At 41.3% G+C, this 47,545-nt stretch carries 47 protein-coding genes, 1 tRNA gene and 1 other annotated feature; of the genes, 41 read left to right on the top strand and 7 right to left on the bottom strand.

All coding sequences use genetic code 11. From position 1 onward, the window contains the following. Positions 1 to 149: 149 nt before the first annotated feature. From FD44_RS03710 to FD44_RS03695, 4 genes are all read left to right on the top strand, one after another. A tRNA-Thr gene (locus FD44_RS03710) sits at positions 150 to 223 on the top strand. A gap of 115 nt (positions 224 to 338) precedes the next feature. Then, complete coding sequence (locus tag FD44_RS03705) at positions 339 to 1,676, top strand: dihydrolipoyl dehydrogenase family protein (protein ID WP_010620803.1); 1,338 nt, start codon at positions 339 to 341, stop codon at positions 1,674 to 1,676. A 52-nt stretch (positions 1,677 to 1,728) separates the two neighbouring features. Then, positions 1,729 to 1,961: a binding site (T-box leader), on the top strand. A 152-nt stretch (positions 1,962 to 2,113) separates the two neighbouring features. Next, positions 2,114 to 3,502: a branched-chain amino acid transport system II carrier protein gene (gene brnQ / locus FD44_RS03700; protein WP_010620802.1), complete on the top strand. Its 1,389-nt coding sequence runs from the start codon at positions 2,114 to 2,116 to the stop codon at positions 3,500 to 3,502. Positions 3,503 to 3,519: 17 nt separating this feature from the next. Then, positions 3,520 to 4,722, top strand: coding sequence for a cation:proton antiporter (locus FD44_RS03695; RefSeq protein ID WP_010620801.1), 1,203 nt, complete (start codon positions 3,520 to 3,522; stop codon positions 4,720 to 4,722). Positions 4,723 to 4,912: 190 nt separating this feature from the next. On the opposite strand, the gene helD is transcribed toward FD44_RS03695, so the two are convergent. Beyond that, positions 4,913 to 7,216 carry an RNA polymerase recycling motor HelD gene (gene helD, locus FD44_RS03690; protein WP_010620800.1) on the bottom strand — a complete coding sequence of 768 codons (2,304 nt, stop codon included), beginning with the start codon at positions 7,214 to 7,216 and terminating at the stop codon, positions 4,913 to 4,915. 339 nt (positions 7,217 to 7,555) lie between these two features. On the opposite strand from helD, the gene trpS reads away from it, so the two are divergent. After that, complete coding sequence (trpS, locus tag FD44_RS03685; protein ID WP_029327638.1) at positions 7,556 to 8,575, top strand: tryptophan--tRNA ligase; 1,020 nt, start codon at positions 7,556 to 7,558, stop codon at positions 8,573 to 8,575. Positions 8,576 to 8,595: 20 nt separating this feature from the next. Continuing rightward, the gene (locus tag FD44_RS03680; protein WP_010620798.1) at positions 8,596 to 9,522 is read left to right on the top strand and encodes a Ppx/GppA phosphatase family protein; all 927 of its coding nucleotides are present in this window, start codon (positions 8,596 to 8,598) and stop codon (positions 9,520 to 9,522) included. 102 nt (positions 9,523 to 9,624) lie between these two features. Here the strand turns inward: FD44_RS03680 and FD44_RS03675 are convergent, their stop codons facing one another. Then, the gene (locus FD44_RS03675) at positions 9,625 to 10,092 is read right to left on the bottom strand and encodes a Dps family protein (RefSeq protein ID WP_010620797.1); all 468 of its coding nucleotides are present in this window, start codon (positions 10,090 to 10,092) and stop codon (positions 9,625 to 9,627) included. A 150-nt stretch (positions 10,093 to 10,242) separates the two neighbouring features. On the opposite strand from FD44_RS03675, the gene FD44_RS03670 reads away from it, so the two are divergent. The 19 genes from FD44_RS03670 to FD44_RS03580 all read left to right on the top strand — a co-directional run bounded on the left by FD44_RS03670 (position 10,243) and on the right by FD44_RS03580 (position 28,237). After that, positions 10,243 to 11,511 carry a hydroxymethylglutaryl-CoA reductase, degradative gene (locus FD44_RS03670; RefSeq protein WP_010620796.1) on the top strand — a complete coding sequence of 423 codons (1,269 nt, stop codon included), beginning with the start codon at positions 10,243 to 10,245 and terminating at the stop codon, positions 11,509 to 11,511. A 12-nt stretch (positions 11,512 to 11,523) separates the two neighbouring features. Continuing rightward, positions 11,524 to 12,483 (top strand): hypothetical protein, encoded by a 960-nt coding sequence (locus tag FD44_RS03665; RefSeq protein WP_010620795.1) that lies wholly within the window; start codon positions 11,524 to 11,526, stop codon positions 12,481 to 12,483. A gap of 21 nt (positions 12,484 to 12,504) precedes the next feature. Continuing rightward, entirely contained in the window at positions 12,505 to 13,203 is a 699-nt protein-coding gene (locus tag FD44_RS03660) for an NAD-dependent protein deacylase (RefSeq protein WP_010620794.1), read from the top strand. A 19-nt stretch (positions 13,204 to 13,222) separates the two neighbouring features. Continuing rightward, positions 13,223 to 13,552 (top strand): hypothetical protein, encoded by a 330-nt coding sequence (locus FD44_RS03655; RefSeq protein ID WP_029327637.1) that lies wholly within the window; start codon positions 13,223 to 13,225, stop codon positions 13,550 to 13,552. 25 nt (positions 13,553 to 13,577) lie between these two features. Further along, positions 13,578 to 14,423 carry a DUF72 domain-containing protein gene (locus FD44_RS03650; protein ID WP_010620792.1) on the top strand — a complete coding sequence of 282 codons (846 nt, stop codon included), beginning with the start codon at positions 13,578 to 13,580 and terminating at the stop codon, positions 14,421 to 14,423. 102 nt (positions 14,424 to 14,525) lie between these two features. After that, a complete protein-coding gene (metG, locus tag FD44_RS03645) occupies positions 14,526 to 16,580 on the top strand; it encodes a methionine--tRNA ligase (RefSeq protein ID WP_010620791.1) in 2,055 nt (684 codons plus the stop codon). 54 nt (positions 16,581 to 16,634) lie between these two features. Then, positions 16,635 to 17,414 carry a TatD family hydrolase gene (locus tag FD44_RS03640; protein WP_010620790.1) on the top strand — a complete coding sequence of 260 codons (780 nt, stop codon included), beginning with the start codon at positions 16,635 to 16,637 and terminating at the stop codon, positions 17,412 to 17,414. Further along, a complete protein-coding gene (gene rnmV / locus FD44_RS03635; RefSeq protein ID WP_010620789.1) occupies positions 17,411 to 17,989 on the top strand; it encodes a ribonuclease M5 in 579 nt (192 codons plus the stop codon). Before FD44_RS03640 ends, rnmV begins: the two co-directional genes overlap by 4 nt. Continuing rightward, positions 17,979 to 18,869, top strand: coding sequence for a 16S rRNA (adenine(1518)-N(6)/adenine(1519)-N(6))-dimethyltransferase RsmA (rsmA, locus tag FD44_RS03630; RefSeq protein ID WP_010620788.1), 891 nt, complete (start codon positions 17,979 to 17,981; stop codon positions 18,867 to 18,869). Before rnmV ends, rsmA begins: the two co-directional genes overlap by 11 nt. A gap of 91 nt (positions 18,870 to 18,960) precedes the next feature. Further along, positions 18,961 to 19,200: a Veg family protein gene (locus FD44_RS03625; RefSeq protein WP_010620787.1), complete on the top strand. Its 240-nt coding sequence runs from the start codon at positions 18,961 to 18,963 to the stop codon at positions 19,198 to 19,200. Between the two features lie 93 nt (positions 19,201 to 19,293). Beyond that, positions 19,294 to 20,148 (top strand): 4-(cytidine 5'-diphospho)-2-C-methyl-D-erythritol kinase, encoded by an 855-nt coding sequence (ispE, locus tag FD44_RS03620; protein ID WP_010620786.1) that lies wholly within the window; start codon positions 19,294 to 19,296, stop codon positions 20,146 to 20,148. Positions 20,149 to 20,269: 121 nt separating this feature from the next. Further along, entirely contained in the window at positions 20,270 to 21,184 is a 915-nt protein-coding gene (locus FD44_RS03615; protein ID WP_010620785.1) for a metal ABC transporter solute-binding protein, Zn/Mn family, read from the top strand. Continuing rightward, on the top strand, positions 21,177 to 21,884 hold the full coding sequence (locus FD44_RS03610; RefSeq protein WP_010620784.1) for a metal ABC transporter ATP-binding protein: 708 nt from the start codon (positions 21,177 to 21,179) through the stop codon (positions 21,882 to 21,884). The genes FD44_RS03615 and FD44_RS03610 overlap by 8 nt, the downstream gene beginning before the upstream one ends. Then, the gene (locus tag FD44_RS03605) at positions 21,877 to 22,674 is read left to right on the top strand and encodes a metal ABC transporter permease (protein ID WP_010620783.1); all 798 of its coding nucleotides are present in this window, start codon (positions 21,877 to 21,879) and stop codon (positions 22,672 to 22,674) included. The genes FD44_RS03610 and FD44_RS03605 overlap by 8 nt, the downstream gene beginning before the upstream one ends. Positions 22,675 to 22,844: 170 nt before the next feature. Further along, positions 22,845 to 23,666, top strand: a complete 822-nt coding sequence (gene purR, locus FD44_RS03600; RefSeq protein ID WP_010620782.1) for a pur operon repressor — start codon at positions 22,845 to 22,847, stop codon at positions 23,664 to 23,666. A gap of 32 nt (positions 23,667 to 23,698) precedes the next feature. Then, a complete protein-coding gene (gene glmU, locus FD44_RS03595) occupies positions 23,699 to 25,078 on the top strand; it encodes a bifunctional UDP-N-acetylglucosamine diphosphorylase/glucosamine-1-phosphate N-acetyltransferase GlmU (protein WP_010620781.1) in 1,380 nt (459 codons plus the stop codon). Between the two features lie 72 nt (positions 25,079 to 25,150). Then, positions 25,151 to 26,131, top strand: coding sequence for a ribose-phosphate diphosphokinase (locus FD44_RS03590; protein WP_010620780.1), 981 nt, complete (start codon positions 25,151 to 25,153; stop codon positions 26,129 to 26,131). Between the two features lie 58 nt (positions 26,132 to 26,189). After that, positions 26,190 to 26,543: a DUF3899 domain-containing protein gene (locus FD44_RS03585; RefSeq protein WP_010620779.1), complete on the top strand. Its 354-nt coding sequence runs from the start codon at positions 26,190 to 26,192 to the stop codon at positions 26,541 to 26,543. Positions 26,544 to 26,836: 293 nt separating this feature from the next. Beyond that, a complete protein-coding gene (locus tag FD44_RS03580) occupies positions 26,837 to 28,237 on the top strand; it encodes an APC family permease (protein ID WP_010620778.1) in 1,401 nt (466 codons plus the stop codon). Positions 28,238 to 28,290: 53 nt separating this feature from the next. Here FD44_RS03580 and yidA read toward each other — a convergent pair whose 3' ends face one another. The 3 genes from yidA to FD44_RS03565 are packed head-to-tail and all read right to left on the bottom strand — an operon-like array spanning position 28,291 to position 31,310. Further along, positions 28,291 to 29,100, bottom strand: a complete 810-nt coding sequence (gene yidA, locus FD44_RS03575) for a sugar-phosphatase (protein ID WP_010620777.1) — start codon at positions 29,098 to 29,100, stop codon at positions 28,291 to 28,293. A 6-nt stretch (positions 29,101 to 29,106) separates the two neighbouring features. After that, positions 29,107 to 30,471: an HD domain-containing protein gene (locus FD44_RS03570; protein WP_010620776.1), complete on the bottom strand. Its 1,365-nt coding sequence runs from the start codon at positions 30,469 to 30,471 to the stop codon at positions 29,107 to 29,109. 14 nt (positions 30,472 to 30,485) lie between these two features. Further along, positions 30,486 to 31,310 carry a lipoate--protein ligase family protein gene (locus FD44_RS03565; RefSeq protein ID WP_010620775.1) on the bottom strand — a complete coding sequence of 275 codons (825 nt, stop codon included), beginning with the start codon at positions 31,308 to 31,310 and terminating at the stop codon, positions 30,486 to 30,488. Between the two features lie 148 nt (positions 31,311 to 31,458). Between FD44_RS03565 and FD44_RS03560 the strand changes: the two genes are divergently transcribed. The 6 genes from FD44_RS03560 (at position 31,459) to FD44_RS03535 (ending at position 36,698) form a co-directional block, all read left to right on the top strand. Continuing rightward, positions 31,459 to 31,839 (top strand): VOC family protein, encoded by a 381-nt coding sequence (locus tag FD44_RS03560; RefSeq protein WP_010620774.1) that lies wholly within the window; start codon positions 31,459 to 31,461, stop codon positions 31,837 to 31,839. A gap of 73 nt (positions 31,840 to 31,912) precedes the next feature. Continuing rightward, complete coding sequence (locus tag FD44_RS03555; RefSeq protein WP_010620773.1) at positions 31,913 to 32,353, top strand: YwiB family protein; 441 nt, start codon at positions 31,913 to 31,915, stop codon at positions 32,351 to 32,353. Between the two features lie 45 nt (positions 32,354 to 32,398). Continuing rightward, positions 32,399 to 33,019, top strand: coding sequence for a DNA-directed RNA polymerase subunit delta (gene rpoE, locus FD44_RS03550; protein WP_010620772.1), 621 nt, complete (start codon positions 32,399 to 32,401; stop codon positions 33,017 to 33,019). Between the two features lie 201 nt (positions 33,020 to 33,220). Continuing rightward, positions 33,221 to 34,828: a CTP synthase gene (locus FD44_RS03545; protein ID WP_010620771.1), complete on the top strand. Its 1,608-nt coding sequence runs from the start codon at positions 33,221 to 33,223 to the stop codon at positions 34,826 to 34,828. A 229-nt stretch (positions 34,829 to 35,057) separates the two neighbouring features. Continuing rightward, positions 35,058 to 36,335, top strand: a complete 1,278-nt coding sequence (locus tag FD44_RS03540; RefSeq protein ID WP_010620770.1) for a UDP-N-acetylglucosamine 1-carboxyvinyltransferase — start codon at positions 35,058 to 35,060, stop codon at positions 36,333 to 36,335. 111 nt (positions 36,336 to 36,446) lie between these two features. Next, on the top strand, positions 36,447 to 36,698 hold the full coding sequence (locus tag FD44_RS03535) for a type B 50S ribosomal protein L31 (RefSeq protein WP_010620769.1): 252 nt from the start codon (positions 36,447 to 36,449) through the stop codon (positions 36,696 to 36,698). Between the two features lie 93 nt (positions 36,699 to 36,791). On the opposite strand, the gene FD44_RS03530 is transcribed toward FD44_RS03535, so the two are convergent. Continuing rightward, a complete protein-coding gene (locus FD44_RS03530; RefSeq protein ID WP_010620768.1) occupies positions 36,792 to 38,033 on the bottom strand; it encodes a multidrug efflux MFS transporter in 1,242 nt (413 codons plus the stop codon). Between the two features lie 106 nt (positions 38,034 to 38,139). On the opposite strand from FD44_RS03530, the gene FD44_RS03525 reads away from it, so the two are divergent. Then, complete coding sequence (locus tag FD44_RS03525) at positions 38,140 to 38,841, top strand: class A sortase (RefSeq protein WP_010620767.1); 702 nt, start codon at positions 38,140 to 38,142, stop codon at positions 38,839 to 38,841. Between the two features lie 56 nt (positions 38,842 to 38,897). On the opposite strand, the gene FD44_RS03520 is transcribed toward FD44_RS03525, so the two are convergent. Beyond that, positions 38,898 to 39,362 (bottom strand): low molecular weight protein-tyrosine-phosphatase, encoded by a 465-nt coding sequence (locus tag FD44_RS03520; protein ID WP_010620766.1) that lies wholly within the window; start codon positions 39,360 to 39,362, stop codon positions 38,898 to 38,900. A 141-nt stretch (positions 39,363 to 39,503) separates the two neighbouring features. Here FD44_RS03520 and FD44_RS03515 point away from each other — a divergent pair, with 141 nt between their 5' ends. The 9 genes from FD44_RS03515 (at position 39,504) to FD44_RS03480 (ending at position 47,500) form a co-directional block, all read left to right on the top strand. Continuing rightward, positions 39,504 to 40,088, top strand: coding sequence for a LemA family protein (locus FD44_RS03515; RefSeq protein WP_010620765.1), 585 nt, complete (start codon positions 39,504 to 39,506; stop codon positions 40,086 to 40,088). A 9-nt stretch (positions 40,089 to 40,097) separates the two neighbouring features. Beyond that, positions 40,098 to 40,985 carry a zinc metalloprotease HtpX gene (htpX, locus tag FD44_RS03510; protein WP_010620764.1) on the top strand — a complete coding sequence of 296 codons (888 nt, stop codon included), beginning with the start codon at positions 40,098 to 40,100 and terminating at the stop codon, positions 40,983 to 40,985. A 79-nt stretch (positions 40,986 to 41,064) separates the two neighbouring features. Continuing rightward, positions 41,065 to 41,847 carry a hypothetical protein gene (locus FD44_RS03505; protein WP_010620763.1) on the top strand — a complete coding sequence of 261 codons (783 nt, stop codon included), beginning with the start codon at positions 41,065 to 41,067 and terminating at the stop codon, positions 41,845 to 41,847. Positions 41,848 to 42,037: 190 nt separating this feature from the next. Beyond that, the gene (locus FD44_RS03500; protein ID WP_010620762.1) at positions 42,038 to 43,408 is read left to right on the top strand and encodes a UDP-N-acetylmuramoyl-tripeptide--D-alanyl-D-alanine ligase; all 1,371 of its coding nucleotides are present in this window, start codon (positions 42,038 to 42,040) and stop codon (positions 43,406 to 43,408) included. A gap of 171 nt (positions 43,409 to 43,579) precedes the next feature. After that, positions 43,580 to 45,205 (top strand): degradosome RNA helicase CshA, encoded by a 1,626-nt coding sequence (gene cshA / locus FD44_RS03495; protein ID WP_010620761.1) that lies wholly within the window; start codon positions 43,580 to 43,582, stop codon positions 45,203 to 45,205. Positions 45,206 to 45,318: 113 nt separating this feature from the next. Next, positions 45,319 to 45,681 carry a holo-ACP synthase gene (gene acpS, locus FD44_RS03490; RefSeq protein WP_010620760.1) on the top strand — a complete coding sequence of 121 codons (363 nt, stop codon included), beginning with the start codon at positions 45,319 to 45,321 and terminating at the stop codon, positions 45,679 to 45,681. Then, entirely contained in the window at positions 45,681 to 46,799 is a 1,119-nt protein-coding gene (alr, locus tag FD44_RS03485; RefSeq protein ID WP_010620759.1) for an alanine racemase, read from the top strand. Before acpS ends, alr begins: the two co-directional genes overlap by 1 nt. Before the next feature lie 105 nt (positions 46,800 to 46,904). Further along, the gene (locus FD44_RS10485; RefSeq protein ID WP_155801562.1) at positions 46,905 to 47,063 is read left to right on the top strand and encodes a hypothetical protein; all 159 of its coding nucleotides are present in this window, start codon (positions 46,905 to 46,907) and stop codon (positions 47,061 to 47,063) included. Positions 47,064 to 47,107: 44 nt separating this feature from the next. Beyond that, a complete protein-coding gene (locus tag FD44_RS03480; RefSeq protein WP_056973808.1) occupies positions 47,108 to 47,500 on the top strand; it encodes a type II toxin-antitoxin system PemK/MazF family toxin in 393 nt (130 codons plus the stop codon). Positions 47,501 to 47,545: the final 45 nt, after the last annotated feature.

The following is a 47,545-nucleotide window of genomic DNA, read 5'->3' as shown; positions in this document are numbered from 1 at the left end:
GGGTAGGACGTTGCCACGCAAACTAGGTCTTCGATTAATTTCGAAGGCTATTTTTTTGTCATTTTTTATGTAGCTACTAATAATATGAAAGATCATTAATAGATAAATCCTTTAATCAATTTCATGGTAAAATTAACAGGTACAATAATGCCGTTTTAGCTCAGATAGGTAGAGCACTTCCATGGTAAGGAAGACGTCATTGGTTCAAATCCGATAAACGGCTTACGAAATATTCCGATGACATTCCTTTTATAGGGGTGTTTTTTTATGGTTCTCATTTCAGTAATTTTAGGCATTAAATGATACGCTAAAGGAGAACCCAGAACGGAGGATAAATAATGAAAAAAAGCTTTAATACAGTTGTCATAGGTGGAGGAGTAGCCGGATCTAGTGCGGCTGCGTCACTTCAAAACGCAGGTCAAAAGGTTGCAGTAATCGAAAATGAGTTTTTTGGCGGAACGTGTCCTAATAGAGGCTGCGACCCTAAAAAGATTTTACTTGGTGCCATTGAAACCAAAAAATTAGTAGAACAATTGAGAGAGACCGGTATTGATGGAGAAACTCAAATCAATTGGGAAAATCTGATGAAGAACAAACGCGCGTATACGGGACCAATTTCAGCCAACACCCAAAAATGGCTGCAGTCGACGGGGGTTGAAACCTATCATTCAAGCGGCCAATTTAATGATTCTGGAAATTTCGAAGTTGATGGTGACGAATTAGAAGCTGATAACTTCATTATCGCAACAGGGTTGAGACCCTCTATTCTCCCTATAAAAGGAAATCAATATTTAGAAACAAGCAATGAGTTCTTAGATTTAGATAATATGCCTGAACGAGTGGCCTTCATCGGTGCAGGATATGAGGCATTTGAATTTGCATCAATCGCAAGAACTGCTGGAGCTGAGGTGCACATTATTCACCATAATGATAAACCACTCAAAGCATTCGATTCAGATATGGTTTCTGAACTCGTGAAATCGTTGCAAGCTCAAGGCGTTCAATTTGATTTTAATGTCGATATTACAGAAATTAAAAAAAGCGAAGACGCCTTTACTTTAACGGATGGGAACGGTTATTCCTTATCAGTTGATCGGGTCTTTGGAACGACTGGTCGAATTCCAAACGTTGAAAATATTGGTTTAGATAAAGTAAATGTTGATTATGATAAAAGGGGAATAAAGGTGGACGACCACCTGAGAACGAGCAATTCGACGATGTTTGCATTGGGAGATGTTATTTCTCGGAAATCAATCCCTAAACTAACACCCGTTGCAACTTTTGATAGTAATTACGTCGTGGCAGAAATTTTAGGTAAAAATACCAAAGCCATCGATTATCCAGCTATTCCTTCCGTTATCTTTGGGACCCCTAAACTGGCAAAAGTGGGCGTCGATACGGCTCAAGCAAAAGATTCTGACGATTATAAGGTAACCAAACTTGATGTTACTAGCTGGTTCAGCTACATGCGCCTTAATGAACCTAAGGCAGTGGTGAAGGTTGTGCTTGAAAAGGATAGCCAGAGAATCGTTGGTGCTGAATGTATGAGTGGTGAGGCAGATCAATTAATCAATTACTTCACCTTCATTATTGATGACAAGATAACAATGGATCAGATTGGTAAACGCGTTTTTGCCTATCCAACGATTGCGAGCGACCTGGGTTATTTTGGCTAACATATTGACATCAGTTGAAAATGAGTTTACAGTAAGAACTATTAAAATTAAATGAAAAACGTTGAAGAGGAAAGTAATCATTCATTGAATTTATAGAGAGATTGACAATGGTGGAAGTCAATTAGTCTAATGGATCTTGAAAGTAACCTCTGAGTTGCAAATGCGATTAATTGAGTGTTTGCTGAGTTCGCCCATTAAAGCGATAGCGCATGTATGTGCGCGAAAAGGTTATTATTGTGAAATAATGATAAATATGGGTGGTAACGCGCGATGAACGTCCCTTAAAACTTTAATTAGTTTTGAGGGGCGTTTTTTATTTTCTAAAAAGGAGGTTAAAAAGATGATGATTAATGAAGGTAGCAATGGTGGTTTGTATCGAGTCAGGAGACAACTGAATTTTCATAAATCATTTTTGACAAATTGAGAGGAAGATAATTATGGAAAACGATAAAAAATTAACTACTAAACACTATCTATTAATTGCATCAATGCTTTTCGGCATGTTCTTTGGAGCTGGTAATCTGATTTTTCCAATTCATTTAGGACAACTTGCTGGATCAAATTGGTTCATCGCCGGTTTGGGATTTTTAATTACTGGGACTGTTCTGCCACTATTAGCAATTATTGCCATCAGTGTGACCCATAGCAATGGGATCTATGAATTAGCCAAGCCCATTGGTAAGCATTATGCGACCATTTTCATGATATTAGTTTGTTTAACTTTAGGACCACTATTTGCAACTCCCCGGACTGCCACAGTTCCCTTCCAAATTGGAATCGGGAACTACATCAGTTCAAATCAAACTTCGCTGTACTTATTGATTTACTCGATTGCGTTTTTTGGCATAACTTATTGGGCATCTCGAAAGCCCACGGGGATTATTGACTCAATTGGAAAATTACTAAACCCAGCATTTCTAATATTATTAGCAATCATGTTTGGTTTTGCGTTTACCCGTCCGATGGGAACGGCTAGTAAAATGGCAACTGCAGGCCCAACATATTCAAACGGCGCCTTCCTGAATGGCTTTCTACAAGGTTATAACACAATGGATGCTATCGCTGGATTACTATTTGGCATTGCGATTGTTACGACGATTAGAGGATTAGGACAGCATAAGAGCCGCAATATTTCAATGACGGCTGCAAAATCTGGTGCCCTAGGAATCGGACTTGAAGCAATCATTTATATTGGTTTAATTTGGGTGGGTTCCACGAGTTTAGCGCACTTCAATATTTCAACCGATGGCGGAATTGCATTTGGTCAAATTGCAAATCACTATCTGGGATTGACGGGCCAAATTATTTTAGCTGTTATGGCAACACTCACTTGCCTAACGACGTCGGTTGGACTGAGCACTTCCTTTTCAGAGGCATTGCACAATAAATTTTCAAAAATTTCATACAAAACTTGGAATATTTTAACGTGTGGTCTGTCCTTTATTATTGCTAACTTTGGACTGGACACAATCATCGCTTGGTCAACGCCAATGTTGATGTTCCTTTATCCACTAGCCATTACGCTCATTATTTTATCAATTTGCTCACCACTATTTAAACGAGATTCACTCGTTTATATTTGGACAACCGCATTTACACTGATTCCAGCGCTTTTCGGTGCGATTGCTTCAGCACCATCAATCATTTCACAGGCTGGGTGGGCGCAGGCCATTTTGCATTTTGACAAAACCTACTTGCCTTTAGCAGCATATGGGTTAGACTGGGTATTACCGGCAATTATCGGTTTCGTAATTGGATTCGCAGCTTATCTTGTTAAAGGATTTATGACTGCAAATGCAACGCAGCCGAACGAAAATAATCAATAAATTTTGGAGGCGATAAAATGGCATTTATAGGAACCCTGTGTTTGTTGCTCGTGCTGACAACACTTGCGGGTCACTTATCTAACAGACTTGGGATCCCTTCAGTTATCGGCCAAATACTGGTTGGGATTATTGTGGGACCAGCCGTTTTAAATTGGATTCATTTGGGTAATACCATTCAGCTATTTTCAGATATTGGCGTCATTATCCTCATGTTCATTGGCGGGCTCGAAAGTAACCTGACGTTGCTTCGAAAGTACCTGAGACCAGCAATTATTGTTGCTTGTGTTGGCGTTATCTTCCCAGTGATATTCATGGGGATTGCAGCTAAATTATTTGGACTATCGACTTTTGAATCACTTTTTATCGGTGTCGTTTTTAGTGCCACGTCAGTTTCAATTTCAGTTGAAGTTTTGCGGGACTATGGTGCATTGGATACAAAAGAGGGCGCTACTATCCTGGGTGCGGCAGTCGCGGATGACATAATTGGCGTCATTCTATTATCGATTATGATTAGCCTGATGGGCACACAGGGATTGAGTGCTAACAGCCATCAACAAAATATTGCCGTCGTATTACTAGAGCAAGTTTTATTCTTCGTAGTTACATATTTCGTTGTCAAATGGATTGCCCCGTTTATGATGTCAATCAGCGAAAAACTGTTGATGGCATCAAGTCGAACCATTACCTCCATGGTGATTTGTTTAGGCATGGCCTGGCTGGCAAATTTTGTTGGCTTGAGTGGTGCGGTTGGGGCATTCTTTGCAGGAATTGCGGTTGCACATACTCCTTATCGAAAAGTGGTTGCCGAACACATGGAGCCCATCGGATATGCAGCTTTTATTCCGTTATTCTTTGTTAGTATTGGACTCAATATGACATTTGCGCATATTGGCCAATCCATTGGCTTCATTGCTGTTATGACGGTGTTAGCTTGCCTGACAAAATTAGTTGGTTGTGGGCTTGGGGCAATGATGAATGGCTTCAGTTTATCAAGTGACTATATGATCGGTGCGGGGATGATTTCTCGAGGTGAAATGGGATTAATCACCGCTCAAATCGGATTTAGTGCAGGACTGTTATCAGAGAGTTATTATTCCGATATGATTTTAGTGATCGTATTGGCAACAATTATTGCGCCGTTCCTTTTAAAGCACGCAATTAATAAATTGCCAGCGGATGATAAAGAAGCGATGATGGCGAAGCAATTAGGTGAAAATTAAAAAAGGAGCTGGGACAAAACATTTGTTTTGTCCCAGCTCCTATGTTGTTTCCGAATATTCTTGCTTAGTCGGGTTCTAAAAGGCTGCTTTCTCCGCATAGCCTAGATTAACAAACAATCCCAAGTGCAGGATTATTCGTTAATCTAGGCTATGCTCATAAGCAAACCGCCTTTTGTCTCACCCTCTTTTTTTAGTTTGAAAATTCATGTTCAATTTGCATGCAGGTTTGTGGAACATTTTGTGAAATTAAATTGGTCACTGGGCCAATGCTAATCAATGACAATTGATGCATAGCTCTAGAAGAAATGGTGTACAAGATACCCAGTTCGCGTGAACTTGGATAGTTTTCTTGAGACACGTTCCAGGCAATGACTGAATCAAATTCGAGTCCTTTGGCTAAATAAATTGGTAAGACGAAAACGCCTTTTGGTAATGACCGGTCAGCATCCGTCAATAAGGTGAGGTCACAGTCATGGTGAAGATGTTGATAGATAAGTTTAGCCTCGTCCATGTTTTTTGTCAGAATAGCAACAGTTCCATTCGTTTTCAACGACTCACTAATAAGGTCATGCATGGCAGTTATAGCGCTGTCCAGATCGTAGCGAACGACGATGGTAGGAACTTTACCATCTCTATTGAATGCTTGAATGTGATCCCCATCAGGTAAGAGGGATTTTGCAAAGGTTGTGATTGGTAAGGTCGAGCGGTAAGACCGGTTGAGACTAATCAGTCGCGCTTTTCTGACGTGAAAAGCATCCTTTAATTTATGCAGCAGCATGTCAGGTGATTCAACGTTTCGGTATAGGGCCTGTTCGCTGTCCCCAAGGAATGTCATTTTTGCTTTTGGAAATGCGTGGTGGAAGTACAATAATTGGGCCACTGAATAGTCCTGCATCTCATCAACAAAAAGATGTTGCATTCGCCTATTTTGGCCGCTCCCCGTCAATATATCACGGAGGTATAGAAGTGGCGCCACATCATCTAAAAGCACGTGGTGGTATTCCAATGCTTCTTGAAAGGCAACCGTCTGTTCCTGCCAAGTTTTGGCATCAATCGTTGCGGGACGTTGACAATGAGCCAGAAAATCAGTGTACTGCGTGTAGGTATCAAGGAAATAGCTATTATAAATTGCGTCGTACACAATTCGGAGCCGCTCAGTCACAATTTTACGCGCAATGTAACGAATTTCGTCATCAATTTGCTGAAAGCGTCCGAGCTCTTTGTTCCCAAGCAGGGTGTGGTAGTCTTCATCAGAAAGCTGATCAATTTCTTCAGCAACCCAGGCTGACTTGGCTTCTTCATTAATTCGATGCTTCAGCCGTTTGATGAGTTTGTTTTTCGTTTGTAAGAATCGTTCAGCAGGCTGCATATCAGGAAGCTCGCGATAAATCGACTCAATTTCTTGTTTGCTAAAGAAGATGTTTCCCTTAAATAAAATATTATTAAACTTAAATTGGCTGGCCGGCAACGTTTGACAATAATCCTGAACGGCACTCATGAAGGCGGCACTTTCTTTAAAATCGTGAGACTCCTGAGTCGCCTCCGAGATATCCTTACTGGTTTCGTAACGGTCAAATAGTGACTCAACTTCGAGGCCCTGGAACCGTTGATTAACAAATTCAGAAAGGGTTACTTGGCGCATATTTCGTTCACCTAAACTAGGCAAAACGTCAGAAATATAGTGGCTGAACAGCCGATTAGGTGAAAAGAGAATAATCTGGTCTGCTTCCAATTCATCACGGCTATGATAAAGCAGAAAGGCAATTCGCTGCAAAATAGCAGAGGTTTTGCCAGAGCCCGCAACGCCTTGCACGACAAGTAGGTCGGAATGCGTATCCCGGATGATGTCGTTTTGCTCTCGTTGAATGGTGGACACGATATTTTGCATCGTGTCATCATTTTGTTCGCCGAGAACGTGTTGGAGCATCTCGTCACCAACCGTTTCGTTGGTATCAAACATGCTGGTTATCTCGCCGTCCTGAATTAAGAATTGACGCTTCTTCTTAAGGTCAGTTTGCTGAATTCCAGCGGGTGTTTCATAAGCAACCTTCCCCAATGTCCCATTATAGTAAATGGAAGAAATGGGCGCACGCCAGTCGTAGACGAGGAAATTTTGATTTTCGTCAGTAAATGAAGCCGTTCCAATATAAAGTCGTTCCTGTTCAGTTTCACCTGGATCCAGAATGTCAATTCGACCAAAATAAGGTGATTTTTCTAATTGACGAAAGGTAGCCAATTGACGACTTAAAATTTGTTCATTTTCAATCAAACGAGAAGAAAGTGCTCGTTGCTGCTGAATTTCGGCTGATGTTTCAATTCGATCATCAACTTCGAAATAGTTAACGGAGGTGTTAGCGCTGTAGTTCGATTGGACCAATTTCATTTCGGAGCGTGCATCTTTATAATCGTCCGAAACTTTTTTAATATGGTTACCAATTTGTTGGACCACGTTGGTCACGCGCTTTTGTTCAAGTTGTTTTTCAGTATCCGCCAAATTAGACCCTCCTTTAATTTGTTCTAGATAAGCTTTGACAATTCTAGTAGGAAAGGTCTGCGATGTCAATTAAACAGCAGATAACTTTGACAGTCTTCTATTAAACTATTAAAATATAAACATTCAATAGAAATTAATCTAACGATAGTAGATTGGCACGACAGAGAGTTATCAATGGTGGAAGATAACAGGCCGAATCGAATTGGACGTTAGCAAATCAAACTGAAGTGGGTAGCACCCTTATCGTGAAGTGGCAGTGATAACTGCAATTTAGGTGGTACCGCGCATATGCGTCCTATTGTGAAAACAATGGGGCGCTTTTTTGAAAGGATGAAAATGATGACAGAAAAGAAAGTTATATTAACAGGGGATCGCCCAACTGGTAAATTACATATTGGGCACTATGTGGGCTCACTAATGAACCGGGTCAAGTTACAAAATTCAGGCGACTATGAGTCATACATTATGATTGCAGACCAACAGGCGTTAACTGATAACGCTCGGGATCCAGAAAAGATTCGTAATAGCTTGATTCAAGTGGCCTTGGATTACTTAGCGGTCGGAATTGATCCAGAAAAGTCGACTATTTTAGTTCAATCACAAATTCCGGCATTGAGTGAATTAACCATGCACTATTTGAATCTCGTGACGGTTTCTCGATTAAATCGAAACCCAACCGTTAAAACTGAAATTAAGCAAAAGAAGTTTGGCCAAAGTGTTCCAGCTGGATTTTTCATTTACCCAGTTAGCCAAGCTGCCGATATCACAGCATTTAAGGCAACAACGGTTCCAGTTGGTGAAGATCAAGAACCAATGTTAGAGCAAACGCGGGAAATTGCGCGAAGCTTCAACTCAATTTATGGTCAGCAAATTTTGGTTGAACCAGAAGGCTATTTCCCACCTAAGGGTATGGGCCGCATTCCTGGTTTGGACGGCAACGCGAAGATGAGTAAATCGCTTAATAACGCCATTTATTTGTCAGATGACGAAGATACCATCAACAAAAAAATAATGTCAATGTACACCGATCCCGACCATATTCACGTTAGCGACCCTGGAAAAGTCGAAGGCAACACGGTGTTTACGTACCTTGATATTTTTGATACGGATACCCAAAAGGTGGCTGATTTAAAGGCGGAATATCAACATGGTGGTTTGGGAGACGTTAAAATCAAACGGTATTTAAACGAAGTCTTGCAAGCTGAGTTGGCACCTATTCGGGCAAAACGCGAAACGTATGAATCAGATATCGAAGGTGTTTACGATATTTTGAAAAAGGGTAGCGAAAAGGCTAATGTTGTTGCCAATCAAACGTTAAAAGAAGTTCAAGATGCCATGGGAATCAATTACTTCGGCTAAAATTTTGGGAGGAATCGCTTATGAAGAATCTGGTCATTGTAGATTTAGGTTCGAATTCGGTACGAATGGCGATTATTGAAATTTCAGCAAATGGACACCATCGTGAGGTTTATCGAACAAAACGGGATAGTCGAATTTCTCAAGGAATGGGAACTGGCAAAAAGAAGACCCTCCAAGAGGTTGCCATGGCACGCACAATTGCTGCTATGAAGTCGTTTAAGGCACGTTACGAATGTTTGCCAAACGTCACCCTAATGGGGATTACAACGGCAGCGGTGCGACAGGCAAGCAATCAGCAGGAATTTGTGAGTCGAGTGAAAAAAGAAATTGGCCTCGATCTGAGAATCTTAACGGGGGATGAAGAAGCCTATTATGATTATTTAGGGGCAGCCACTCGGTTGAAAATTGAGGATTGTCTGATTTTGGACATCGGCGGTGCAAGTTGCGAACTGATTAATGTGAAAGATGGCAAGGAAGTTAATTTGATTAGCGTTCCGTTTGGTGCTGTTACCCTGACGGAACAGTTTCATTTGAACGACGTTGTCACCGCTGCGGGACTGTTCACTGCGGAAACTTTTTTGAGCAAACGGTTGAGGGATATATGGTGGCTGAATGATGCAATCCATAAGCCACTGGTTTTATTAGGTGGTGCCAACCGGACCCTAGCTCGGATTAGCAGAAAGCAGCAGCAATTTTTACACGTCGAAAATATTCATGGTTATCGGTTAAAGACTGATGACGTCTTTAATCTATTTAAAAAATTGATTCAGGTTGATCTAGCGGGCCGTAAACAGATATCTGGGTTGGAAACTGGTCGAGCAGATATTATCGTTGGGGGCGTGCTGCCCTTGGTCCTGCTACTTCAGTTGCTGGATTCTGATCGAGTTGTTTTTTCGGAGAGTGGTGTCCGTGAAGGAATTATAAGTGAGTTTATAAAAAAAGGGTGAAGCCACTCGATTGGCTCTGAGGATTAACGTATTCCGGAAAAATAATTGGTTAGAAAAATAGAGTCTCAGGCAAAAGTGCCTGAGACTCTATTTGACTATCTTTTATTCGAGGGGTGCTTTTCCAAGGTAAGCTTGAAGCATCCAGATGACTTTATCTGTATCCATTTTAAAGCCGTTAATCATGTCTTGAGTTGGTAAATCTTGGTCCTCATCAGTCACTTCAATGGCAGTTTGATATTGGTCGCGAAGGTATTTGTATGCCTCCACTAGATGTGCCATTCTTTCAGGAAGCGGGATGTCCCAGTCACCTTTTGATTCAGTGAGTCCCGTGTTATCAATAAATTCTTGAGTTGTTGCGTACGGTGAGCCACCTAAAGCAATTAATCGCTCAGCAATTTCGTCTAATTGGTCGTTTAAGTCATCTAAAAACTCGTCCATTTTTGGGTGGAGTTTGAAGAATTCAGGTCCTCGCATATACCAGTGAGTTTGATGCACGATGACACCTAATGTTGAGATGTCCGCGATAAGTTGGTTTAAACAAGCTTGGGTCTTTAAATATTTTCCAGCCATGATGTTGCCTCCTTATTTAGGTTATCTTCATGGTAGCAAAGCAAAAATGGATAAGCTAGAAACAAGTCTTGTGAAAAAGGCTAAAAGAAAAGACGAAACGACCAATTTGTAATAAACTAGAGGGAGACTAGAAACTGTGCGGAGGACGACATGACTAAGCCATTAAATCACTTTTATCGTTTTGACTATGAAACGCGACTAACTATGCTGGAAGATGTGGTCAATTTGACTGCTTCCGATCGAAAAATGCTGCGCGATTCTCGTTCCGACACTGGAAATGATATCGTTGAAAATTATTTAACCGACTTCAATCTTCCTGAGGGGTTAGCCACAAATTTTAAAATAAACGGCAAGCTCTATCAGATTCCAATGGTGACCGAGGAGCCTTCTGTTATTGCAGCAGCAAGTAACGGCGCGCAATTAGTTGCTAAATCGGGCGGCTTTGTGGCGAAGGTCCAAAACCGGCAAATGATCGGCCAGATTGTGCTAGAAAACGTTTCTGATGAAAATAAAATTCTAGATTGGATTCATTCAAATGAGGCGTTAATTCTAAAAACGGCCAACGAAGCCCATCCATCCGTTTTAAAGTATGGACAAGGTGCGACCCAGGTGAGGCTTCGCAATTTAAGCGAAGGCTTCATCTCGATTGACCTAGTTGTTGATGTTGGAGAAGCCATGGGCGCCAATATAATTGATGGGATGACGGAAGCCGTTTCGAAAATGATCCAAAGCAATCTGTCAGCGGATGTATTAATGAGCATTTTATCAAATTTTGCAACTGAGAGCTTGGTAACGGTCAAGTGTCAGATTGCTCTTGAAACACTGACCACAGCAGCTTTATCTGGTGAGGTAGTTGCAACCAAAATTGAGCAGGCAACTAAATTAGCAACGCTTGACCCATACCGAGCTGCGACTCATAATAAAGGTATCATGAACGGAATTGATGCTGTCATCATTGCGTTTGGAAATGATTGGCGGGCAATTGAAAGTGGCGCGTACGCCTATGCTTGCAGATCAGGAAAGTATCAACCCTTAAGCCAGTGGACCAAGCAAGACGGCTATCTAGTCGGTGAAATGACACTACCAATGCCGGTGGCGTTTACGGGTGGCGCAACAAAAGTGTTGCCGTTAGTCGCCGTAAACAAACGAATCGCTGATGTTAAAAGTGCCAGAGAATTGATGATGGTCGTTGGCAGTGTTGGGTTGGCGCAAAATCTTGCGGCCTTGAAAGCTCTGGTAACCGAAGGAATTCAGCGGGGGCACATGTCTCTTCAAATTAAATCACTCGCTCGCAGTGCTGGCGCAACCCATGCAGAGTTAGCAGTTGTAGTGGACCGACTTTCTAAAATGTCCCGCCCAGATTTGGCCAGTGCAAAAACAATTATTTCAGAAATTAGACGAAAAAAATCGTCTAAATAATAGGAGAAAAAGATGGCAAAAATAGAAATAAACGAACAAGTACAATCATTAATCGATGCAGTAAATAACTCTTTTCCAGGGACGGTAGAAGTTCAATTTATTGGGAATCTACAATCTGGCTATGTGCGCCATGATCAATCACAGCAAGTTCAGGACGGTAGCAATATTATTGTGCAGGTAAACGACCTAACAGCACCGAACTACACGGCTTCCCACGAGCTGATTCACCAACTGATGGTTCTGAAGGGCTTCCCACAAGTATTCTTTTCACTTACAAGTGGCAACGACCAATTAGACGAACAACTCATGATTATGGGAACTGAGCTTTATGACATTGTTGCCCATTTTGTCGTTGTGAGTGAGCAACGTAAACACGGGTTGATTGATGACGAAATCGAACAGTTATACTTAAAGGGAATTCAAGCAACCATCAAGCCGGAACCAACTCCGGGTGATGATCAAATGACCTTGCGACTAATGACGCTATTGGATGCACTCGTTTTTTATGGGGATCACATCAAGATGGTTGAGAAGCAGTTGAAACAAGATTATCCGATTTCGTTTGAGGCAGCACAAAAGCTATTCAAAATTATTTCTGAAAAGGCAATCGATTCGCCATTTACCATGCGTCGAAACGTGGTCAAATTATTTAAAGCATTTGATGAACAATTGAACGAGTGGCGCTTACCACCAATCAATAACGCTGAATTTACCACGGTTACGAGTGCGTTTTCTAAACGTCAACTCAGACTTGAAGTTCGTCAATTATTTGAGCTATTTCATTCAGATATGAATGAGAAAAATTCTGGTAGGAGAGCCTACGTTGGTTTTAATCGAACAGACGGGCAAAATGCTTTCGTTATTCCAGCACCAGAACCAAAGGACGATACACCAGATTTCTACAAAGCAATTTATAATCTGACAGTTGAAGATTTGTTTAAGCAGCTTAAAATGCCTTACATTTTGCGATAAGCTTGATTAGGAGGCAACATGATGGATGAAGAAATTCAGAACTTATTTAGTCAATCAAAATCAATCGTATTCTTAACCGGCGCAGGGGTTTCCACACCGTCCGGTATTCCGGATTATCGGTCTCGAAATGGCCTATATACTGGAAATAAAAATGCGGAGTATTACCTTAGCCACACTTGTTTAGCACAGGAACCCGATGTTTTTTACCACTACGTCATGGATAATTTGTATAAACCAGATGCCGTTCCAAACGTCATTCACGAAAAGCAGTCGGCTTTAACTCAACAAAATCGAGCTACGGTGGTTACGCAAAATATTGATAATCTCTATCGGCAGGCAAATACGTCCCACTTAGTAGAATTTCACGGCAATCTTTATCAAATCTATTGTCAGAAATGTGGAAAATATGTTGATTGGCACGACTATTTAAAGAGTCCGACTCATGAAAACTGTGGTGGCCGATTACGACCGGACGTTGTGTTGTATGAGGAAGGCCTGAATGAACAAAAAATTAGCACGTCGGTAAATGCACTAGCAAATGCGGATTTGGTTGCCATCGTTGGGACCTCAATGCGGGTTTATCCGTTTGCTGGGTTGCTCGATTATCGAAACCCTAGTGCCAAAGTAGTAGTCATTAATCAAGAAGCCCTACAATTTCCGTTTGATTTTACGATGATCCAAGAGGATGCGAGCCAATTTTTCCAAGAACTCGAAGTTTAGATTATTAAGGAACGTGATAATGATGACAACTGAAGTGATTATCCAACAACTAAGAGGACTCATTACCCGAATTCGTTTGATTGTCTTTTTTCAGACGGCTGCGGACTGCATGCTGTTCTATTCATTTTTCAGGCTTTTGATGAGCGGGGCAACCGTTCAAATCTTTACGACTGATTTTGATCGCAATACGGCAATGTTGCTCATTTTCATGCTGGCAATGATTGATCTTTGTTTTTCAGGGATTCGTAGAAACTATAAGCGCTCGGGATTTGACCTAATTAATCAGCTTAGTGGCGACCTTGATCAGGATGAGGCAGCCGTTGTGACGAAATTTGGTCGAATGAAATAAACGTATTTGATTGTGGAGGATTTGTATGATAACGATTGGATTAACAACTTGGAGTGAGCACCCAGGTCTGATAAATGGGGATTCTCGTAAGGTTCGATTAACTGAATATGTTGGACATTTTCCGGTAGTCGAAATCGATACAAGTTTTTATGGAATTCCAACCGTGGAAACAGTCAAAAAGTGGCAAGCACAAGTGCCGGAAAACTTTCAATTTATTTTGAAGGCAAATCAGGTCATGACTCATCACGATGACGCTAAGGAGCCGGTTGATGAGTTGACCCGAATGGCCGCATTTAGAGACTTTGGAAAAATGGTGACCCCACTCGTTCAAGCAAAGCAACTTAAAACAGTGTTATTCCAATTTCCACCATTTTTTACGAGAACGGTCGCTAATTTTCAGTGGCTGGAAACCATTCGTCGAGAAATGGCTGATTTGCCAGTAGCGGTGGAGTTTCGTTCTCCAACTTGGTATCAGGATGGCATGACCGACGATGTGATTGCCTATTTGAAGAGTCTTCAAATGACCCACGTAATAACAGATGAGCCCCATAATTTAAGTGGCGGGGTACCGTTTGTCCCCAAGGTCGCCGACAACCGATTGGCGTTAATGAGGTTTCACGGTCAAAATCAGGCTGGTTGGCTAGATAAGAGTAAAGACTGGCGTGGAAAGCGAACCTTATATCGCTATAACGATGAAGAGTTGACTCATTTTGCTGAAGAGGTACAAAAGCTTGAGCAGCAAGCTGAGGAGGTCTGCGTCATCTTCAATAACAATGCGGGTGGTGATGCTGCGCCCAATGCTTTAGCACTTAAAGATAAGCTAAACATTGAGTGGCACGGTTTAGGGCCTCAGCAAATGGATCTATTTTAGTTGCTAATGTCTTGAGCGAAACTGTTCTGTAACAGGGTGTTATGCTATACTATTGAGTAATTATTTTAAAAATAAATGTGATTCTTAAAGGAGCTTTGAAGGATGGCAAACGAAAAACCAACATATTATATTACGACCCCCATTTATTATCCGTCAGGGCGGTTACATATCGGTAATTCCTATACAACAATAGCGTGTGATGCGATTGCTAGATACAAACGGGCAAGCGGTTATGACGTTTACTTTTTAACGGGAACCGACGAGCATGGATTAAAAATCGAAGAAAAAGCTGAAGAACTAGGAACGGATCCAAAGTCCTACGTTGATGAAATGGCAGCTGGAATCAAGCAGCTTTGGAAAACACTTGAAATTTCAAACAATCAGTTCATTCGAACAACCGACGATTTTCATGAAGAAGCGGTCCAAAAGATTTTTGAACAGTTGAAAGATCAAGGTGACATCTACCTTGGAGAGTATGAAGGTTGGTATTCTGTCGATGATGAAGAGTACTTTACTGAAACTCAACTTGCCGAAGTTTATCGGGATGAGGATGGCAATGTGACTGGCGGAAAAGCGCCTAGTGGTCACGAAGTTGAACTTGTTAAGGAACAATCATATTTCTTCAAAATGAGTAAGTACGCTGATTGGCTATTGGATTACTATAAAGCCAATCCAGACTTTATTGAGCCAAGCTCTCGAATGAATGAAATGATTAATAATTTCATTAAACCTGGGTTGGAAGATTTAGCTGTTTCAAGAACGACCTTTACTTGGGGCGTTCCAGTTAAATCAGATCCAAAACACGTTGTTTACGTGTGGATTGATGCACTGACAAACTATATAACGGCGTTGGGTTACGACAATGATCATGCCAACTTATTTGATAAGTATTGGCCTGCTGATGTCCAAATGGTCGGAAAAGAAATCGTTCGTTTCCACACGATTTATTGGCCAATCATTTTGCATGCGCTTGGCTTACCACTCCCTAAGAAAGTGTTTGGGCATGGTTGGTTATTGATGAAAGATGGCAAAATGTCTAAATCTCGGGGAAACGTTATTTACCCTGAAACGTTAGTGGATCGCTATGGATTGGATGCGGTTAGATACTATCTTCTTCGGGCAATGCCTTATGGGAATGACGGTATCTTTACACCTGAGGACTTTGTTGACCGAATTAATTATGATTTAGCAAACGACTTGGGAAATCTGTTAAACCGTACAATTGCGATGATTAATAAGTATGAAGATGGCAATGTTCCAACGTTCATTTCAAATGTGACTGAATATGATCAAGATCTTGAAAACGTTGCTGCCGAAACCGTTGTGAATTTTGGCAAATTAATGGACAGTCTCCACTTTGCGGATGCGATTGCTGAAGTATGGAAACTCGTTGCCAGAACTAATAAATACATTGACGAAACGTCTCCTTGGCTCCTTGCAAAAAGTGATGACGCAGATGCCAAAGAACAATTGGCTGCTGTGATGGCTCATTTGGCAGCAAGCCTCCGCGTTATTGGTGCCTTAATTAGCCCAGTGATGACGCACGCACCGAAAGCAATTTACGAGCAATTGGGATTGAAATTTGAAAATGTTGATTTAGTAAACTTGAAAATGGCTGATTTCCCAGCTGGTTCAAAAGTTGTGGCTAAAGGAACCCCAATTTTCCCTCGACTTGATGGGGATGCTGAAAAGGCCTTTATTCAAGAGCAGATGACCAAGACTGACAAGAAGAAGGGTCGTGCCGCAATGGCAGAAGCAAAGAAGGAATTTGAAAATGAGCATAGTAGCTCATGGAATCCAGAAGAAACGGAATTGGCACTAACGAAAAATGCCATTCGCTTTGAAGTCTTTGATAAGGTTGAGTTAAAAGTGGCAGAAATTATTCGAGTTAAGAAGGTTGAGGGGGCTGACAAACTTCTTCAATTTAGACTTGATGCTGGTGATTCCGACCACCGACAAATTTTATCGGGTGTTGCCGAATTTTATCCCAACCCAGAAAAACTAGTGGGTAAAAAAGTTGTGATTGTTTCTAATCTGAAGCCACGTAAAATGCGTGGAGAGGTAAGCCAAGGAATGCTCCTTACCGCAGAAGATGGAGATAATACACAGTTAGTGACGCTTCCTGACAGTATTACTGCTGGTTCAATAATTGATTAATGACATTTTAGGAGACTCTTTAGAGGGTCTCCTTTTTCACTACGGAGGAAAATGATGCAAATTTTTGATTCACATACGCATTTAAATAGTGACGAGTTTTACGATGATGTGCCGACTTTCCTAGCCCATGCCAAAGAGTTGGGTGTTGAAAAGATAGCAAACGTTGGGTCGAATACGATTTTAAATAGTCGCGCAATCGAATTGGCTAACGAGTACGACAATCTCTATGCAATCGTGGGATGGCATCCTGAAGATTCGAAAAATTACACACCGGAGACGGAAAAGGTCCTCGAAGAACAACTTAGCCAGGAAAAAGTGGTTGCAGTTGGTGAAATTGGTCTGGATTATCATTGGGATAGTTCACCAGTTGACGTTCAGAAGAAGGTTTTTGCTCGCCAAATTGAGATTGCCAAGGAATTTCATTTACCAATTTCGGTGCATAATCGAGATGCATTTGCGGACTGCTATGATATTTTAAAAGCAGCTAATATCAGCGAAATCGGTGGCGTCATGCACAGCTTTAATGGGGATTCAGAATGGCTTAAGAAATTTCTTGATCTAGGGATGAACATTTCATACAGTGGTGTTGCCAGTTTTAAAAATGCCCATGAAGTTCACGATTCAGTTAGAGCGACCCCGTTAGATAGGATGTTGGTCGAAACGGATGCACCTTATTTAACGCCGGAACCATTTAGGGGAAAACAAAATGAACCAGGCTTTACTCGGTACACGGTTGAAGCAATCGCAAAGGAACGAGAAACAACCCCTGAGGAGATTGCTGCTGCAACTTGGCATAATGCGCACCAATTATTTCGATTAGAGGAATCAAAATGAAGCGAATAAAGGAAGTCATTGTTGTTGAAGGCAAAGATGACACCAAACAAATTAATAAGGCGGTTGTGGCGGATACTATTGAAACTCGTGGATCTGCAATCCCCGACGAGACACTTGGCCTAATTGAAGAATTGGCGGAAACTCGGGGCATTATCATTTTTACGGATCCTGATTTTTCGGGTGAAAAAATTCGTAAAATTGTTTCGAAAGCCGTTCCAGAAGCCAAACATGCTTTTCTTCCCAAAAAAGAAGGGGTTCCTACCAAAGCTGGTGGATCCCTAGGCGTCGAGCATGCTAGCGCGGCGGCTATTCGTGAGGCCCTTGCTAATTTATATACAGAAGTAGAGGATGCGCCAGAGCTTATTTCTCAATCAGAGTTGATGGCGGCTGGTTTAATCGGCGGTGCCCAGTCCAAACAGCGAAGAGAGATGCTTGGAGAAATCCTTAAAATAGGGTATGTTAATGCCAAACAATTACGCAAGCGACTCCGAATGTTTGGCGTCTCTAAAAGTCAATTTGATGAGGCGATTAGCAAAATTTCAGGTAAAATAAAGGAGCAACAAAATGACAAGTAAAATGCCACCAATAGCAAGTCCAGCACGGACACAAGCAATTATTAATCGGTATCATTTAAAGATCAAAAAGAGTTTAGGTCAGAATTTTTTAACTGATTTGACCGTTTTGAATAAAATTGTAGAAGCTGCCGGTTTAAGTGAAAAAGACGACGTGATTGAGGTCGGGCCAGGAATAGGTTCCTTGACCGAATTTTTAGCCAAGAACGCCAATAAAGTTCTTGCGTTTGAAATTGATGAAAATCTTATTCAAGTTTTGGAAGAAACCCTGGACCCCTATAAGAATGTTGAAATTGTTTATCAAGATATTCTTGAGGCAAACTTACCGGAAATCGTTAATTCAAAATTTGACATGAGTCGTCCCCTAAAACTTGTCGCAAATTTACCCTATTACATTACGACGCCCATCTTAATGGGGGTCCTTCAGGGCAGTGTGACCTTTGAATCAATTACAGTGATGATGCAAAAGGAAGTCGCTGAACGACTGGTTGCTGTACCTGGAACTAAAGCATACGGTGAGTTATCAATTGCGGTCCAATATCGCAGTCAGGCAAAAATCTCTTTCTTGGTGCCCCGAACTGCCTTTATCCCCCAGCCAAATGTGGACTCAGCCATTGTGACGTTAACGAAACGAGAACCACTAGCCGAGTTACCTTATGATGAAAAAGCCTTCTTTAGATTTGTTAAAGGGAGCTTTATGCATCGACGAAAGAGCTATTGGAATAATCTACAAGGGATGTTTGGCAAACAACCGGAAGTGCGCGAACGTATTCAGCGAGTCTTGGATGATGTGAAGATTGATAAAGGGATTCGTGCAGAAACCTTGCCAATGAGTGACTTTATCATGTTAACGAATGCGTTTCATGATGCTGGGTTAATGTAATTTTTTTATGACTTGTATCTGGGCTGTCACTATGCTATAATTTGCGATTTTTGTGAAGCTATGTTACAATTGTTTCACGTGAGGTGAGCGTATGCCAACAAGTCTAGCTAGCATCAAAGAGAAACTCGATAATCGAATTGGACAAGAACTAATGGTGATTGCCCAAGCCGGTCGTAAGAAAACAACTGAACGGAAGGGAATTCTTAGGGAAACCTACCCAGCCGTATTTGTTGTTGATTTAGATCAGGATGAGAATTCATTTGAGCGAGTTTCATATAGTTACACGGATATTTTGACGAAAAATATCGAAGTGGATTTCGAAGAAGAATAATAATGGGACCTATAGGGTCTTTTTATTTTGGCCAAAATTTTAGTATAATACCTGTATGATGAGTTTAGTCTACTTTGGAATCTAGGTGATCGGATGAGAATAGTTGAGAAAGCACCTGCAAAAATCAATTTAGGATTAGATACGCCCTACAATCATGAAGATGGGTTGCAGGAGTGGAACATGGTCATGACCTCGATTGACCTTGCCGACTATATTGAAGTGACAACGTTGCCGACGGAGAAGGGCATTCATGTGTCTTCGAATTCAGGATTTTTGCCGAACGATCAGCGAAACCTGACTTTTCAGGCTGCAAAATTACTAAAAGAACGATTTAATATTCAAGAGGGCGTCAATATTGCGATTAATAAACATATTCCTGTTGGGGCAGGTTTAGGGGGAGGGTCCACGGATGCTGCTGCCGTCCTTCGAGCACTAAATAAACTGTGGGGATTGAATTTGAGATTGCCAGAGTTAGCTGCTTTAGGACTAGAAGTGGATTCTGACGTTCCTTACTGTGTTTACGGAAAAACAGCTCACGTCTTTGGCAAGGGTGAGCGGGTGATGCCGATTAAACAGTTGCCAGCGTGCTGGCTCGTTTTAGCAAAGCCCAAGGTGAGCGTTTCAACGCCTAGCGTGCTTCGCCAAATTGATTATGAAAATTTAAGTCATCCCGACATTGAAGGACTTATTTCTGCTATTTTTTTATCGGATTTCGATCAGATCATTAATAAAATGGGAAATGGTCTTGAACCGATTACAGCGGAACGGTACCCGGAAATTTTACAAATTAAGGAACGAATGATTGAGTTTGGTGCAAATGGGGCACAAATGAGTGGGACGGGGCCGACCGTTTTTGCCATCTGTCAAAAAAAATCACGTGCTCAACGCGTGTTTAATAGTATCAGAGGATTTTGCCAGGAAGTTTATCTGGTTCATCCTTTGTCATAACTGTCTTTCGGAAAACGAAGGCAGTTATTTTTTGCAAATTTTTCTTGACAATTAATCGTTTTACTTTAAACTTAAACAGTAATCATTACTTTTTACAATTTTTAATGCAAAGGAATTTTTGATGAAAAAACTGAAAAGAAATTTAACGCTTATTTTTTTTGACGGCCTTTTACTCTTTATACTGAGTGGTTGCGCTACTAAATCAGAACAGAAGGAAGCTTCCCACGGAATTACCGTCGTTAGCAGTCTTGACTTTTACGGTGAAACGGCAAAGGCAATTTTAGGGAATAAGGGGACGGTCACCTCAATTATTCGCAGTGATAGTGTGGATGCAGAAGATTATGAACCAGAAATATCGGATGCAAAGCTGGTGTCGAATGCGGATTTTATTATTGCAAACGGGCTTGGTTATGATGATTGGATGACGCGTTTGGAACAGGCAAATGATAAGTCTGTTGCTCAAAAGATAACGGTAGGGTCAATGATCATGAAACGTCAAAATGGGCAGAATCCACACGTTTGGTACGCCCCATCACTGATGCCCAAGTTGGCGAAGGAGTTAACTGAGAAATTTAGTAAACAAGATCCGAATAATCGGTCTTACTATGAAAAACGGTTAAAAAAATACCTGTCTGAATTAATGCCGCTGCAAAATCAACTTAAGCGGATTAAACAAAACCGGTTGCAGACCAGTGTCGCTGTGAGTGAGCCCGTTTTTAATGATTCTTTAGCAGCAATGGGCTATCGGGTCAGTGATACACACTTTTCGGAGGCAATTGAAGAGGGTAGCGATCCATCGCCTAAGGATATTCGCCAACTAGAAAATCAGATTAAGAATCACAAAATTGCGTTTTTTATTGAAAATACCCAAAACTCAAGCTCAGAGGTTAAGAATATTGCTAAGCTTGCCAAGCAAGTTGGAATTCCCGTTGTGAAGGTGACGGAAACCATGCCGGCTCGGAAAAGTTATGTAGAGTGGATGGAAAGTCAATATAAGCAAGTTGAAAACAGTCAGGAGGTCAAGCGTGGTGAGTGAACCAATTTTACAAATTAATCATTTAACCGCTGGATATAACGATGCGGAGTCACCCGTTTTAAAGGATTTAAACTTCACCATCAATCAGGGCGACTTCTTAAGTATTGTTGGTGAAAATGGGGTTGGCAAAACAACCCTCATGCGAACCATCTTGCGCCAGCTGAAACCCTTAAAGGGCAATGTGGACTACTTTCCCAGCGCCCATGCGGTTAATATTGGGTATGTCCCTCAGTTTAGAAATATTGATTCGGAGTATCCACTATCCATTCGCGATTTTGTTGGCCTTAACTTAACTGGTTTCAAGCTTCCCTGGCTAAGTCGAAGTGAGCGCAAACGGGTTAATGATATGCTGGTTCATACAGGACTTCAGGATCTTGCCAATCGACCAATGGGACAGGCTTCCGGTGGGGAAAAGCAAAAGGCCTATTTAGCACAGGCACTGGTGGAGGAACCTGATCTTTTGATTTTGGATGAATCAACCGCTAGTTTGGATCCCGTCAGTAAAAATGAATTATTGAATTTGGTAGAAGAGATTAACCAAAAGTTACAGGTGACGGTTATCTTCGTCACTCATGATATTGCCCTAGCAAAAAAGTACGCGTCAAAATTTTTGTTGTTGGCACCGGGAACATACGTCAGTGGCAATATTGACGAGCTGACGAATGATAAAGTTTGGGGGATGATGGAAAGCCATGTTTAATTTTGAATTCATGCAAAATGCTTATTTAGCGGCAACAGTTATCGCAATTCTGTGTGGCATTATTGGCGTATTCGTCATTGCCAGAAATATGTCATTCTTAACCCATACTCTGTCAGAAATTGGTTTTGCGGGGGCCTCATTTGGGGTATTCATGAGTTGGCCACCTTTGAACGGGATGCTCTTGTTCACGACTGTTAGCTCAATCATCGTGGGGCAATTGAGCGTGAAGCCTGCGCGACGCGAAAACGTCATCAGTGCAATTTCAGCCCTGTTTATTGGTTTGGGGATTCTGTTTCTCTCCCTTTCAAATAAAAATGCGAGTTATGCGACGAATATCCTCTTTGGGAGCGTTATTGGCATTAGTCGCGCTGATGTTTGGCAAATTAGTCTGCTGTCCATCGTGGTTCTGGCGGTTATTTTTGTCATTTTTAGATATTTAAAATTTGATTCATTTGATCCAGTGGGGGCGCAAGTAAAGGGAGTCAATAAACAAATTTTATCCATTGTATTCCTAATTTTACTTGCCTTTTCAGTCAGCGTTGCGGCACAAATTGTTGGCTCACTATTAATCTTTATTCTGCTGACAATTCCGGCTGCCGTGGCAAAGTACTTTGCGAGAACGGTTGGCGGGATGATGCTGCTCGCGGTCATTATTGCGTTAATTGGGGTGTGGTTGGGTCTTTACCTAAGCTATGTCACCAATTTGCCGGTTAGTTTTTTTATTGCAACAATTGAGGCATTATTCTATTTCGGTGCACTTCTCACGCAGGGAAGTCAAAAATCTGTCTAAATGAGCGACTCGGTTTCTTTTTGAAACGGGCGCTTTTTATTTTGTGGTAAAAAGCTAAGAGTTCATAAATTTATCAGTTAAATTCTGCATTGAATCGGTAAAACCCGAACATTTATGATATTATTAACCAGGTAGTAAAACGGAAAGATATTTATTTGAGGTGGAAAACGGTGAAAGTACGAAGAAGTGATCGGCTAATCGATATGACAAGATACCTGTTAGAACGACCACATACATTGATTTCATTGACTTACTTTGCAAGAAGATTTGATTCAGCAAAGTCATCAATCAGTGAAGATTTAACAATTTTAAAACGCACATTTCATGAGCGAGGAACCGGCATACTGGAGACAGTTCCCGGAGCTGCGGGTGGTGCAAGGTTTATTCCTAGTATCTCTAAGCAAGAAGCCGAGCAATTTGTGAAGCAGATGGCGTCATCATTATCAGAGCAAAGTCGGTTCTTACCAGGCGGCTATGTTTACATGTCAGATTTACTTGGCAGACCAGATATTTTAAGACAAGTTGGCCGAATTATCGCTTCTGAGTATCAAGATGGCACCGTTGATGCCGTTATGACAGTTGCAACAAAGGGCATTCCGATTGCGCAAAGTGTTGCGTCGTACCTAAACGTTCCATTTGTCATTGTTCGACATGATTCTCAAATTACTGAAGGTTCAACGGTGAGTGTGAATTACGTTTCCGGATCGAGCAATCGAATCGAAAAAATGGCACTTTCAAAACGAAGCTTAAAACCAGGCTCAAAAGTTTTGGTTGTTGATGATTATATGAAACCGGGCGGAACCGTTCGGGGAATGCAGTCCCTTGTAAAGGAGTTTGATTCAACCGTTGTTGGAATCTCCGTATTTGCTGAGGGTGCTTTAACTGGTGATCGAGTGGTTGAAGGGTATACTTCATTGCTGACGGTCGGTACAGAGGACGAGCAAGTCAATGTAACGGCTGGTAATTACCTCGAAAAAATATTTACAGATTAATTATTAAATAAATAGTTAGGGAGTCAATTTTGATGAGTACAAGAAATACCATTATTTTAGCAGCTGGAAAAGGCACACGAATGAAGTCAAAACTATATAAGGTTTTGCATCAAGTGTGTGGGTTACCAATGGTTGAACACGTTTTAACTGAGGTTGAAAAAACCGGAATGGATAAAATAGTGACGGTTGTTGGTTTTGGTGCAGATGACGTTAGAAATACTTTAGGGGACCGGAGTGAGTACGTTCTTCAAGATAAACAACTTGGAACGGGACACGCAGTTCTTCAGACTGAAAAATTATTGGGCAACACGACTGGTACGACGCTGGTTATTAGTGGAGATACCCCATTATTCACCGCCGAGACGTTACAAAACCTCTTTGACTATCACGATGCCAAAAAGGCGGTTGCCACGGTCCTGACGTCAATTGCCCCTGATCCAACTGGCTATGGTCGAATTGTTCGGAATAAACTGGGCATTGTCGAAAAAATAGTTGAGCAAAAGGATGCAACTGAGGCTGAACAAGAAATTGACGAGATCAATACCGGAGTTTATGTATTTGATAATCAAGCGCTATTCAAAGCCCTGCACGAAACGACTAACGATAACGCCCAGGGTGAGTACTACCTAACTGATGTGATTGAGATTTTGAAGGGTCAAAAAGCCACGGTTGCTGCTTATCAAATGGCTGATTTTGATGAATCAATGGGTGTGAATGACCGAGTTGCGTTGGCTAAGGCCAACAAAATCATGCAGCGCCGAATTAACGAAAAGCACATGCGTAATGGTGTTACCTTGATTAACCCTGAAGATACCTACATCGACATCAACGTTAAAGTTGGTGCAGATACAATTGTTGAACCAGGTGTTTTATTGAAGGGAAACACGGTTATTGGTGAAGATTGTTTTATCGGGGCTCATTCTGAAATCCATGATTCAATTCTCCACGATCGGGTCAAGGTAACATCTTCATTCATTGAAGGATCCGAAATGGCGGATGACAGCAATATTGGACCGATGAGTCATTTACGTCCAGAATCTCAAATTGGCAAAAAAGTCCATTTAGGAAATTTTGTAGAAGTTAAGAAGTCCCATATTGGCGATGGCACGAAGGTTGGTCATTTGACGTACGTTGGCAACGCTGAGCTAGGGAAGAACATTAATGTTGGCTGTGGTGTGGTGTTTGTTAATTATGATGGTGCTCACAAGAGTACGACAACGGTGGGCGACGATGCATTTATTGGGAGCAATTCCAATTTAATCGCACCCCTTGAAGTTGCAGATCATTCATTTATTGCTGCTGGATCAACCATTACCGACAAGATTGCCAAGTATGATATGGCAATTGCCAGAGCTCGCCAAACGAATAAACCAAATTACTATCAAAAATTGCCGTATCGCGGCGAGGAATAACAAGAAGTAAGACTTGATTTTTACTTGTAGAATAGAATAGAATTGAAGCAGAAAAAGTCCTTGGAGGATCTTATGTCAGAAAAATATTTTGACCCAACGCTGAAGATATTTGCATTGAATTCTAACCGTCCGTTAGCTCAGAAAATTGCTGACGAAGTCGGAGTTGAATTAGGGAAAACATCCGTTGACCGTTTTAGTGACGGTGAAATCCGGATTAACATCGAAGAAAGTATTCGTGGTTGCCACGTCTATGTGATCCAATCAACATCTGCACCAGTAAATGATAATCTAATGGAACTTTTGATTATGATTGATGCGCTTAGAAGAGCTAGTGCCGCAACCATTAACGTTGTTATTCCGTATTATGGTTATGCACGACAAGATCGAAAAGCCCGGTCACGAGAACCAATTACAGCAAAACTCGTTGCCAATATGCTTGAAAAAGCGGGGATTTCCCGAGTCGTTGCTTTAGATTTGCATGCCGCTCAGATTCAGGGATTCTTTGACGTCCCAGTTGACCACATGATGGGGGCACCTTTGCTTGCCGATTACTTTATTAACCATCATTTGGATGAAAACGCGGTTGTGGTTTCACCTGATCATGGTGGCGTTACACGAGCCCGTGCACTTGCTGAATTTTTGAAGACGCCAATTGCGATTATTGATAAGCGGCGACCAAAAGCGAACGTTGCAAAAGTTATGAATATTATTGGTGACGTAAAGGGCAAACGTTGTATCATGATTGACGACATGATTGATACTGCAGGGACCATTACTTTAGGTGCCCAAGCACTAATTGATGCTGGTGCAACAGAAGTTTACGCAAGTTGTACGCATCCAGTGTTGTCGGGTCCTGCCATTGAGCGGATTCAAGCATCGCCAATTAAGGAATTAGTTGTGACGGATTCAATTCAATTACCAAAAGAAAAGTTGATTGATAAGATTCACCAAATTTCTGTTGGACCATTAATGGGAGCTGCAATCAAACGAATTCATGAAAATAAGCCAGTTAGCCCACTGTTCAAGAATCGTTTCAACGTTATAAATAAGTAAAATTTAGAGGCTGGTTTGAATAATATATTCAAACCGCTTTTTATTACCGAGGTGTGAGATGACATTTTTAAAAAAAAACAAAAGCAGCCTATACACGTTAGGACTTATTTTGCTAGTTGGCGTGTTAGCGCTCGTTTTTGTTCCACTGATTGTGGTTGGTAATATTTGGTTCATGATTGGATTAGTCTTCTTAGTTGGAGCAGCTTTCTTCGTTGTGGAAAAAGCCCACTTATTTGCGGGATGGTTTCGCTTCAAAAAACGAGGAGAAGAGGATCTCAAAGATAAAAAAATCGAAGTTAAAAGTGTCGGTTCACTTAAAAATGGGCCAATTATCATTAATAAGTATGCCCGCTTTTGTTTAATAGTGGGGGTTACACTCATCGTTATTTCGATGATAGTGACTTCAATTTAACTTGCACTAAGATGAAATTTAGGTTAGAATATTGTCAATATCAAATGAGAGGAGAATTTTAATGTTATTAATTAATCGTCAAACTAAACGATTATCCGGTTTCTTCTTTAACGGGCCTAGCGTTCTGAAGGTCAGTTAGAGAGGAATCTGTTAACATGGAATTCTCGATTGACCGGAAGATGGCTAGGCATATGCGTAGCGGTCTTTCCGGTGGACGCATCGGTGCTTAAGACCGGTGCGTTTTTCTTTTTCATCGAATCGGTTCTCGTTTTAATTATTAAGGAGGAAATTATATGAGTTCAGGTGGAATTGGTAGGTATTTTAAAAAAGAGAGTCTGGATAGGTACCTATTGAAGGATGCGCAATTGGAAAAAACAATGGATGGTAAAGACCTCGTTATGCTAGGGGTTGGGGCAGTTATTGGGACGGGTATTTTTATTCTTCCTGGAACTGTGGCAGCTTTATATAGTGGCCCAGGAATTGTCCTTTCATTTATTTTGGCCACGATTGTCTGCGCGTTTGCAGCGATGTGTTATGCTGAATTTTCGTCTTCCATTCCGGTTGCCGGGAGTGCCTATTCATACGGAAATATCGTGTTTGGTGAAGTGATTGGCTGGATTTTAGGCTGGGCATTAATCTTGGAGTACATGCTAGCAGTTGCGGCAGTTTCGACGGGTTGGTCGGCTTATTTTCTGTCATTCTTACGCGGATTTGGAATCTCCATCCCCAAGGCGCTAACTGGACCTTTTGATCCTGCCCATGGGACATACTTCAATTTATTTGCGATTGTGATTGTTCTATTTGTTAGTTTCATTATTTCAAAAGGTGCCAAAACATCGATTGCGGTTAACAACATGATTGTTATTATTAAAATTCTGATTATTTTCCTTTTCATCATTGTCGGCCTCTTCTACGTTCGCCCAAGTAACTGGAGTCCATTTCTACCTTATGGAACCCACGGGGTCTTAAAAGGAGCTTCGTTAGTGTTCTATGCCTATTTAGGCTTCGATGTCGTCTCGGCGTCAGCTGCTGAAGTCAAGAACCCGAAGAAAAACATGCCGTTTGGGATTATTGGAACGCTTATCATTTGTACCATTTTGTATATTGCAGTCGCAGGTGTTTTGACTGGAATGACGTCATATACTAAGTTAAACGTTTCCGATCCAGTGTCATTTGCACTTCAGTTAGTTCACCAAAACTGGGCTGCTGGTATTATTTCCATTGGCGCCTTAGCCGGGATGTTCACGATGATGGTTTCAATGATCTTCAGTTCATCACGATTAATTTACTCAATTGGCCGAGATGGTCTACTACCAAAGGCCCTCGGAAAAATTGAAAAGAAACATCGGACACCACAGGTAAGTTTAGCGGCGGTTACCATTGTCATTGCAATCATGGGTGGCTTGGTCTCATTGGACCGTTTAACGCAACTTGTGAACATCGGAACACTGATTGCGTTCACCTTCATTTCCATTGGAATTATTCCACTTAGAAAGCGAAAAGATATTGATAACACGGGCGGATTTAAAGTACCGTTTTATCCGGTCCTTCCAATCGTTTCAGCCGGATTGTGCATCTTCATGCTGTCACAATTACCGCTGGATACTTGGATTGTTTCATCAATCTGGTTCTTGTTTGGTCTCGTTATTTACTTTACGTACGGGTCAAGACACAGTACGTTAAATAAAAAATAGCAAAATAAAAACACTTGAACTGGAAAATCATTCCAAATTCAAGTGTTTTTAATTTACTTTAAACCGTACTGCTGAATAGCGTAAGCAACACCATTTTCAGCGTTTGTTTTTGTTTCAAATTGAGCCGCTTCCTTAATTTCAGGAATTGCATTTCCCATCGCAACGCCTAATCCAGCGTACTGAATCATGGATAAGTCGTTTCCTTGATCGCCAATGGCCATCACGTTTTCACTCGAAAGACCTAGTTGATTGGCAAGGGAATCAAGTGCGCTACCCTTACTAGCTTCCTTGTTCATAATTTCAATGAAGAAGGGTTCACTTTGGACAACGTAGTAACGGTTCCCCAAACGGGATATTACCTTGTCTTTGATGGCAGAGATGACTTCTTCATGATCGACGAACATCGCCTTAGAAATGGTGAGGTCCTTTGGCATCTCACTCACTTCGCGGTAACGGATTGGCATCGTGACCAAATAACTTTCATAAATCGTGTAGATACTAATATCTTTGTTGGGGGTATAAATGAAGTCAGAGGTTTCAATTTGGAAATTTGACCCTAATTTTCGTGCTTCAGCTTCAATATCAATAAAATCATCACTCGAAAGTGTATGGTGGTTCAAAACCTTTCCACTTACGGTTTGTGCCATGGCACCATTGAAGGTGATAACGTATTCGTCATCGCCAGAAATACCTAGACTCTTTAAGTAAGGTGAAACTCCAGATAAGGGGCGTCCGGTACAAAGAACGACTTTAATCCCCTGTTGACGGGCCTCTTTGATTGTTGAAATGGTTTCTTCTGCAAGTTCGTTCTTTTCGTTTAGTAAAGTACCATCGATATCGATGGCGATTAACTTAATGGCCATAAAAAATTAATTCTCCTTTGGTTGAATGATGTGGTCGTTTAAGATATAGCGGTTGAACTCACGATAAATGGGCTCAAATAACTCGAGCTCGGATGAAGAGGGCAGTAGCATTTCCCGTGGAAAGAAGTAGCGTTGATCTCCAGAAAATTTACCGGTAATGGCACTTACAAGCGAGCTAATGGTCGATAATTCCACCAGTGATCCATCCTTTTGCATGAGTTCAATTTGTGTCCGCGGTTTTTTCAGATGAGGATCATAGGCATCATAAGGCAAATCATAGCTGTCATTGATTGCAGTATAGTAGGTTGTATCAAATCCTGCCTTTTGAATTAGGTCGCGAAGACGGGGAATGAGATCTTTTGATTTTTCGTCAAATTCTGCTGATTTTAGTGGTTTACGATCTAAAAATCGAGCAGCTAAATCGCTCAAGACGGTATCGTGAGAGCCACGCCATTGTGCAAAATAAGTCGTCATTGTCCCATCATCGAGTAGTAAGTAGTCTTTCAAATCAAATTCACCATTAAAAAATGGGAGAAGCAGGGTGGGGCTTAATGCGGTATCCTGCTGATTGTCAGGCGTGTAAATTTCTTTTGCGCGTTGAAGTAGGTGATCTAGGATAACTTCCATAGAACGGGATACGGGATGAAAATAGATTTGAACGTACATTTGAAAGCGACTCATGATGTAGTCTTCAACAGCGTGCATGCCATCAATTTCAAACGTGATGCCACCAGAGTAAGGGCGCATGACCCGTAAAATTCGTGTTAAGTCAAAAGTACCATACTTGGTGCCGGTGTTGTAGGCGTCTCGAAGGAGGTAATCCATTCTGTCAGCGTCAATTTGACTAGAAATCATTTGCACAACTTGCTTGTTGGGATAGGTTTTTTGGATGACCGAAGCGACCTTTTGAGGGAAGTCAGGAGAAACCCGTCGTAGAACCTGATTAACCTGGGTCATAGGTGAGGTGATAATCGCCACCGTAATGGCCTCATGATTCGTGTGGAAAATGTGTTCAAATGTATGAGAATACGGACCGTGGCCGATATCATGAAGGAGCGCAGCACACAGCGCAACGAGTCGTTCCGAATCATCCCACAGACCATCACCGGGCACTTTTGTCGGATAATTTCGTTGAAAATTATCGCAAATTCGTCGCGTTATTTCGTAAACGCCCAGGCAGTGACCGAAACGGGTATGTTCCGCTCCATGAAAAGTCAACGAGGTTGTTCCGAGCTGCTTAATTCGGCGTAATCGTTGAAATTCACTCGTGTTGATTAGGTCGAGAATGACTTGATACTGAACATAAATATAGTTATGAACTGGATCACGAAAGACTTTTTCGCGTGGTAAGATTTCATCTTGGTACGACAATGTACTAGGACCTCCTAATTAAGTTTGGGTTGGCGTTTTGCCATTCGTTCAAATTCTTTATCAAATTGTTGCTTAAACGTTGGTTCATTCATGAAGCTATTAAGCTTTGCTGAACTGGTCCGCATGCCGAAATTAGTGAGCGTATCCGTTATCTTTTTTTGAATATCTTCCGTTGTCAGTGGCTTTTTTAAAAGTACTTCAAGGGTGGTCATTGTTTCTGGCCACACATCTGGGAATCCCAGCGTGTTGGGCTCACCACCAAGCCCATTTTTATAAAAGCGCTTGACCATTTCTCCGCGAAATTGTTGATTTCCCGTTACGCTTAAATAAAGCATGATTGTGAGTGACTGAGGCGTTCGACGTTGGGAAATGCCAGCAATTTTCTGACCATTAACACTTAAATCAAAGTCGCCAGGACAGTATGAATGCGCAATTTCCAAGTGGTCAATCGTTAGTTCTGGGAACGCCTGCGAAATTAATTCTTCCATCATGGTATAGGCATCGTCAACTGAGACACGTTTTGATTCTTGTGGTAAGAAAATTGAAACGTTGAGGATTCCACCGTCACTCACGACAGCCAAGCCGCCCGAATTTCGGAGAAAATTATCGTAGCCATCATTTTTGACACTGGCGATTCCGTCTGCCAAATGGGGAAGCCGTTTATCCTTTAATCCTAAAATAAGACATGGGTGAGTTGTCCAAAAGTGTAGAATTGGTTGATTCAACTCACTCACTAAGCTTAGGAAAGCGTTTGTATAAGCGAATGTGGCAATGTTTTTTCCCGCCGCAATTGGCGTATTGACAACTTGGATGGTATCAAAATTGTCAGAAATAATCATGATGTGACCTCTTTTCGGTAGTGTCATAGGTTCATTATAGCTGAAATTGACCAGAACGTCATTGCTGGCTGCTGATTCACAAGTGTTAATAGATGATATAATAGACTTATCTATAGTTAATATTTAACGACAAAGGGAAGTTCATAAAATGAAAATTAAAGATATTGATCACATCACGTTGACAGTAACAGACATGGCCGCCACTTTACGTTTCTATCATGAAGTATTTGATATGCCGATTATTGATGGTGACGACAATCAACACTACGTCCTCTGTGGAAAACAGGCAATTAAACTTCAAGTAGTCGACCAACCTAATTTGCCGGTTGCAAAAATTCCAACGCCAGGATCAGCTGATTTTTGCATTATTGTGAAAGATCCACTAGAGGAAGTGGAGAACCATCTTAAAAGTTACTACGTAGAGATAGTTGAGGGCCCAGTTGAGAGAACGGGGGCCCACGGGTCAATGACGTCTATCTATGTTCGAGATCCAGATCAGAATTTAATTGAATTATCAGAATATAATTAGGTAGTAAATCTAGGCAAGGCAAGCGTTTTAGCGTTATAATTATCATGATTTTATTAAGGAAGGTGTGTGACATTTGGATAATTCATCAACAGGAATTCCCGTCATCATTCACCTGCAAACGAGTACGGTGCAAGACGGTGAACGTTCGAACTACGTGCTCGATGTAGAAGGGCGCTTAGTTCAAATCGGGGAAACACTTTATCTTAGATACGAAGAGGCAACAGATGACAGTGACGAAACTGCGACTGTGACAATGAAAATTTTACCAAGTGGGGATGTTCAACTGACCCGCAATGGGTCAAATCGTTCCCGATTGTTCTTTAGCAATGGCAAACGCGTGCAGGCACAATATAAGACACCGTTTGGAACACTCGCAATTGATACGGTAACACCAACCCTTAAGTTGAGTTTCCAAGACAGTCCGTTTGGTGGCAAAATTGGGATCGATTATTTTCTCTACGCGGGAGAAGAATTGTTAAGTGAGCACCAGATTAGATTGCAATTTACGGTTTAAGCGAGTATAGTGTTTTGGTAGACTGCGGAAAGGACGTGCTCCAGTTTGGAATTAAAAATATTTGATGGCCAAAGTAAAAAAGAATTATCGATGATTGAAGTCGCTCATGCGATTCTTTCACAACGTGGCGATGCCATGGGTTTTGCTGATTTGGCAAATGAAGTACAACAGTATCTAGGAGAGAGTGACGAAGAAATTCGGAAGCGACTCTCTCAATTCTATACAGATTTAAACATTGACGGAAGTTTTATTTCGTTGGGTGATAATCTATGGGGTTTGCGTACCTGGTACCCATTTGAATCAATCGATGAAGCAACTGTTCACGCTGATGAGGATGAGGATCAACCAAAACGTAAAAAGCGTAAGAAGGTTAACGCCTTTCTAGCAGATACATCTGATGATGACGACATTATTGATTATGACGATGACGATCCTGAAGACCAGGACGCTATCGATGATACTGATGAAGATTACTCAGAAGATGAAGATGATGACTCAACAGAAGATATTAATAAGTATAAAAACGATTTGGCTGATATAGATGATGGCACGGATGATGACGAAGAAGAAACCATGCCGGATGGAATTGAAGGCCAACTTCAAGAACTAAACGACGATGATGACTTCGATGATGATGAGTCAGAAGACGATGGCGAGAAAAAGTAACTCATGATTAGTTGCCAACTTTATCTTGACGATTTCAGTTGAAGAAGGTATTATGTTGTTTGGGCTCCCTATGAGAGATTAGGGACAAACGAACGAATTCAGCTCCCTATTCTTTAGAATAGGGAGCTTTTTTAATGTTGTTAGTTCATGTTTTGGCATGATTGAAAGAGTACCCAAATAATAAAACAAGGAGTTCATATAATGACTAAATATATTTTTGTCACTGGTGGCGTTGTTTCATCTTTAGGAAAGGGGATCGTTGCAGCATCACTGGGACGACTATTAAAAAATCGTGGTCTCAATGTCACGATTCAAAAGTTCGATCCATACATTAACGTGGACCCCGGCACCATGAATCCCTACCAACACGGAGAAGTTTTTGTAACCGATGATGGTACCGAAACCGACCTTGATTTAGGTCATTATGAACGCTTTATTGATAACAATTTGAACAAGTATTCAAACGTGACAACTGGTAAAATTTATTCAGAAGTTTTACAAAAAGAACGCCATGGAGATTATCTTGGTGCTACTGTCCAAGTTATCCCCCATATCACAGGGATGATTAAGGAAAAGATCATGCGTGCCGGTAAGACCCTTAAGGCTGACATCGTGATCACTGAAATTGGTGGAACAGTTGGTGATATTGAATCACTGCCATTCTTGGAGGCTATCCGTCAGATGAAGGCGGAAGTTGGGGATGACAATGTCATTTACATTCACACAACCTTAATTCCATACTTGCGAGCAGCTGGAGAAATGAAGACTAAGCCAACGCAACATAGTGTCAAAGAATTACGTGGCCTTGGGATTCAACCTAATATTTTAGTTGTTCGAACTGAAAAATCAATTACTGATGATATGCGTCAAAAGATTGCTTTATTCTGTGATGTGAAGCCGGATGCTGTGATCGAATCTAAAGACGCGCCAACCCTGTATTCAATCCCGCTTAGACTACAGGAACAGAATATGGACCAGCTTGTTTTAGATCACTTAAAGATTGATGCACCAAAGGCCAACATGAGTGAATGGATTGACCTTGAGCATCACGTACAAAACCTTAAAAAGACGTTCAAAATTGCGCTTGTCGGTAAATATGTGGGATTACACGATGCCTACATTTCCGTTGCCGAAGCACTCAAACATGCAGGTTACCCTGTGGATGCTGCAATTGATTTGGAAATGGTTGATTCAGAGAAAATTACTTCTAAAAATGTCAAATCAATTCTTGGCGATGCCGATGGAATCATTGTTCCCGGTGGGTTTGGTGACCGAGGAATTGAGGGCATGATAGTAGCAATTCAATATGCTCGAGAGAATAACGTTCCATTCTTGGGTATCTGTTTGGGAATGCAAATGGCCAGCGTGGAATTTGCACGTAACGTTCTAGGTTATAAGGATGCCAACTCAACCGAAATGAATCCAAAAACAGACAACAAGATTATTGATTTAATGGCCGATCAGGCAGATATTCATGATATGGGTGGGACGCAACGACTTGGTCTTTATCCATGTAAATTGGTGCCAGGGACTAAGGCCGCTGCCGCTTACGATAATCAAAGTGAAATTGGCGAACGTCATCGTCACCGTTATGAATTTAACAATGCGTATCGGGATGAAATGACGAAGAAGGGACTTGTCTTTTCAGGAACCTCACCTGATAATCATTTAGTTGAAGTCATTGAGTATCCAAAGAACGATTTCTTTGTTGCTGCACAATATCATCCAGAATTTTTATCACGACCAACGAAGCCTGAAGGACTATTCCGAGACTTTATTGCAACAGTTGATAAGCAATTGACAAAATAATAGATAAATAGAAGACGTTCTGACTGAAAGGTTAGCACGTCTTTTTGTTAAAAAAGGGTTCCATTGGGCGAATATACCGCTAAATAATGAGTTAAATTCCAATGAATTTCGGATTCTGCTATATTACATTTTGACTGTTCAAGCAATAAGGTATTGTATTTTCCACTCGGTTTATTTATGATTAATTGAGATTGGATAATTGGATATTTATAGTGAGGAATTTTACGCAATGAAGAAAATGATAATCGAAGGCGGTCACCGCCTAAAAGGAGAAGTCACTATTGGCGGCGCTAAGAATAGTACAGTAGCGCTGATTCCTGCTGCAATTTTGGCAGATTCTCCGGTGAAATTTGACATGGTACCTGATATTTTAGATGTCCATAATCTCATGGTCATTTTAAAATCAATGAACGTTTACTCAAAATTTGAAAATGGGGTCCTTAGTATTGACCCAACTGAAATCGTGGAAGCGCCACTACCTAGCAAGGCAATCAAAAGTTTGCGGGCTTCCTATTACTTTATGGGCGCTCTTTTAGGCCGATTTAAGCGTGCAATTGTGAGCTTCCCTGGTGGTGATAACATCGGTCCGCGGCCGATTGATCAGCATATCAAGGCGTTTAGAGCCTTAGGAGCCCAAGTGGAAGAACATGATGGCACCGTTAAAATTGAAACTGGGGATACGGGACTCCGTGGTGCTCGGATTTTTCTTGATGTTGTTTCTGTTGGTGCAACAATTAACACAATTCTGGCGGCCGTCAAAGCCACTGGCCGTACCGTTATTGAGAATGCAGCCAAAGAACCAGAAATTATTGATATTGCAACATTCTTAAACAATATGGGGGCGAATATTCGTGGCGCTGGCACGGATGTAATTAGAATCGAAGGGGTCGCAACCCTAAAGGCAAAGGCCACGCACACAATTATTCCTGATCGAATTGAAGCGGGAACTTATTTGTCAATGGCAGCTGCCGTTGGAGATGGGATTACGCTAAATAACGTCATTCCTGAACATTTGGAATCTTTCACCGCAAAGTTAATCGAGATGGGCGTTAATTTAAAAATTGGCGAGGATAGTATCTACGTACCTAAATCCAATCATTTAAATGCGATTCAAGTGAAAACAATGCCATTCCCAGGCTTTGCGACGGATTTGCAGCAGCCAATCACGCCACTGCTTCTTTTAGCAGAGGGGAGTAGCATGATTGTTGATACAATTTATCCCAAGCGATTGAAGCATATAAGTGAATTGCAGCGGATGGGAGCCAACATTCGCTCTGAGGACAATATGATTGTGGTAGACCATACAGATAAATTAATTGGGGCAAGAGTTGACGCTGGGGAAATCAGAGCGGGGGCTTCCCTCGTGATAGCGGCACTCATGGCAGAGGGCACGACTGTAATCGAAGACGCCGATAACATTTTACGTGGCTACGACAGTATTATTCGGAAGCTGACTAGTTTGAGTGCTGTTGCAAAATTAGAGAACGTGCAAGTTGTCGAATCATAAAAATTAATTAGTCCATTGATTGAAGTTTAAATTCATGTTATAGTACAAAGGTTAGTTATTTATGAATCTCTGTCTCAGCAAATGATTCAGGGCAAAGGAGCGAAGAAAATTATGAAAAAAGATATTCATCCAGATTACCATGAAGTTGTATTCCAAGATTCAAGTACTGGTTTTAAGTTCTTGTCTGGTTCTACTGCAACTTCAGAAGAAACGGTTAAGTGGGAAGACGGTAAAGACTACCCATTGATCCGTGTTGAAATCACTTCAGACTCACACCCATTCTACACAGGTAAGCAAAAGTTCTTGCAAGCCGACGGTGCAGTCGATCGTTTCAACAAGAAGTATGGTTTATCAGAAAAGTAAGCATTTTAGAGCCGGCAGAGATGTCGGTTTTTTTGTACAAAAAAGGCGACGTAATCATTTGATTGCGTCGCCCTTTCTTTTTGAAGAATAAAATTAATTAATGTCATTTAGGTGCTTTTTACGTAATTTACTAGTATTGAGCCAAACCATTCCAAAATTCAGTAAGACAAGAACGGCCGTCGAAATGAACACAGCGCGATAATCGAATGTGTTTGAGACAAATGAGCCAATTAAGGGTCCCAACACGTTTCCAACAGCTTGGAAGGATTGATTATAGGAGAAAACCCGTCCAGTTACTTCTGCCGGCGTGTTTTTTGAGAGAATTGTTTGAACAGCTGGCAACATGGTGGCATTTGAAATCCCAATTAAGAATCGTAGGAACATTAATTCCCACACATTGGTTACAAACGCCATCGGAATATAAACGATAATGGCAAAAATAAATCCAACTGATAAAACAAGTTCTGTCCCAAACCGGTCACCTAGCCTTCCCAGTCGAGGTGCCGCAAATAAGGTGGCAACCCCTGGAATTGCGGCGACAATTCCACTATAGAAGGTGACCGCTGATCCATGCGGCATAATTTCTCTGACGTATAAAGCGAGGATTGGTGAGATTGAATTGTTTGATGCTTGAATAATCAAGGTGGTCACAAACATGCCAATGATTAACTTAGGATTCTTTAAGACTTTGACAACTTGGCTTGTTGAAAGCATGTTTTCCTTTTTTACGGGAGTAAATTGTTCGTGAACGAAAAAATAACTCAGAAAGAAAACGGATAGTAGCAGAGCGCCCGTAATGAAGAATGTGACTCGATAGGAGAATATTTCAGCAAGAATTCCGCCTAATAGGGGACCAAATAGTGAACCGCCAACGTATCCGGTTGCCAAAGTACCGAGGACTTGACCACTCTTGCGCTTTGGAACTTGAGTTGCCATCAAGGCGTTAGCGTTACTAATATAGCCAGAAAAGATTCCTTGAATGAAACGCAAGGCCATTAATTGCCAGACATTTGTTACCAGCCCCATTAAGGCCATAATGACGGACATGCCAAGTGAAGCTCTAATGAGCATGACTTTCCGGCCCTTACTATCAGCCAATTTACCCCAAATGGGAGAGGCAATGGCAGTTACGAAGTAGGTTGCCGCAAACGTAATCCCAGAATAAAGATTCAGTTGGCTCTTGGTGAAGGTGCCGAGCGTGTCTACGTATAGGGATAAAAATGGCATGATTTCGCTAAAAGCGAGACCAGCCATAAAGGTGCCAAACCACAGAATAAGCAGATTTTGTCGCCAAATCGGCTTTGCCTGTGGGACTACAGGTGGTTTAGTGTTCAAAACATCAATCTTCTTTCATTTATTGCTTAGGTACGTTAAAATTACTTGTGATTATAAGGGTAACATTTAAAGAGTCAATAGTCATTATTAATGGGAGGCTCAGTTCATGTCGAAACGCAAAAAAAGAAAAGTGGGAGCATGGCTCTTTCGAATCTTATTTACGATTCTATTGTTGGTTTCACTAGGGTTAATCTTTAATCAGCAAATTAAGAACTGGATGGTTTCATCGTATCAGCCGAAAGTAACGAAACAAACTGTCAAAAAAAACGAAAAGAAGAAAGCTAATTTCAACTTTAAAGATGCAAAAACGTTAACCTTTTCAACGGTTGCTAAGGCGCGTTTGAATCAAAAAAAATTAAGTGTCGTTGGTGAGATTTTGGTGCCAAAGTCAAATGTCCATCTGCCAATTGGCAAGGGTGTCAGTAATGAAACCTTGGCGCTTGCAGCGGGAACAATGAGACCAGACCAAAAGATGGGGACTGGTAATTATCCTCTAGCTGGCCACCACATGGTTCGTCGTGATATTCTCTTTAGTCCGTTATACTTTAAAACTAAAGTTGGCGACAGTATTTATTTAACTAATATGCGGCGGGTTTATCGGTACAAGGTTTATACCCGAAAATTCATCGCTGCAACACGGATTGATGTTGTCAACCAAACTAAAAAACCAATCATCACGTTGGTCACCTGTGACGCCACGGGTGCTAGGCGGCTGATGCTACGAGGCAAATTAGTAGATAGTACTTCTTACGCAAACACTTCGGTAAGCATTAAGAAACAATTCAATGAATCATTTAATAATAAATAAAAAATGGAATTAGATTTCGACCATGTGGGAGTGGTCGGTCATCTAATTCCATTTTTTTATAGACTCTTTTTAACAACGTCTAACCAAGCAGGCAAAGCCATTGCTAACATTTCATAAGTATAGTCAAATTTATGCGTGTACCAAGGATCTGGGATTTCCTCACCACGGTGATCAGGTAGGATGTCTAAACAAAGCCGAATCTTTTCAGCAGTGTTGGCGGGCGCCATCCGGTTTAGGTTAACTATATTTTGATTGTCCATCGTAATGATAAAATCAGCTGTCTCAAAATCTTCTTGAGAAATGGGCTGAGAACGGAAGCCGTCAAAATTCAAATGGTGTTGACGCATCACTTTTTGCGCACCTGGATGAGGAGCGTTTCCCCGTTCTTCGGTGCTTGTTGCCCGTGAGGAAACGGTAATTTTGTGACTTAAATTTGCATCGGAAACGAGTTTGTTAAAAATGGCTTCAGCCATAGGTGAACGACAAATATTTCCTAGGCAGACAAACATAACTGATTTCATAAGAACCTCCTTGATTCAATAAAGCTAGTTTAGAAAAGTTTAAAGATATCGTCAAGTTTCAGCTGGGATACCCCTCAAACTAGTAAGGGATTACAAACTCTGATATGATGGGGTCAAATAACTAAGGGAGAGGGCTTTTATATGATTACATGGATTATTATTATCGTCGTGATTGCATTGATTGCAATCATCTACATGACTCAATTTAACGGACTTGTTAAAATGCGAACCTACGTTGAAGAATCATGGAGTCAAATCGACGTTCAGTTAAAACGTCGTAATGATTTGATTCCTAATTTGATTAACACAACTAAGGGATATGCAAAGTATGAACAAGAAACCCTGGCAAGAGTCGTTGGACTTCGGAATCAAATGACTGAGATTCCAGCCGGAGACCGCCAAAAAACAATGGAGGTTTCTAACCAATTAAGTGGCTCACTAAAATCATTATTTGCAGTCGCTGAAAACTATCCTGATTTGAAAGCGAATACGCAATTTACGCAATTAATGGAAGAGCTGTCTAATACTGAAAACAAAATTGCCTATTCACGTCAGCTTTATAATTCATCTGTTGCAAACCTAAACATGAAGATTCAAAGCTTTCCAAGCAATATTGTCGCAGGCATTCACCATTTCAAACAAAGCGACTATCTTCAAGTTCCAGAAGAAGAGAAAGAAACGCCAAAAGTTAACTTTGACGATGACTTTAAGGGATTTGATAAGTAGGTGATGTGATTGTTATTTCAGCAGATTGCACAGAATAAACGAAAAACAATTTACGTTTTGATAGGGTTCATTTTATTTGTGAGTCTTATTGGCGCAGCGATTGGCTATTTTTATGGAACTTGGCTTGGCGGCCTGATTGTCGCCGTTGTGATCGCACTCGTTTACACATTAATTATGGTGTCTCAGTCAACCAACGTTGTTATGACGATGAATCATGCGCGTGAGGTGACAGATGCCAATGAGGCGCCTGAGCTTTTTCACGTGGTGGAAGACATGGCTTTAGTTGCGAGAGTGCCAATGCCAAAGGTGTATATCATTGATGATCCAAGTCCAAATGCTTTTGCGACTGGGAATGATCCACAACACTCCGCCGTGGCGGCAACGAGTGGATTACTCGAAATGATGAATCGTGAAGAGCTTGAGGGCGTGATTGGACATGAAATCTCTCACGTCAGAAATTACGATATTCGAATTTCGACAATTGCACTTGCGCTCACTTCGACGATCTCTATTCTAGTCAACTTTGGAATGCGTGGTTTATGGTGGGGTGGTGGAAATCGTAATCGTAAGGAAGGCTCGAGCGCGATTGATCTCATTTTTATGGTTCTATCCATTCTCTCAATTATCTTGGCGCCAATTGTGGCAACAATTATTCAATTGGCTCTTTCTAGAAACCGCGAATATTTAGCGGATGCCTCAAGCGTTGAATTAACTCGGAATCCGCATGGGTTAATTTCGGCACTACAAAAACTAGATAGTAGCCAACCGATGAAAAACGTGGATTCCGCTAGCGCCGCGCTATATATATCGGATCCAAAGAAAAAGAAGCGAACCAGTCACTTGTTTGATACTCATCCAGCAACTGCGGATCGGATTGAACGGTTAGAAAAAATGTAAATAAATGCGTATCTTTATCCCGCATGAATACTTTCGTAGTACAATTGACCTAGAAGGATCAATCGGAGCGTGAGTATTAATGCGGGATAATTTTATTTACATAAATATGGAAGAGCTAAACAACGTCATTTTTACCTTTGGGATTAGTGACGCTGATTTAGTGAACGGTCTTTCGGAAGTTCCCGACAAGATTTTATTAATTGATAATTCTGTGGAGGGAAATCGGGTCAACACGCACACTCATTTTCAAATGGTTGTGGGACAAAATGATGTCCGCAACTTTTTACTAGATCGTCAACTGAGACCAAAAAAATGGTTGGATTTTCAAGATTTAGATGACGTTGATTTATTGATGCCAACCGAAATAGCAGAACTACTGTACCTATCCCACATGGAAACTCATTTAAATTTACCTTTTTACGCTAAACTTCAAAATCGGTATGCTTGTTTGGATATTCATGACAATTTTAAAAAAAGCTATTTTCATCGGTTAAAGGATTTTAGTCATATTCTAGATATTTCCATGAAACGCCATTTGCGGTCGATGCATAGTAAACGTTGGACGATGTTCAACCGGCCACTGGCAGTGAATGATCTTTCTGACGAAATTATTAATCAGTTGCAACCCCTCTTTAGGGAAGGCGTCATTTTTGCATTTGATCAAGTTGTGGAACGAAAGCGTCAGTATTTGATTCCAGTCTTCGCGGAATTAAAGCCGGAACAGCAGCCCACTTGGCATGAACAGGAAGATGTGTTTCGTTATACCGAAAGAGTCGCAACCTTAATTTACGTTATTACGGAGCACAGATGGAAACTCAATATTGAGCGTAAGGAAGCATTTGATGTTTTGGGAGAGCTTTGAAGGAGCCTCCCTTAATCTTAGTTTAAATTAAGATATGGTATAATTGACTTTGGATTTAGATGCTGTCCTTTTTAAGTGATGGTAATCAGTTGATCAGCGAGTAAATGGATAATAGAGATGAGGGCAAATTATATCCATAGTTTGGTCTCATTTTAAATTTATTTTCTGAAACAAAATAGGAGTTAACAATATGAAAATGCAACTTGCAGAAATTGCCAAGGCGGTTAATGCCGATAATGATATTGAACAGTGGAACGAACTCGAGGTTTCCAGTGTTAGTTTTGATAGTCGCAAAGTCACGGATGGCACACTGTTTGTACCGTTATCTGGGAATCGAGATGGGCATGACTTCATTAAAAGCGCAATCGACAATGGCGCGGTCGCAACTTTTTGGAGTAGTGAACGAACGGATATTCCGACCGACTTTCCAGTGATTGTGGTCAAAGATACGCTTGAAGCTTTGCAGGCATTGAGTCGTTATTATTTGATGAAAATTAATCCACGAGTTGTTGCTGTCACGGGGTCAAATGGGAAAACAACGACGAAGGACATGATTGCTGCAATCTTAGCCACGCAATTTAACGTGACCAAGACTCAGGAAAACTTTAATAATGAGATTGGGGTACCGGTCACGATTCTTTCTATGGAGCCAACGACTGAATTGTTGGTCATTGAAATGGGGATGGATCGACCTGGTCAACTTGAATTTTTAAGTAATCTTGTTCAACCCGATTTGACAGTTATCACCATGATTGGTGAAGCGCACATTGAGTTCTTTGGTACGAGAGATAAAATTGCGGATGCCAAAATGGAGATTATTGATGGGTTAAAAGAGGATGGCGTCTTCATTTATGATGGGGATGAACCGTTGCTGACCGAACGGGCTAAATCAGTGAGTCAACTTCAGAAAACGTTCGGTCGTTCAGAAAACGTTGATTTCTACCCAACTGATGTTGTTGCAACACCAACAACGACCACGTTTAAAACTAATAAATGGCCAGATGAAACTTTTGAGATTCCGTTAATTGGCGAATACAACGTCAATAACGCGCTTGCTGCACTGGCCGTAGCTGATACGTATCAGATTCGACCGGCTAACATGCGTGAAGCACTCAAGAAGTTCGACGCAACTGAAAACCGAACTGAATGGGTTAAGGGATCAGCAGGCGAACAGATTCTTAGTGATGTCTATAATTCAAATCCAACGGCGGCAAAATTTGTTCTAAATGCGTTTACCCAGGTGCCAACTAAGGGTAAGCGAATCGCCGTTTTAGGCGATATGCTTGAATTGGGTGATGAAGCTGATGAAATGCATGCGGGATTGGCTGAAGATTTAGACCCTCTGCAAATTAGTTCTTTATACCTAATTGGCACGCATATGAAGGCATTAGATGCTAAGTTAATTGATCGTTATTCTTCCAGTCAATTGCATTATTTCTCGGTCACAGATTTGTCCGCTTTAATTATGCAGCTTGAAAAAGAAGTGACTGCTGATGATTTAGTTTTAATTAAGGGCAGTCACGGTATCCACTTAGAAGAGGTTTTAGACGCATTAAAATAATATATCCAATAAATATTAGTTGCGTTTCAATGCGTTTAGTTGTACTATTGTTTAGTTACGTTTAAGAAGATTAGAACAGTTCATGGTCACGCTGGTTGCGACTTAAGACGAACGGATTTTTCGTTAGCAGGTAGACGTCATCATGGACGTTATTCACAGGAGGAATTTTATTTGAAGTTTACAGAGCTTGGGTTGTCCGATGCACTGCTTAAAGCAATAAAAAGAAGCGGTTTTGAAGAGGCAACTCCTATTCAGGCCGAGACAATCCCATTAGTTTTACAGGGAAAAGACATCATTGGACAAGCACAAACTGGAACGGGTAAAACCGCTGCATTTTCACTTCCAATATTGGAAAAAGTTGATTTACACAATCCTCAAATACAGGCATTGGTTGTATCTCCAACACGTGAACTTGCTATTCAGACGCAAGAAGAGATTTTTAGATTAGGTAAAGACGAACATGCAAAAGTTCAAGTTGTTTATGGTGGTGCCGATATTCGTCGCCAAATTAACAGTTTGAAGAGTCACCCCCAAATAATTGTCGGAACTCCCGGTCGATTATTGGATCATATTCGTCGCGGAACAGTTAAATTAGACCACGTTAAGACTTTAGTTCTTGATGAGGCCGACGAAATGCTTAACATGGGATTCTTGGATGACATTGAAGATATCATCAAGCAATTGCCAGAGGATCGACAAACACTGTTATTCTCTGCAACAATGCCTCCTGAAATCAAGCGTGTCGGTGTTCAGTTTATGACTGATCCTCAACACGTTAAGATTAAAGCCAAAGAATTGACGACTGATTTAGTTGATCAGTATTATGTTAAAGTTAAAGATTTCGAGAAGTTTGACGTTATGACACGTTTGTTTGACGTTCAATCACCAGACTTGACGCTGGTCTTTACGAGAACGAAGCGTCGTGTTGATGAATTAACTTCTGGTTTACAAGCTCGCGGTTATAACGCAGCTGGTATTCATGGTGATTTAACTCAAAAGCGTCGTATGCAAATCTTAAACGAATTTAAGACTGGCAAACTTGATATTCTTGTGGCAACAGATGTTGCTGCTCGTGGTATTGACGTTAATAATATTACACATGTTTATAACTTTGATATTCCTCAAGATCCAGATAGTTATGTCCATCGTATTGGCCGTACTGGCCGTGCCGGACATCATGGTGTTTCATTAACATTCGTTGCACCTAGCGAAATGGACTACATGAGAGAAATTGAGAAATTAACCAAGGTGCGCTTGCTTCCATTGAAGCCACCTACAGATGAAGAAGCATTGGTTAGCCAACTTGCCAATGCTAAGAGTACGGTTGAGGACTTAGTTAAGAGTACTGACACTGACAAGTACAGCGAAGTTGCTAAATCATTATTAGAGCAATACGATACGGTTGACTTAGTTGCTGCACTTTTAAATGATCTTACTAATGACGAGTCTAACCAAACTCCCGTTAAGATTACCCCAGAACGACCATTACCAAGACACAAGGGCGGTGGAAAATCTGGTGGTTATCGTGGCGGACATGGCGGAAGCCGAGGTGGATCACGTGGCGGCCGAGGCGGTGGCGATCATCGTTCAGGTGGATCACGTGGTGGCCGAGGCGGTGGCGATCACCGTTCAAGTGGATCACGTGGCGGAAGTCGTGGTGGTTCATCAAGCGATCGCGGAGGTCGTTCAAACGATCGCCGTGGCGGTGGCGACCATCGTTCAAATAATGGTGGTAATCACAAGAGCCATAGTGCTTCATCAAGTAATCGAAGCTTTACTATCAGAAATAAAGACTAATGAAAAGCGAAATTCCAATTGGAATTTCGCTTTTTTTGTGACAGTTTTCAAAGAAGAAAGACAATTGTCAGTATGCTATAATTAAGTTCTGAATAACTCAACGGAGGCAAACCATGATTTATGGACTGGGCATTGATATTGAAGAAATTGATCGATTAAAAACGGGCGAGGGTTCCCAAACTTCCCTGGCAAATCGAATTTTAACGGATGTTGAACTTGCCGCTTATCAGCAGTTAGAAGGTCGTGCAGCACTTGTTTATTTGGCGAATAGATGGTCAGCTAAGGAAGCTTATAGCAAAGCATTCGGAACCGGAATTGGAAAAAGACTTGGTTTCAAGGAATTGGAAGTTGCTGCGGACGATTTAGGTAAGCCAGTATTTAGTCACCATCCATTCGAAGGCAGTGCGTTTTTGTCAATTTCTCATACAAAAAAGCTTGTGATGACTGAGGTTATTTTAGAAAGGAAGCTAATTTGATGGTAGTTGGAATTCATAGACCAAGTGTTCTAACAATTGATCTGAAGGCAATTCAGTATAATATTAAAGAAGCAATCAAGCTATTGGCCAATCAGGTCCAATTATTTATGGTGGTGAAAGCCAATGCGTATGGACATGGATTGGTGGAAACCGCGAATGCCGCTAAGCAAGCAGGCGCAACTGGATTTTGTGTTGCCATTTTGGATGAGGCGCTAGAACTACGAGAAAGTGGGATTTCAGACCCAATTCTCGTTTTAGGCATAACTTCCCCTACTGATGCCAAACTAATGGCACGGAACGAAATTGCGGCATCTGTGGGCTCTTTAGACTGGTTAGTGCAGGCAAATAAGAATCTACAGGCTGAGTCTAAGCCATTGCTTGTTCACCTGGCGCTTGATACCGGCATGGGCAGAATTGGATTTCGGGAGTCGAACGATTTACTTCAGGCGTATAAATTTTTGGAAGAGCAGCCTCAATTTATCTTTGATGGTATTTTTACCCATTTTTCAACTGCTGATATGAAAGATGATCAATATTTCAAGAAGCAATTGGCAAAATGGCATCAGCTTATTTCAACTTTACCTAAATTACCAAGGTTCGTGCACATTTCCAATTCTGCAACAACTCTTTGGCACCACCCTTTGGAAGGCGTTAATATGGTACGATACGGTGCTGCTGGGTATGGTTTAAATCCATCTGGGACTGAATTGGAACCACCATTTGAGTTACATCCAGCCATGAGCTTATCAAGTGAACTGGTTTTTACCAAGCAAATTAAAAAGGGTGACAGCGTTGGTTATGGGGCAACCTATACGGCCCAGCATGATGAATTTGTGGGGACGATTCCGATTGGATACGCTGACGGATATAGAAGAAATCTTGATGGATTTTACGTCTTAATTGATGGCCAAAAATGCGATATTCTTGGTCGAATTTGCATGGACCAAATAATGGTTAGACTGCCAAAAGATTATTTACCAGGTCAACAGGTGGTATTAGTAGGCAAGAGTGGTAATCAAGAAATTACGTTGCAGCAATTGGCTGACCATTGCCAAACGAACCACTATGAAATTGCGTGTGGTTTTGCTGAAAGGCTTACAAAAAAGTATCTTCACTAGCAAAGTAGTTCCTTTCTTGGTGAAAGCATGGTAAACTTAATTTCAGATTATAGAGAAATTAAGTTGGGTTATGACACCATTCCAGTTTAATTTGGAGGTAAATTCGTGGAATTAACGACTAAGCAACTGAGTGGCGAGCACGATGACTTTTATGATTTAGCAAGGGGATACACAGAAATGTCGGAGTTGAATCGGGAAATCACTCAGGAGTTTGCCGCTTGCGAAGAGGAAGCGGAGTGGCATTTGGATAAAATTTGGAATTAATTGTGCCCAGTTATTGTGGACACGTAAAAGGGGATGGAAAATAATTGGCGAACGTTGAAATTAAACGCGGCGATGTTTTCTATGCAGACCTGTCACCAGTAATCGGTTCTGAGCAAGGCGGAATGAGACCCGTATTAATTGTACAAAATAACGTTGGTAATCATTACAGTCCGACTGTGATTGTCGCAGCAATCACGGCCCGGATTTCAAAGCCTAAGATGCCAACGCACGTGGGGATTACCGCAGATCACACAGGAATTGAAAAGAACTCAGTTATCCTGTTGGAGCAAGTTCGGACGATTGATAAGCAACGATTGCGTGATCGTGTGACTCATTTAGAGGATGCAACGATGAAGCAAGTTGACAAGGCATTACAGGTTAGCATTGGGTTAGTTGAAAAAGATAAGACCAAGCCCAAACAGAAAAAATCGTCTTAGTACATATCGAACAGATTTTGTTGGGCTCTCTGTCAAATCCTGTTG

The sequence above is a fragment of the Secundilactobacillus malefermentans DSM 5705 = KCTC 3548 genome (assembly GCF_001436395.1).
Taxonomy (GTDB): Bacteria; Bacillota; Bacilli; order Lactobacillales; family Lactobacillaceae; genus Secundilactobacillus; species Secundilactobacillus malefermentans.
Note: the sequence above shows the minus strand (reverse complement) of the source record. Positions and strands in the feature narration are given on the sequence as shown.

Coding starts and splice junctions, on each gene's coding strand:
- FD44_RS03705 (WP_010620803.1), top strand. CDS start 339: ATGAAAAAAAGCTTTAATACAGTTGTCATAGGTGGAGGAGTAGCCGGA.
- brnQ (WP_010620802.1), top strand. CDS start 2,114: ATGGAAAACGATAAAAAATTAACTACTAAACACTATCTATTAATTGCA.
- FD44_RS03695 (WP_010620801.1), top strand. CDS start 3,520: ATGGCATTTATAGGAACCCTGTGTTTGTTGCTCGTGCTGACAACACTT.
- trpS (WP_029327638.1), top strand. CDS start 7,556: ATGACAGAAAAGAAAGTTATATTAACAGGGGATCGCCCAACTGGTAAA.
- FD44_RS03680 (WP_010620798.1), top strand. CDS start 8,596: ATGAAGAATCTGGTCATTGTAGATTTAGGTTCGAATTCGGTACGAATG.
- FD44_RS03675 (WP_010620797.1), bottom strand. CDS start 10,092: ATGGCTGGAAAATATTTAAAGACCCAAGCTTGTTTAAACCAACTTATC.
- FD44_RS03670 (WP_010620796.1), top strand. CDS start 10,243: ATGACTAAGCCATTAAATCACTTTTATCGTTTTGACTATGAAACGCGA.
- FD44_RS03665 (WP_010620795.1), top strand. CDS start 11,524: ATGGCAAAAATAGAAATAAACGAACAAGTACAATCATTAATCGATGCA.
- FD44_RS03660 (WP_010620794.1), top strand. CDS start 12,505: ATGGATGAAGAAATTCAGAACTTATTTAGTCAATCAAAATCAATCGTA.
- FD44_RS03655 (WP_029327637.1), top strand. CDS start 13,223: ATGATGACAACTGAAGTGATTATCCAACAACTAAGAGGACTCATTACC.
- FD44_RS03650 (WP_010620792.1), top strand. CDS start 13,578: ATGATAACGATTGGATTAACAACTTGGAGTGAGCACCCAGGTCTGATA.
- metG (WP_010620791.1), top strand. CDS start 14,526: ATGGCAAACGAAAAACCAACATATTATATTACGACCCCCATTTATTAT.
- FD44_RS03640 (WP_010620790.1), top strand. CDS start 16,635: ATGCAAATTTTTGATTCACATACGCATTTAAATAGTGACGAGTTTTAC.
- rnmV (WP_010620789.1), top strand. CDS start 17,411: ATGAAGCGAATAAAGGAAGTCATTGTTGTTGAAGGCAAAGATGACACC.
- rsmA (WP_010620788.1), top strand. CDS start 17,979: ATGACAAGTAAAATGCCACCAATAGCAAGTCCAGCACGGACACAAGCA.
- FD44_RS03625 (WP_010620787.1), top strand. CDS start 18,961: ATGCCAACAAGTCTAGCTAGCATCAAAGAGAAACTCGATAATCGAATT.
- ispE (WP_010620786.1), top strand. CDS start 19,294: ATGAGAATAGTTGAGAAAGCACCTGCAAAAATCAATTTAGGATTAGAT.
- FD44_RS03615 (WP_010620785.1), top strand. CDS start 20,270: ATGAAAAAACTGAAAAGAAATTTAACGCTTATTTTTTTTGACGGCCTT.
- FD44_RS03605 (WP_010620783.1), top strand. CDS start 21,877: ATGTTTAATTTTGAATTCATGCAAAATGCTTATTTAGCGGCAACAGTT.
- glmU (WP_010620781.1), top strand. CDS start 23,699: ATGAGTACAAGAAATACCATTATTTTAGCAGCTGGAAAAGGCACACGA.
- FD44_RS03590 (WP_010620780.1), top strand. CDS start 25,151: ATGTCAGAAAAATATTTTGACCCAACGCTGAAGATATTTGCATTGAAT.
- FD44_RS03585 (WP_010620779.1), top strand. CDS start 26,190: ATGACATTTTTAAAAAAAAACAAAAGCAGCCTATACACGTTAGGACTT.
- FD44_RS03580 (WP_010620778.1), top strand. CDS start 26,837: ATGAGTTCAGGTGGAATTGGTAGGTATTTTAAAAAAGAGAGTCTGGAT.
- yidA (WP_010620777.1), bottom strand. CDS start 29,100: ATGGCCATTAAGTTAATCGCCATCGATATCGATGGTACTTTACTAAAC.
- FD44_RS03565 (WP_010620775.1), bottom strand. CDS start 31,310: ATGATTATTTCTGACAATTTTGATACCATCCAAGTTGTCAATACGCCA.
- FD44_RS03560 (WP_010620774.1), top strand. CDS start 31,459: ATGAAAATTAAAGATATTGATCACATCACGTTGACAGTAACAGACATG.
- FD44_RS03545 (WP_010620771.1), top strand. CDS start 33,221: ATGACTAAATATATTTTTGTCACTGGTGGCGTTGTTTCATCTTTAGGA.
- FD44_RS03540 (WP_010620770.1), top strand. CDS start 35,058: ATGAAGAAAATGATAATCGAAGGCGGTCACCGCCTAAAAGGAGAAGTC.
- FD44_RS03535 (WP_010620769.1), top strand. CDS start 36,447: ATGAAAAAAGATATTCATCCAGATTACCATGAAGTTGTATTCCAAGAT.
- FD44_RS03525 (WP_010620767.1), top strand. CDS start 38,140: ATGTCGAAACGCAAAAAAAGAAAAGTGGGAGCATGGCTCTTTCGAATC.
- FD44_RS03520 (WP_010620766.1), bottom strand. CDS start 39,362: ATGAAATCAGTTATGTTTGTCTGCCTAGGAAATATTTGTCGTTCACCT.
- FD44_RS03515 (WP_010620765.1), top strand. CDS start 39,504: ATGATTACATGGATTATTATTATCGTCGTGATTGCATTGATTGCAATC.
- FD44_RS03505 (WP_010620763.1), top strand. CDS start 41,065: ATGCGGGATAATTTTATTTACATAAATATGGAAGAGCTAAACAACGTC.
- FD44_RS03500 (WP_010620762.1), top strand. CDS start 42,038: ATGAAAATGCAACTTGCAGAAATTGCCAAGGCGGTTAATGCCGATAAT.
- acpS (WP_010620760.1), top strand. CDS start 45,319: ATGATTTATGGACTGGGCATTGATATTGAAGAAATTGATCGATTAAAA.
- alr (WP_010620759.1), top strand. CDS start 45,681: ATGGTAGTTGGAATTCATAGACCAAGTGTTCTAACAATTGATCTGAAG.